This window comes from Saccharospirillum sp. ABV4_185 (assembly GCF_056159245.1).
In genome coordinates this window covers 1-56084 of the sequence record NZ_JBSWUW010000003.1, presented here as the reverse complement: position 1 = coordinate 56084, position 56084 = coordinate 1, and the positions used below count along the sequence as shown (strand labels likewise).

Annotated in this window: 57 protein-coding genes, 4 tRNA genes and 1 riboswitch (1 of these 62 running past the window's edge); of the genes, 16 read left to right on the top strand and 45 right to left on the bottom strand. The window is 55.3% G+C overall.

The features are described from left to right. The 19 genes from moaA to ACXAE6_RS18340 form a co-directional block, all read right to left on the bottom strand. Positions 1 to 482: the 5' portion of a GTP 3',8-cyclase MoaA gene (moaA, locus tag ACXAE6_RS18430; RefSeq protein ID WP_475152785.1), read on the bottom strand. 487 nt of this gene lie to the left of the window's left edge; 482 of the gene's 969 nt are visible here — the first part of the coding sequence; its start codon is at positions 480 to 482; its stop codon lies beyond the left edge, outside the window. Then, positions 471 to 618: riboswitch (molybdenum cofactor riboswitch) on the bottom strand. It overlaps the preceding gene by 12 nt. Positions 619 to 659: 41 nt before the next feature. After that, positions 660 to 2198 carry a SpoVR family protein gene (locus ACXAE6_RS18425; RefSeq protein ID WP_475152780.1) on the bottom strand — a complete coding sequence of 513 codons (1539 nt, stop codon included), beginning with the start codon at positions 2196 to 2198 and terminating at the stop codon, positions 660 to 662. Further along, a complete protein-coding gene (locus ACXAE6_RS18420) occupies positions 2195 to 3475 on the bottom strand; it encodes a YeaH/YhbH family protein (RefSeq protein WP_392806042.1) in 1281 nt (426 codons plus the stop codon). The genes ACXAE6_RS18425 and ACXAE6_RS18420 overlap by 4 nt, the downstream gene beginning before the upstream one ends. A 79-nt stretch (positions 3476 to 3554) precedes the next feature. Continuing rightward, on the bottom strand, positions 3555 to 5477 hold the full coding sequence (locus ACXAE6_RS18415; RefSeq protein WP_475152776.1) for a PrkA family serine protein kinase: 1923 nt from the start codon (positions 5475 to 5477) through the stop codon (positions 3555 to 3557). A 403-nt stretch (positions 5478 to 5880) separates the two neighbouring features. Beyond that, entirely contained in the window at positions 5881 to 6582 is a 702-nt protein-coding gene (gene ung, locus ACXAE6_RS18410; protein ID WP_475152772.1) for a uracil-DNA glycosylase, read from the bottom strand. Next, complete coding sequence (locus ACXAE6_RS18405; protein WP_475152767.1) at positions 6579 to 7574, bottom strand: YhdH/YhfP family quinone oxidoreductase; 996 nt, start codon at positions 7572 to 7574, stop codon at positions 6579 to 6581. Before ACXAE6_RS18405 ends, ung begins: the two co-directional genes overlap by 4 nt. Before the next feature lie 69 nt (positions 7575 to 7643). Then, positions 7644 to 8174, bottom strand: a complete 531-nt coding sequence (locus ACXAE6_RS18400; protein WP_475152762.1) for an adenine phosphoribosyltransferase — start codon at positions 8172 to 8174, stop codon at positions 7644 to 7646. A gap of 119 nt (positions 8175 to 8293) precedes the next feature. Further along, positions 8294 to 9583 (bottom strand): NCS2 family permease, encoded by a 1290-nt coding sequence (locus tag ACXAE6_RS18395; RefSeq protein ID WP_475152756.1) that lies wholly within the window; start codon positions 9581 to 9583, stop codon positions 8294 to 8296. 239 nt (positions 9584 to 9822) lie between these two features. Then, on the bottom strand, positions 9823 to 11307 hold the full coding sequence (mqo, locus tag ACXAE6_RS18390; protein ID WP_475152752.1) for a malate dehydrogenase (quinone): 1485 nt from the start codon (positions 11305 to 11307) through the stop codon (positions 9823 to 9825). Positions 11308 to 11576: 269 nt separating this feature from the next. Next, the gene (gene alr / locus ACXAE6_RS18385) at positions 11577 to 12662 is read right to left on the bottom strand and encodes an alanine racemase (RefSeq protein ID WP_475152747.1); all 1086 of its coding nucleotides are present in this window, start codon (positions 12660 to 12662) and stop codon (positions 11577 to 11579) included. Further along, complete coding sequence (gene dnaB / locus ACXAE6_RS18380; protein ID WP_392806065.1) at positions 12659 to 14056, bottom strand: replicative DNA helicase; 1398 nt, start codon at positions 14054 to 14056, stop codon at positions 12659 to 12661. Before dnaB ends, alr begins: the two co-directional genes overlap by 4 nt. 268 nt (positions 14057 to 14324) lie before the next feature. Further along, a complete protein-coding gene (gene rplI, locus ACXAE6_RS18375) occupies positions 14325 to 14774 on the bottom strand; it encodes a 50S ribosomal protein L9 (protein WP_475152740.1) in 450 nt (149 codons plus the stop codon). A gap of 10 nt (positions 14775 to 14784) precedes the next feature. Next, positions 14785 to 15600, bottom strand: a complete 816-nt coding sequence (locus tag ACXAE6_RS18370; RefSeq protein WP_475152737.1) for a hypothetical protein — start codon at positions 15598 to 15600, stop codon at positions 14785 to 14787. Between the two features lie 65 nt (positions 15601 to 15665). After that, positions 15666 to 15893, bottom strand: a complete 228-nt coding sequence (gene rpsR / locus ACXAE6_RS18365) for a 30S ribosomal protein S18 (protein ID WP_108125226.1) — start codon at positions 15891 to 15893, stop codon at positions 15666 to 15668. A gap of 17 nt (positions 15894 to 15910) precedes the next feature. After that, positions 15911 to 16357, bottom strand: a complete 447-nt coding sequence (rpsF, locus tag ACXAE6_RS18360) for a 30S ribosomal protein S6 (protein ID WP_392806075.1) — start codon at positions 16355 to 16357, stop codon at positions 15911 to 15913. A 224-nt stretch (positions 16358 to 16581) separates the two neighbouring features. Further along, on the bottom strand, positions 16582 to 17310 hold the full coding sequence (locus tag ACXAE6_RS18355) for a DUF2334 domain-containing protein (protein ID WP_475152731.1): 729 nt from the start codon (positions 17308 to 17310) through the stop codon (positions 16582 to 16584). Further along, complete coding sequence (locus ACXAE6_RS18350; RefSeq protein ID WP_475152728.1) at positions 17307 to 18437, bottom strand: glycosyltransferase; 1131 nt, start codon at positions 18435 to 18437, stop codon at positions 17307 to 17309. Before ACXAE6_RS18350 ends, ACXAE6_RS18355 begins: the two co-directional genes overlap by 4 nt. Beyond that, positions 18437 to 19597 carry a sulfotransferase gene (locus tag ACXAE6_RS18345; RefSeq protein WP_475152725.1) on the bottom strand — a complete coding sequence of 387 codons (1161 nt, stop codon included), beginning with the start codon at positions 19595 to 19597 and terminating at the stop codon, positions 18437 to 18439. Before ACXAE6_RS18345 ends, ACXAE6_RS18350 begins: the two co-directional genes overlap by 1 nt. A gap of 133 nt (positions 19598 to 19730) precedes the next feature. Continuing rightward, a complete protein-coding gene (locus ACXAE6_RS18340; RefSeq protein WP_475152722.1) occupies positions 19731 to 21458 on the bottom strand; it encodes an ABC-F family ATP-binding cassette domain-containing protein in 1728 nt (575 codons plus the stop codon). 334 nt (positions 21459 to 21792) lie between these two features. Between ACXAE6_RS18340 and ACXAE6_RS18335 the strand changes: the two genes are divergently transcribed. The 5 genes from ACXAE6_RS18335 (at position 21793) to ACXAE6_RS18315 (ending at position 24017) form a co-directional block, all read left to right on the top strand. Next, positions 21793 to 21869 (top strand) — tRNA-Met (locus ACXAE6_RS18335). Positions 21870 to 21878: 9 nt separating this feature from the next. Continuing rightward, positions 21879 to 21953 (top strand) — tRNA-Gln (locus tag ACXAE6_RS18330). 38 nt (positions 21954 to 21991) lie between these two features. Continuing rightward, positions 21992 to 22066, top strand: a tRNA-Gln gene (locus ACXAE6_RS18325). 59 nt (positions 22067 to 22125) lie between these two features. Beyond that, positions 22126 to 22989, top strand: coding sequence for a sulfurtransferase (locus tag ACXAE6_RS18320; protein WP_475152717.1), 864 nt, complete (start codon positions 22126 to 22128; stop codon positions 22987 to 22989). A gap of 2 nt (positions 22990 to 22991) precedes the next feature. Continuing rightward, positions 22992 to 24017, top strand: coding sequence for a polysaccharide deacetylase family protein (locus ACXAE6_RS18315; RefSeq protein WP_475152714.1), 1026 nt, complete (start codon positions 22992 to 22994; stop codon positions 24015 to 24017). 115 nt (positions 24018 to 24132) lie between these two features. Here ACXAE6_RS18315 and ACXAE6_RS18310 read toward each other — a convergent pair whose 3' ends face one another. The 7 genes from ACXAE6_RS18310 to ACXAE6_RS18280 form a co-directional block, all read right to left on the bottom strand. Further along, complete coding sequence (locus ACXAE6_RS18310; RefSeq protein WP_475152710.1) at positions 24133 to 24480, bottom strand: DUF2185 domain-containing protein; 348 nt, start codon at positions 24478 to 24480, stop codon at positions 24133 to 24135. Positions 24481 to 24693: 213 nt separating this feature from the next. Further along, positions 24694 to 25920 (bottom strand): glycosyltransferase family protein, encoded by a 1227-nt coding sequence (locus ACXAE6_RS18305; RefSeq protein WP_475152708.1) that lies wholly within the window; start codon positions 25918 to 25920, stop codon positions 24694 to 24696. After that, positions 25917 to 26714 (bottom strand): HAD-IIB family hydrolase, encoded by a 798-nt coding sequence (locus ACXAE6_RS18300; RefSeq protein ID WP_475152706.1) that lies wholly within the window; start codon positions 26712 to 26714, stop codon positions 25917 to 25919. The genes ACXAE6_RS18305 and ACXAE6_RS18300 overlap by 4 nt, the downstream gene beginning before the upstream one ends. Further along, the gene (locus tag ACXAE6_RS18295) at positions 26711 to 27580 is read right to left on the bottom strand and encodes a hypothetical protein (RefSeq protein WP_475152704.1); all 870 of its coding nucleotides are present in this window, start codon (positions 27578 to 27580) and stop codon (positions 26711 to 26713) included. Before ACXAE6_RS18295 ends, ACXAE6_RS18300 begins: the two co-directional genes overlap by 4 nt. A gap of 210 nt (positions 27581 to 27790) precedes the next feature. After that, positions 27791 to 28501 (bottom strand): DUF3581 domain-containing protein, encoded by a 711-nt coding sequence (locus tag ACXAE6_RS18290; protein WP_475152701.1) that lies wholly within the window; start codon positions 28499 to 28501, stop codon positions 27791 to 27793. A 141-nt stretch (positions 28502 to 28642) separates the two neighbouring features. Further along, positions 28643 to 29491 carry an alpha/beta fold hydrolase gene (locus ACXAE6_RS18285; RefSeq protein ID WP_475152697.1) on the bottom strand — a complete coding sequence of 283 codons (849 nt, stop codon included), beginning with the start codon at positions 29489 to 29491 and terminating at the stop codon, positions 28643 to 28645. Beyond that, positions 29491 to 30414, bottom strand: a complete 924-nt coding sequence (locus ACXAE6_RS18280; RefSeq protein WP_475152692.1) for a carbohydrate kinase family protein — start codon at positions 30412 to 30414, stop codon at positions 29491 to 29493. Before ACXAE6_RS18280 ends, ACXAE6_RS18285 begins: the two co-directional genes overlap by 1 nt. A gap of 164 nt (positions 30415 to 30578) precedes the next feature. On the opposite strand from ACXAE6_RS18280, the gene ACXAE6_RS18275 reads away from it, so the two are divergent. Beyond that, on the top strand, positions 30579 to 30704 hold the full coding sequence (locus ACXAE6_RS18275; protein ID WP_475152687.1) for a hypothetical protein: 126 nt from the start codon (positions 30579 to 30581) through the stop codon (positions 30702 to 30704). A gap of 41 nt (positions 30705 to 30745) precedes the next feature. On the opposite strand, the gene ACXAE6_RS18270 is transcribed toward ACXAE6_RS18275, so the two are convergent. Continuing rightward, positions 30746 to 30821 (bottom strand) — tRNA-Glu (locus tag ACXAE6_RS18270). Positions 30822 to 30966: 145 nt separating this feature from the next. On the opposite strand from ACXAE6_RS18270, the gene ACXAE6_RS18265 reads away from it, so the two are divergent. Beyond that, positions 30967 to 31752: a hypothetical protein gene (locus ACXAE6_RS18265; protein WP_475152682.1), complete on the top strand. Its 786-nt coding sequence runs from the start codon at positions 30967 to 30969 to the stop codon at positions 31750 to 31752. Positions 31753 to 31810: 58 nt separating this feature from the next. Here ACXAE6_RS18265 and ACXAE6_RS18260 read toward each other — a convergent pair whose 3' ends face one another. After that, entirely contained in the window at positions 31811 to 32275 is a 465-nt protein-coding gene (locus ACXAE6_RS18260; protein WP_475152677.1) for a hypothetical protein, read from the bottom strand. A 133-nt stretch (positions 32276 to 32408) separates the two neighbouring features. Between ACXAE6_RS18260 and ACXAE6_RS18255 the strand changes: the two genes are divergently transcribed. Genes ACXAE6_RS18255 through ACXAE6_RS18240 form a run of 4 tightly spaced genes read left to right on the top strand, consistent with a single transcriptional unit; the run spans position 32409 to position 36108 of the window. Then, positions 32409 to 32591, top strand: a complete 183-nt coding sequence (locus ACXAE6_RS18255; RefSeq protein WP_392805324.1) for a hypothetical protein — start codon at positions 32409 to 32411, stop codon at positions 32589 to 32591. A gap of 46 nt (positions 32592 to 32637) precedes the next feature. Next, the gene (gene glgC / locus ACXAE6_RS18250) at positions 32638 to 33876 is read left to right on the top strand and encodes a glucose-1-phosphate adenylyltransferase (protein WP_475152672.1); all 1239 of its coding nucleotides are present in this window, start codon (positions 32638 to 32640) and stop codon (positions 33874 to 33876) included. Beyond that, entirely contained in the window at positions 33869 to 35377 is a 1509-nt protein-coding gene (locus ACXAE6_RS18245; RefSeq protein WP_475152670.1) for a glycogen synthase, read from the top strand. Before glgC ends, ACXAE6_RS18245 begins: the two co-directional genes overlap by 8 nt. 35 nt (positions 35378 to 35412) lie before the next feature. Continuing rightward, the gene (locus ACXAE6_RS18240; protein ID WP_475152668.1) at positions 35413 to 36108 is read left to right on the top strand and encodes a dienelactone hydrolase family protein; all 696 of its coding nucleotides are present in this window, start codon (positions 35413 to 35415) and stop codon (positions 36106 to 36108) included. A 77-nt stretch (positions 36109 to 36185) separates the two neighbouring features. On the opposite strand, the gene ACXAE6_RS18235 is transcribed toward ACXAE6_RS18240, so the two are convergent. The 10 genes from ACXAE6_RS18235 to tadA all read right to left on the bottom strand — a co-directional run bounded on the left by ACXAE6_RS18235 (position 36186) and on the right by tadA (position 43361). Then, positions 36186 to 36842: a tetratricopeptide repeat protein gene (locus tag ACXAE6_RS18235; RefSeq protein ID WP_475152662.1), complete on the bottom strand. Its 657-nt coding sequence runs from the start codon at positions 36840 to 36842 to the stop codon at positions 36186 to 36188. Between the two features lie 246 nt (positions 36843 to 37088). Further along, positions 37089 to 37706, bottom strand: coding sequence for an MSMEG_1061 family FMN-dependent PPOX-type flavoprotein (locus ACXAE6_RS18230; RefSeq protein WP_475152657.1), 618 nt, complete (start codon positions 37704 to 37706; stop codon positions 37089 to 37091). 76 nt (positions 37707 to 37782) lie between these two features. After that, complete coding sequence (locus ACXAE6_RS18225) at positions 37783 to 38622, bottom strand: hypothetical protein (protein WP_475152654.1); 840 nt, start codon at positions 38620 to 38622, stop codon at positions 37783 to 37785. A gap of 79 nt (positions 38623 to 38701) precedes the next feature. Further along, positions 38702 to 39292: a class I SAM-dependent methyltransferase gene (locus ACXAE6_RS18220; protein WP_475152650.1), complete on the bottom strand. Its 591-nt coding sequence runs from the start codon at positions 39290 to 39292 to the stop codon at positions 38702 to 38704. A 27-nt stretch (positions 39293 to 39319) separates the two neighbouring features. Further along, positions 39320 to 40024: an HAD family hydrolase gene (locus ACXAE6_RS18215; RefSeq protein ID WP_475152644.1), complete on the bottom strand. Its 705-nt coding sequence runs from the start codon at positions 40022 to 40024 to the stop codon at positions 39320 to 39322. Positions 40025 to 40026: 2 nt separating this feature from the next. Then, positions 40027 to 40530 (bottom strand): N-acetyltransferase family protein, encoded by a 504-nt coding sequence (locus ACXAE6_RS18210; RefSeq protein ID WP_475152640.1) that lies wholly within the window; start codon positions 40528 to 40530, stop codon positions 40027 to 40029. A 23-nt stretch (positions 40531 to 40553) separates the two neighbouring features. Then, positions 40554 to 40970 carry an N-acetyltransferase family protein gene (locus ACXAE6_RS18205; RefSeq protein WP_475152638.1) on the bottom strand — a complete coding sequence of 139 codons (417 nt, stop codon included), beginning with the start codon at positions 40968 to 40970 and terminating at the stop codon, positions 40554 to 40556. After that, complete coding sequence (locus tag ACXAE6_RS18200) at positions 40963 to 41589, bottom strand: LysE family translocator (protein WP_475152634.1); 627 nt, start codon at positions 41587 to 41589, stop codon at positions 40963 to 40965. The genes ACXAE6_RS18205 and ACXAE6_RS18200 overlap by 8 nt, the downstream gene beginning before the upstream one ends. 59 nt (positions 41590 to 41648) lie before the next feature. After that, positions 41649 to 42845 (bottom strand): MFS transporter, encoded by a 1197-nt coding sequence (locus tag ACXAE6_RS18195; protein ID WP_475152630.1) that lies wholly within the window; start codon positions 42843 to 42845, stop codon positions 41649 to 41651. 36 nt (positions 42846 to 42881) lie between these two features. Continuing rightward, complete coding sequence (tadA, locus tag ACXAE6_RS18190; protein ID WP_475152625.1) at positions 42882 to 43361, bottom strand: tRNA adenosine(34) deaminase TadA; 480 nt, start codon at positions 43359 to 43361, stop codon at positions 42882 to 42884. A gap of 206 nt (positions 43362 to 43567) precedes the next feature. Between tadA and yghU the strand changes: the two genes are divergently transcribed. Next, on the top strand, positions 43568 to 44431 hold the full coding sequence (gene yghU / locus ACXAE6_RS18185) for a glutathione-dependent disulfide-bond oxidoreductase (RefSeq protein WP_475152621.1): 864 nt from the start codon (positions 43568 to 43570) through the stop codon (positions 44429 to 44431). Between the two features lie 16 nt (positions 44432 to 44447). Here the strand turns inward: yghU and ACXAE6_RS18180 are convergent, their stop codons facing one another. From ACXAE6_RS18180 to ACXAE6_RS18170, 3 genes are read right to left on the bottom strand one after another with little or no spacing between them, the layout of a single operon-like run. Continuing rightward, positions 44448 to 44744, bottom strand: a complete 297-nt coding sequence (locus tag ACXAE6_RS18180) for a hypothetical protein (RefSeq protein WP_475152617.1) — start codon at positions 44742 to 44744, stop codon at positions 44448 to 44450. Between the two features lie 42 nt (positions 44745 to 44786). Beyond that, positions 44787 to 47270, bottom strand: coding sequence for a YbcC family protein (locus ACXAE6_RS18175; RefSeq protein ID WP_475152614.1), 2484 nt, complete (start codon positions 47268 to 47270; stop codon positions 44787 to 44789). After that, a complete protein-coding gene (locus tag ACXAE6_RS18170) occupies positions 47267 to 48820 on the bottom strand; it encodes an NADH-quinone oxidoreductase subunit L (protein ID WP_475152611.1) in 1554 nt (517 codons plus the stop codon). The genes ACXAE6_RS18175 and ACXAE6_RS18170 overlap by 4 nt, the downstream gene beginning before the upstream one ends. A gap of 111 nt (positions 48821 to 48931) precedes the next feature. Between ACXAE6_RS18170 and ACXAE6_RS18165 the strand changes: the two genes are divergently transcribed. Beyond that, complete coding sequence (locus ACXAE6_RS18165; protein WP_475152608.1) at positions 48932 to 49825, top strand: LysR substrate-binding domain-containing protein; 894 nt, start codon at positions 48932 to 48934, stop codon at positions 49823 to 49825. Between the two features lie 29 nt (positions 49826 to 49854). Here ACXAE6_RS18165 and ACXAE6_RS18160 read toward each other — a convergent pair whose 3' ends face one another. Further along, positions 49855 to 50265 carry a hypothetical protein gene (locus ACXAE6_RS18160; RefSeq protein WP_475152604.1) on the bottom strand — a complete coding sequence of 137 codons (411 nt, stop codon included), beginning with the start codon at positions 50263 to 50265 and terminating at the stop codon, positions 49855 to 49857. 204 nt (positions 50266 to 50469) lie between these two features. Between ACXAE6_RS18160 and ACXAE6_RS18155 the strand changes: the two genes are divergently transcribed. Then, complete coding sequence (locus ACXAE6_RS18155; protein WP_475152601.1) at positions 50470 to 50757, top strand: DUF3817 domain-containing protein; 288 nt, start codon at positions 50470 to 50472, stop codon at positions 50755 to 50757. A 3-nt stretch (positions 50758 to 50760) separates the two neighbouring features. Next, positions 50761 to 51162 (top strand): CopD family protein, encoded by a 402-nt coding sequence (locus ACXAE6_RS18150; RefSeq protein WP_475152598.1) that lies wholly within the window; start codon positions 50761 to 50763, stop codon positions 51160 to 51162. A gap of 106 nt (positions 51163 to 51268) precedes the next feature. Here ACXAE6_RS18150 and ACXAE6_RS18145 read toward each other — a convergent pair whose 3' ends face one another. Next, the gene (locus ACXAE6_RS18145; protein WP_475152593.1) at positions 51269 to 51853 is read right to left on the bottom strand and encodes a TetR/AcrR family transcriptional regulator; all 585 of its coding nucleotides are present in this window, start codon (positions 51851 to 51853) and stop codon (positions 51269 to 51271) included. A gap of 68 nt (positions 51854 to 51921) precedes the next feature. Here ACXAE6_RS18145 and ACXAE6_RS18140 point away from each other — a divergent pair, with 68 nt between their 5' ends. Continuing rightward, a complete protein-coding gene (locus ACXAE6_RS18140) occupies positions 51922 to 52890 on the top strand; it encodes an SDR family NAD(P)-dependent oxidoreductase (RefSeq protein WP_475152589.1) in 969 nt (322 codons plus the stop codon). Positions 52891 to 53057: 167 nt separating this feature from the next. Here the strand turns inward: ACXAE6_RS18140 and guaA are convergent, their stop codons facing one another. Together guaA and guaB are read right to left on the bottom strand one after the other, a co-directional pair. After that, complete coding sequence (gene guaA, locus ACXAE6_RS18135; protein ID WP_475152584.1) at positions 53058 to 54635, bottom strand: glutamine-hydrolyzing GMP synthase; 1578 nt, start codon at positions 54633 to 54635, stop codon at positions 53058 to 53060. A 143-nt stretch (positions 54636 to 54778) separates the two neighbouring features. Further along, positions 54779 to 56084, bottom strand: a 1306-nt coding sequence (guaB, locus tag ACXAE6_RS18130) for an IMP dehydrogenase (RefSeq protein WP_475152581.1), incomplete at its 5' end; no start/stop codon positions are given.

Here is a 56084-nt window from a genome sequence, read left to right as displayed (position 1 = left end):
CGCATCAACAAGGCGTTGACCTTGGTATTGACGCCCAGCTCGATAGCCCGGTCGATGCCGGCGAGCACTTCCTCGAGGCGATCATGGCCGGTTATGTCATGGAATTGTTGCCGATCAAGGCTATCGATCGACACATTCAACTGGGTCAAACCCGCCTGCTGCCAGCGCTCAATATGCTTGGGCAGTTTGTAGCCATTGGTGGTGATCGCGACCTGGCGAATTCCCGGTGTCGCTGCGGCCATCTCAATGATCTGTGGCAGATCGCGACGCAAACTGGGTTCGCCACCGGTCAAGCGGACTTTTTCGGTACCCAGGGCGGCAAAAGCCGTCAGCGTTTGGCGCATTTCAGACAGGCTCAGGAAGGCGTCTTCAGGACGTCCCTGATAGCCATCGGGCAGGCAGTATTGGCAACGAAAGTTGCACACGTCAGTAATCGACAGTCGCAAATAGTAGAAGCGACGGCCTAGAGCATCTTGCAGCATGTTCCACCTTTCCAAAGTCGGGAGGCGAGGCAGTTTCCCGCCGCACCCTGTCGTCCATCGCAATGAACGAGGCCCGACAGTCGTATTACGCCGTTAGCGTAACTTAGACCGACCGGGCTCGGTGAGGTTCCATGAGTTTAGTGCAGACGACAGACGGTGACCATGGGTGCGTCGGGTTCAGACAAATTTCATGTTGTCTTCGAACACCTTGTCACCGGTGTTGTCTACTGGAGGCAGGTGATAGCTCTGGCGTAAGGTGTCGCCATCGAAGGAGTGCAGGTGGACATCAAAGCCCCATAAGCGATGCAAATGCCGTAACACTTCCTCGGCATCCTGATTCAGCGGGATATTGTTGTGCCTCCGGTGATGCAAGGTTAACGCACGGTCACCGCGCAAATTAACATCGACGACCTGAATGTTGGGCTCACGGTTGGACAGGTTGTACTGCTCGGCCAGCAAAGCGCGCAATTTGCGATAACCCCGTTCATCGTGAATGGCACTGATGCGGTATTCGCTCTCATCTTCGTCATCGAAAACGGCAAACAGATGCATGTCACGCATCACCTTGGGCGACAGAAACTGCTGAATAAAGCTCTCGTCCTTGAAGTTTTCCATCGCGAAATGCAGCGTATCGAGCCAGTCACTGCCAGCGATTTCCGGGAACCACTCGCGGTCTTCCTGAGTCGGTTCCTGGCAGATACGCTTCAGGTCACGGTAGATATTGAAGCCCAACGTATAAGGGTTCAGCCCTGAGTAGTAAGGCGAATCATAAGGCGGCTGAAACACCACGGCCGAATGGCTGGCGAGAAATTCCATCATAAAACCTTCGGTGATGTAGCCTCGGTCATAGAGTTCATTCATCAGGGTGTAGTGCCAGAAACTGGCCCAGCCTTCGTTCATCACCTGGGTCTGACGTTGCGGATAAAAATACTGCGCCAGCTTGCGCACAATGCGCACCAGCTCGCGTTGCCAGGGCTCCAGCAAGGGCGCGTTCTTCTCAATAAAGTAAAGCAGATTTTCCTGGGGTTCCGCCGGATAGTGGGACTGTTGTTTGGCCTCGGATTTATCTTCCGGCGTCGGTATGGTGCGCCACAGCAAGTTCACCTGTTGCTGCATATAGGCTTCGCGTTCTTCCTGACGAGCACGTTCCTCAGCGGCCGAAATCGGCGATGGTCGTTTATAGCGATCGACACCATAATTTTGCAGGGCGTGACAGGAATCCAGAATACGCTCAACCTCAGCAACGCCATAACGCTCTTCACACTGGATCACATAATTCTTGGCGAACACCAGATAATCGATAATGGCAGTAGCGTCAGTCCAGGTCTTGAACAGATAATTATTTTTAAAAAAAGAATTGTGGCCGTAGCAAGCATGAGCGATCACCAGCGCCTGCATCGGCATGGTGTTTTCTTCCATCAGATAAGCAATGCAGGGGCTGGAATTAATCACGATTTCATAGGCCAGACCCATAAAGCCACGCTGATAATTCTGCTGCGTTTGCAGAAACTGTTTGCCGTACGACCAATGGTGATAGCCAACCGGCATGCCAATGGATGAATAGGCATCCATCATTTGCTCGGAGCTGATGATTTCAATCTGATTGGGGTAGGTATCGAGCCGGAATTCCTGAGCGATATCAGCAATAACGGCGTCGTATTCCTGGATCAGTTCAAAGGTCCATTCGCTACCGGTGGAGATCGGTTTGTTGGTCATGCGGATTTCCTCTGAAACAACTGGCGGAACACCGGATAGATGTCGCCCGGATCGATAATCTGCTCCATGGCAAAATGCTCAGGGTGTTCCGCCCGGACATCTTCGTAGGCATACCACAACGCCTGGTGATCACGTGGGGTGATTTCGATATAGGAGTAATACTGCACCAAGGGCATCAGATAGTTGGCTAGTAAATCCTTACACTGTGGCGAATCATCATTCCAGTTGTCGCCATCCGATGCCTGGGCAGCATAGATGTTCCAGGCACTGGGCGGGTAACGGTCTTTAATCACATCATGCATCATGCGCAGGGCACTGGAGACTATGGTGCCACCGGTTTCCCGACTGTAGAAAAACTCTTCTTCGTCCACTTCCTTGGCGCTGGTGTGATGACGAATAAACACCACTTCGATTTTTTCGTAATTGCGGCGCAAAAACATATAGAGTAACAGGAAAAACCGTTTCGCCATGTCTTTGGTGTTCTGGGTCATCGAACCCGATACATCCATCAGGCAGAACATAACGGCCGCATTGCTTGGAATCGGTACCTTCTCGCTGCGGTTATAGCGCAGGTCGAAATCATCAATAAAGGGCAGCCGTTTTATTTTGGTTTCCAGTTGCTGTTTTTCTTCCAGCCAGTCGGCTAATTGCTGACCATCGCGCAGGGCTTCGTCTTTCGCCTCTTCCTGCTCAATTAAAGCCTTCAGCTCTTTAACGCGACGACGCGACTTGCCGCTTAAAGCGATCCGCCGGGCCTGGGCGTTACGCATGGAACGGACGATGTTGATGCGGTTGGGCACACCCTGACTGGTAAAGCCGGCCTGACGATAGACAAAGTCACTCATCTGCTTGAGGTCTTTGCGCACCAGGTTGGGCAGCTCCAGATCCTCAAACAGAAACTCCAGAAACTCATCCTGGGTGATGGTGAAGGTAAAATCATCCAGCCCTTCACCGCTGTTCGACGCCTGACCACCCTGCCCCTGGCCGGAGCCGCCCTGAGGTTTGCGCACCCGATCGCCAGTGCTGAATTCCTTATTGCCCGGATTAACGGTGGTTCGGGTTCCGCCCTGGCCGTGACCAAAGACCGGCTCATGAATATCTTCTGAGGGAATAGAGATGGATTCGCCGTGCTCCATATCGGTTATGGAGCGTTTATTCACGGCTTCATTGACCGCTTTTTTGATGTGCTTACGGTAACGTTCGAGAAAACGACGCCGATTGACGGCACTCTTATTCTTGCCGTTTAGGCGGCGGTCAATAACATAGCTGTTGATCATAGCTCGACCTCATGCAGGGCCTTGCGGCCATCAGAGTCGAATGTTGGCCCGGTCGTTGGTTGCACCGGGCCGACAAGGTTCAGGATGATTTACGCACTCGCAGATACCATTCACTGAGCAAACGCACCTGCTTTTCGGTGTAGCCGCGATCGGTCATGCGACGTACAAAATCCTGATGTTTTTTCTCGTCATCTTTGGACGACTTGGCTGAGTAGGAAATGACCGGCAAGAGGTCCTCGGTATTGGAAAACATTTTCTTCTCGATCACCGCACGCAACTTCTCATAACTCTGCCAGCTCGGGTTGCGACCCTCGTTGTTAGCACGGGCGCGCAGCACGAAGTTGACGATCTCGTTGCGGAAGTCTTTGGGATTGGAAATGCCCGCCGGCTTCTCGATCTTCTCCAGCTCTTCATTCAGAGCACCACGATCCAGAATTTCCCCGGTTTCCGGATCACGGTATTCCTGATCCTGAATCCAGAAATCGGCGTAGGTGACGTAGCGATCGAAGATGTTCTGGCCGTATTCGGAATAACTTTCCAGATAGGCAGTCTGAATTTCCTTACCGATAAACTCGACATAACGAGGCGCCAGAAACTCTTTCAAATGCGCCAGGTAGCGATCGTGCACCTCCTGCGGAAACTGTTGCTGTTCAATCTGATCTTCGAGCACGTAGAGCAGATGTACCGGGTTGGCGGCAACTTCGGTGGCGTCAAAATTGAAAACTTTCGACAAAATCTTGAAGGCAAAGCGCGTCGACAGACCGTCCATGCCTTCATCGACGCCGGCCGAGTCTCGATATTCCTGGATTGTCTTGGCTTTGGGGTCGGTGTCTTTCAGGTTCTCGCCATCGTAGACCCGCATCTTCGAATAGAGGTTGGAATTCTCCGGCTCTTTCAGACGCGACAACACCGAGAACTGTGCCATCATGCGCAGTGTATCCGGCGCACAATGTGCATCGCGCAACGAGGAGTTTTCGATCAGCTTGTGATAGATATTAATCTCTTCACTGACGCGAACGCAGTACGGCACCTTAACGATATAAACCCGGTCAAGAAACGCCTCGTTGTTTTTGTTATTGCGAAACTGCTGCCATTCCGATTCGTTCGAGTGCGCCAGAATGGTCCCGCTGAATGGAATCGCACTCATGCCTTCGGTGGCGTTGTAGTTGCCTTCCTGAGTCGCGGTCAGTAACGGATGCAGCACCTTGATCGGCGCTTTGAACATCTCGACAAATTCCATCAAACCCTGATTGGCTTTGCACAAGGCACCGGAAAAGCTGTAGGCATCCGGGTCATCCTGCGGATAGTCTTCCAGCTTGCGAATGTCGACCTTACCGACCAGCGCGGATATATCCTGGTTGTTTTCATCACCCGGTTCGGTCTTGGCAACCGCCACCTGATCGATGATGGATGGGTAAAGTTTGACCACCCGGAACTGGGAAATATCGCCGCCGTACTCATGCAGACGCTTGACTGCCCAGGGCGACATGATGGAACGCAGATAACGCTGCGGAATGCCGTAACGTTCTTCGAGAATGCCGCCGTCTTCGTCGACATCAAACAGGCTCAGCGGGCTTTCGTAGACTGGCGATCCTTTGATAGCGTAAAACGGGACCGTCTCAATCAACTGTTTAAGGCGTTCCGCCAGCGACGACTTACCGCCACCGACCGGGCCCAATAAATAGAGGATTTGTTTTTTCTCTTCCAGGCCTTGGGCGGCATGGCGGAAGTAGGAAACGATCTGTTCGATCGGTTCTTCCATGCCATAAAATTCTTCAAAGGCTGGGTAACGGCGAATGATTTTGTTGGAAAAGATGCGACTGAGACGAGAGTCTTTGGCGGTGTCGATAACCTCCGGTTCGCCTATGGCTTTGAGCATTCGCTCCGGTGCCGAGGCGTAAGCCATCGCATCGTCTTTGCACAGCTGCAGGTATTCTTCCAGCGAATACTCTTCATGCTGGCGAGCTTCGTAACGAGACTGATACTGCTTAAATATATCCATCTAGACCCCCTTGAAAGAAACACGGCTTCGGTTCTTTCCCTGAATGATCATGTCATGGATTCATGAAACACCCGAAGGCGTAACAGACATTCACTGGCTTAATGGAGCATTCTTCATGCCAATGCCGAAACCGGATTTTTTACAGTGTTCTACTGCGCCATCTAATTTCTTTCTTTGTCTTGTTCTAGACTAGCGCAGTCGAATCAAGAGTGCTGAATTTTCACGCTTTTTCTGGAGGTCTTTACAGTTCAAGCCTGATAATAATGATAAAAAATAACGCTTGAATTATTGGCTGCTTAGCAGTTGCCGTTGCAACCGCAGCACTGAATCAGGGCGTCAATATTTAACCGGTCAGCGTCAATTTCAGAACGCTTTTACAACGATCAACCAACGCCGCCTGCTGTCAGGGTTGCCAGTCGATCGGCGTCTGGCCGGTGCCGCGAAGATAGACATTGGCAGCGGAAAAATGCCCGCTGCCAAACCAGCCACGATGGGCCGATAAAGGCGATGGATGCGGCGCCTGCAGCACACAGTGTCGCTCTCTATCGATAAACTGGCCCTTTTTCTGGGCATAACTGCCCCACAACATAAACACCAGTTGATCACGTTCGCGGTTCAATCGTTCGATCACCGCATCGGTAAAACTCTCCCAGCCTTTGCCCTGGTGAGCACCGGCATTGCCCTGTTCAACGGTCAACACCGAGTTGAGTAACAGCACACCCTGCCGCGCCCAAGAGCTAAGATCGCCATGGTTTGGCCGGCTAATGCCGACGTCCTGCTCCAGTTCCTTATAGATATTCAGCAGACTGGGCGGCAGCTTAACGCCATCTTGCACCGAAAAGCTCAAACCATGAGCCTGGCTGGGGCCGTGATAAGGATCCTGCCCCAGAATAACCACCTTGACGGCCTCAAAAGGCGTCAATTCCAGAGCCCGGAAAACCTGGTTATCCGGCGGGTAGATTGTCTTTCCAGACGCCGCCTGCGCACTGAGAAACTGCTGCAAGCGTTCCATATAAGGCAATGCAAATTCGCTGACCAACTGCTCGGCCCAGCCTTCAGCCAAAGGTGCCTGAGTCAGGTTCAACTGCCAGGATGCCACTGTCACGGTGCCTCCATATCAATGAGCGCGCGGCCCTGAATCTGGCCAGCGAGCATGGCTTCGATGCGCGCTTCGACCTCATCAAGACGCAGGCTGTCACACAGCTCGTGCAAGCGCGGTAATTTCCACAGACCGGCATACTTGCCCAGCACGCGCTGACGCGCCGCCAAAGATTCATCAGCACTGGCGATCCCCACCAGATTGACGCCGCGCAGGATAAACGGATAGATGTCGGTCGGCACGGCGGTACCACCGACAATACCGCAGGCGGCCACGGTGCCGCCGAACTTGAGGCTTTTAAGAATATTCACCAGGGTGGTATCACCAACGGTATCGATGGCGCCCGCATAGGTTTCAGCCAGCAATGCCTTAGCTTGTGCATCGGCCAGTTGCGACCGCGGCAGTACCTCACTGGCGCCGAGACTGCGCAACCAATCATGAGCCTGGACTTTACCGGTCACGGCGGTGACGTCATAACCCAGAGAACCCAGCAAATGCACCGCCAGGGTGCCGACACCACCGGTCGCGCCGGTCACCAGAACCGGACCCTGCTCGGACTTCAAACCATTATCGAGCAGTTTTTCCAAGGCATAGGCAGCGGTCACGCCGGCCGTACCCAGACGCATCGAATCGGCCATCGACAAACCTGGCGGTAACCCCATCACCCACCCCTTGGGCACGCGAATATAGTCGGCGAAACCGCCATCGGTATTCATCCCCAGATCGAAACCGATGACAGCAACTTCGGTGCCTGCCTCAAAGGTATCGCTGCTGTCGCTAACCACCTTACCGGCGGCGTCGATGCCGGGTGTATGCGGATAGTGCCGACTGATGCCTTTATGGCCATTGGCTGAGAGCGCATCTTTATAGTTGAGCGAACTGTAGTGCACCCGGATCAACACCTCTCCGGCGGGCAGATCATCCAGGGTACGCTCTTCGATAAAGCGGCTAACGCCGTTATCGGTCAGATGAATTCTCATGGCCCGAAATGAAGTCATAACCGTCTCCACTGTTGCACTTTGCCGCAGGCTAACAGGCTGAATCCGACGCCTCTATGCGACCTTGGGTCAGTCGCCGTCAAAGGCACACAGCGTGAACACCGAGTGCCCCGCCTGGCGGATCGCCTGACTGCCGCCGAGGTCCGGCAAATCGACAATGGCGGCACATTCAACGATCTCGGCGCCCAGACGTTCAACCAGCTTGCAGGTCGCCGCCAGGGTTCCGCCAGTGGCGATTAAGTCATCCATAATCACCACACGCTGGCCGGGCTTCAGCGCATCGGCATGTACCTGCAATACCGCTTCGCCGTATTCCAGCTCGTAGGATTCTTCGTAGGTTTCAAAGGGCAACTTGCCCTTTTTACGCACTGGAATAAAGGCGGTTTTCAGTTCATAGGCCAGGGGTGCGCCGAGAATAAAACCGCGCGCATCGATGCCGACAATGGCGTCCAGCGGTTGATCGTAATAATGATGTACAAAGGCATCGATCAACTGACGAAACACCTTGGCATCGGACAGCAAGGTGGTGATATCACGAAACTGCACGCCTGGCTGAGGCCAGTCGGGAACGGTGCGAATATGGTCTTTGGGGTTAAACATTGAGGATTCTCTGCTCTGATCAGCCAATATTGTAACGATCGACCGCAGCGATGACGACCGGCTCGCGGCCATAAAAAAGGGCCCTGCAGGGCCCTGATTCAATGCCTGGCAATTATTGATCAGATCCAGATGTATTTGATCAGCGCCAGCGCAGAGATGATGTAAACCGCAATGTTCACTTCTTTGCCCTTGCCAGCCAGCAGTTTGATAACGGCGTAAGACAGGAAGCCCGCAGCGATACCTTCGGCAATGGAGTAAGTCGCCGGCATCATAAAGGCAGTGATAACCACCGGAGCCGCTTCAGTGATGTCTTTCCAGTCGATGGAAGCGATGGAGGAAACCATCAGCACCGCCACGAAAATCAGCGCAGACGCGGTGGCGTAGGACGGAATCATCAGCGCCAGCGGCGAGAAGAACAGCGCCAGCAGGAAGAGCACAGAAACCGTCACTGCCGTCAGACCACTGCGGCCACCGACGGCGATACCCGCACCACTTTCGATATAGCTGGTGGTGGTAGACGTACCCAGCAGGGAACCGGCAACCGAGGCCGAGCTGTCGGCCATCAAAGCGCGGTTCAGGCGCGGCAGCTTGCCATCAGAATCGAGCAATTTACCTTCTTTGGCCACGGCAACCAGGGTGCCAGAGGTGTCGAACAGATCGACAAAGAGGAAGGCAAAAATAACCGAATACAGACCCAGTTCCAGAGCACCGAAAATATCCAGCTGCAGGAAGGTCGCACCCAGGCCGCTCGGTACCGACGCGATACCGTTGAAGCTGACCAGACCAAAGAACGCACCGACAACGGTGGTGGCCAGAATGCCGATGATGACGCTACCGGTAATGCCACGATGGTGCAGCGCTGCAATCAGGGCAAAACCGAGGAAGGCCAGCACCACCTGAGGTGAAGTGACATCACCCAGGCCCACCAGAGTGGCGTCATTGTTGACGACCACACCGGCACCCTGCAGGCCGATCAACGCCAGGAACAAACCAATACCGACGGCGATACCGGTTTTCATCGAGGCCGGAATGGCATTGATGATCCACTCACGCACTTTAAGGATACTGATCAGCATAAAGATGATGCCCGACCAGAACACGCAGCCCAGGGCAACCTGCCAGCTCTGGCCCATGCCAAAGACCACACCAAAGGTGAAGAAGGCATTCAGACCCATGCCCGGTGCCAGCGCGACCGGATAGTTGGCGAACAGACCCATGATGGCCGTACCCAGCGCTGCAGCAATACAGGTCGCCATAAAGACGGCCTCAAACGGCATGCCGGTCTCGGACAGAATGCCCGGATTGACGACGATGATGTAAGCCATGGTGAGAAAGGTCGAAATCCCGGCCAGCACTTCAGTACGGACATCGGTCCCCAACTCTTTCAGCTTGAAGAGTTTTTCCAGCATTTAAGACTCCTTGGTGACTGCCAGTCGCGGTGGAAAGCAGAGTGACCGGCATGATCGTTGTTATCGTTGGAACCCAGAGCCCAGCGGCCCGGCGAGCGCGGCAAGTTTCGCAGAATTTCCGCGCTCAGGCACCTCTGGACCAATCGGTCAACATTTTGTAAAGCAGGAGCTGTGCCAGAAGCAAAAAGGCACCCAGACCGAATGGTGTGGGTGCCTTTCTGATGGAGCGAAGAGTGTGATCAGTCGCCGTTCAATTGCAGCGTCTTCAAGGTGCGGCTGCGGACCTGTTTGAGCAGTTCCGCATTGTCGATCAGTGACTGACCGTAGGATGGCACCATGGTGGTCAATTTTTCACGCCAGGCCGGTTCAGCCAGACGATCGGCGAAGCAGCGCTCGATGATGTTAATCATCGTCTGAGCAGCGGTTGAAGCACCCGGTGATGCACCCAACAAGGCGGCCAGAGAGCCATCTTTGGTGGCAATCACTTCGGTACCAAACTCCAGCTTACCGCCGGTTTTAGGATCGCGCTTGATGATCTGCACACGCTGACCGGCAATGGCCAGTTCCCAGTCTTCATCGCGCGCTTCAGGATAGAACTTGCGCAGCGCAGCAACGCGTGATTTATGCGACTGCAGCACTTCGCTGATCAGATAACGGGTCAGGTCCATATTGGCCAGGCCAGCACGCAGCATCGGCCAGAGGTTGTTCAGCCGCACCGATTTGAGCAAATCCAGGAAGGAACCTGCCTTGAGGAACTTGGTGGTAAAGCCGGCAAACGGCCCGAACAACAGAGCTTTTTCACCATTGATAATGCGCGTATCGAGGTGCGGCACTGACATTGGCGGCGCCCCCAACGGCGCCTTGCCATAGACCTTGGCATGATGCTTTTCGACCACTTCGGGCTTACGGCACACCAGCCATTGGCCACTGACCGGAAAACCGCCATAGCCGTGGCCTTCACTGACACCGGATTTTTGCAGCAACGGCAAAGCACCGCCACCGGCGCCGAGGAACACAAAGTTGCAGTCCACCGCCTGATAGCCGCCTGCGGCACTTTTCAGAGTAATGGCCCAGGAGCCATCGGCTTTCTGGTTCAGGTCGGTAACTTCGGTATTCAACTTCAGTTCGAAGCCGTCCTGCGTTTCCAGATGCTTCACCAACAGTCGGGTCAATGCCCCAAAATCGACATCGGAACCGTGAGTAACGCGGGTTCCCGCCACTTTTTGGTGCGTATCACGACCTTCCATCACCAGTGGCATCCACTGACTGAGTACGGCCGGATCTTCGCTGTATTCCATTTCGGCAAATAGCGGCTGCGCCTTGAGCGTTTCATAGCGTTTGCGCAAAAAGGCGACGTTGTCGTCACCCCAGACGAAGCTCTTGTGCGGTGCCCGATTAATAAAGGCCTTGGAATCAGGCAAGGCGCCACTTTCCACCAGATAGGACCAAAACTGCAGGCTGACTTCGAAAGCGGAGTTGATGTTCAGCGCCTTGGTGGTGTCGATGCTGCCATCGGCCATCACCGGCGTGTAGTTCAATTCGCAATAGGCGGCATGGCCGGTACCGGCGTTATTCCAACCATCGGTACTTTCCAGCGCAACGGCACTGCCCTTTTCAATCATCAGGATGTTCAGGTTGGGATCGAGTTGCTTCAACAACATGCCCAGGGTGGCACTCATCGCGCCGGCCCCTACCAGGACTACATCTGCTTTGGTTGCGGTCATTACGGTCTCGCCCATGGCTGATAAAAGCGGAGATGAAGCGGGCCGATGGCGAAAGGTCATCCTTGAGCGGCCGTAGTGGAGTGTAGACTCCATGCCCGACTTCGTGATTCTGGACCGCCTGTGGATGCTGTTTTTAAAGCGAGTGTTTGCTAACCCGAAGCATCCGATTTCTTGGCGATCGAGGCGCATTATACGGATTTTGTTATAGAAGTCTTGAATAAAAAGGAGGCAACCGCTCATCCATTTGGCTTATGGACGAGGGTCGGAAATCAATCCAGGTGGCGCCAATAACGCGGTACTCGGGTGGAGATTCGGGTCAGTAATTCGTAGCCGACGGTGTCGATATGCCGGGCCACCTCATCGACACTCAGCTGGGCTCCCCACAGCTGCGCCTGGTCGCCCACCTGAACCTCACCGAGCTCGGTCACATCGACCGTCAGCATATCCATCGACACCTTGCCCACCAGCGGCACGCGCTGACCACAGAGCCAGACCGGCGTGCCATCGGGGGCATGTCGCGGATAACCATCGCCATAGCCAATGGCCAGCGTAGCGATGCGGCTGGGTTTAGTTGCGCGCCAGCGGTGGCCGTAACCGACGCCATCGCCTTCGGGCACATCGCGCACCGCTATCACCGGTGCGGTCAGCGTCATGGCGGGTGTCAGGCCCAGTTGCTCGCCGGTTTTAGCAAAGCCCGGCGAGGCGCCGTAGAGCATAATGCCGGGTCTTACCCAGTCGCGGTGACTGGCCGGCCAGGCCAGAATACCAGCCGAATTGGCAAGGCTTGCCGGAGCATTTTCGACGCCCTGCTCTGCGCGGGCAAAGGCTTCCAATTGAGCTTGGGTAGCGCTGGGATCCACATCATCGGCGGCGGCAAAATGCGTCATCAGGCCAACGGGCTGATCGCTGAGCGCCGACAAGCGTTGCCAGTAATCTATCGCTGACTCAGGCGCCACACCCAGGCGGTGCATGCCGGTATCGACTTTGAGCCAAAGCGATTGCTGGCGCACCAACGGCCCCAAGGATTCCAACTGAGCCAATTGATCAGCCTGGTGCACGACGCTGGTACAACCTAACTCAATCGCCTGACGCGCCTGGTCCGCATCGACCGTGCCTTCGAGCAGGATCAATGGCTTGGTGACACCCTCATCGCGCAACTGTTTGGCTTCACCGAAGGTTGCCAGCGCAAAACCGTCGGCATCGGCTAAGGCCCGAGTGGCGTTAATGGCACCATGACCATAGGCGTCCGCTTTGATCGCCGCCCAGATCCGGCTGTTGGGTGCCAGTTCGCGTACCCGCGCCAGATTGGCAGTCAGGGCACGGGCATCAATGGTGGCGCAAGTTCCCCGGCTCATTCGCTCTGCCAGTCGCCGTATTGGTCGGGCGCCAGGTTTTCGAAGCGGCTGTGCTTGCCGATAAAGGCCAGTCGACAGGTGCCAATAGGACCGTTCCGCTGCTTACCGATGATGATCTCAGCGGTGCCCTTGTCTTTGGAGTCTTCGTTATAGACTTCATCGCGGTAGATAAAGAGGATGATATCGGCGTCCTGTTCGATCGCACCGGATTCCCGCAAGTCGGAGTTGACCGGGCGCTTGTTGGGTCGCTGTTCCAGGCTACGGTTAAGCTGCGACAGGGCCACGATCGGACATTCAAATTCTTTGGCAATGGCTTTGAGGGAGCGCGAGATTTCCGAAATTTCGTTAGTACGGCCTTCGGTAAAACCCTTAATTTTCATCAGCTGCAAATAGTCGACCACGACCAGACCGACATCGCCATGTTCACGCACCAGCCGCCGTATACGACTGCGCATCTCAGTGGGGCTGATGCCCGGCGTATCGTCAATAAACAGCTTGCGGTCTTTGAGCAGGTTGACCGCCTTGGTCAGCTTGGGGAAATCATCGTCGTGCAGCTTACCGGTCCGCACCCGACCCATATCCAGGCGACCCAGAGAAGCAATGGAACGGGTGATCAACTGGTCAGCGGGCATCTCCAGGCTGAACACCACCACCGGCTTTTCCTGATTCAACGCCGCCTCTTCGACCATGTTCATGGCGAAGGTGGTTTTACCCATGGCCGGTCGGGCTGCCAGAATCACCAGATCACCGCTTTGCCAGCCGGTCGTCATGGTGTCGAGGTCGGCAAAACCAGTGGAAACACCGGTCAGGTCGCTGTCGGAATGCAGCAACTCGTCGATGCGTTCCAGCGCCCTATCGACCAGCGGATTGACGTGCACCAGACCGCCCTGATTGGGGCGCTGCTCAGCAATCTGAAATACCTGGCGCTCAGCATCGTCGAGCAGGGTTTCGGCATCGAGGCCACGCGGATCGTAGGCTTTGGAAGCGATGTCGTTGGCGACGCGAATCAGCCGTCGCAGCACCGAACGTTCCTGGACGATCTTGGCGTAGGCCAGCAGATTGGAAATCGAGGGGGTGTTATCGGCCAGATCGTTCAGATAGGCCATGCCACCAACGGCTTCGAGCTGCTTTTCCGTCTCCAGCGCTTCGCCCAGGGTGATGACATCGAGCGGCTGGGTCTGGTCCGACAGCTTCATCATCATGCGGAAAATCTGCCGGTGCTCGCCGCGATGAAAATCGTCCGGCATCAACACTTCGGCAACACCGTCCCACTGACTGTTGTCGATCATCAAGGCACCCAACACCGACTGCTCCGCCTCCAGCGAATGCGGTGGCACGCGCAAATTGGCAACATCGTCGCCAGCGAACAAATCGTCTTCTAAAGCATCAGTCATGGGGTACGGCGGTATGGCTAAAGTGGGCGGTTATGGTAGCGGGTTGGGGGGAAAATTGGGAGACGCTAGACGGGAAACGAGAGACGCTTTTAGCGGCAAACGTTTGACGGGAGTGGTACGCCGCCCGGACGTGAGACGCAAAGTGCGTTTTGCACCTTCACTGGTTTGGAACAGGTGGTGGCAATAAAAAACGGGAGCCGGGAAACACCTAAATGGCGTCTACCGTCTCCCGTTCAGCGTCAAGCAATGGGCGCTAGGCGCCCATTAATCACGCCTCTGGTACGACAATAATATGCACTTCAGCGTCGACATCCGGATGCACCTGGATGGCGATGTTGTATTCGCCAGTGGCACGGATCGGACCTTCGGGCATACGCACTTCAGACTTGCTGACTTCAACGCCGGCAGCGGTGATCAGGTCAGCGACATCGCGCGGACCGATAGAACCGAACAGCTTGCCTTCGTCGCCCGCGTTAGCGGCAACGGTGACTTCGATTTCAGCCAGTTTCTCAGCGCGCTGTTGGGCTGCTGCCAGTTTTTCGGCTTCAGCTTTTTCCAGTTCAGCACGACGCTCTTCGAAGTACTTAACGTTGTCTTTGCTTGCCGGCACTGCCTTGCCTTGCGGCACCAGGTAGTTGCGGGCATAACCGCTTTTGACGTTTACGGTGTCACCCAGAACACCCATCTTGCCAACTTTCTCAAGCAGGATAACTTCCATCTCGCTTACCTCATTTATCGTCCTGATCCGGCTGTTTTGCCAGTCGCGCCCGGAAATCGACAGCGCCATCGGCAACGGCTACCAGAACCAGTAACGGTAACATGAACTGATTGAACAGGATGATGGCCAAATAAAACGCCACCAACCATTGCCCACCCAATTTCTGTCTGGTCACTAAAGCGTGAACCAGCGCTGCCCCGGCAAAAACCAAAGGCAGCAATAACAACAACAAAGCCGCAGGCTGTAACCACCAACTGACGATGATCGCGCCCAGCAACAGCCACAAGGGCCGTCCGCCGATGCGCAGGCGGTGGAACTCAGCACGCAGGCCACCGGGGTTATAAAGCCCGGCTTGCCAATAACGCGCCAGCAGTACACACAACAGCGCTTCGAACACCTCAGCCGTGACCACCAAATAGGCGGCGTATGGCTTGATGGCTTCGAGCACCTGCCAGCCCATCTGCTGCGGATCGGATGCCATCACAGCCTGTATCTGGCTGACGATAGCGGCAAACCGATCGCCCATCAGTTGCTGCGCGATGATCGCCAGAACGATGCCCAACGCTGCTGCAACCAGCAGCAAGGCAGACCAGTCCTGACAGCGTCGCATGGCCAGAGCCAGGACGGCGGTCAACGGCAGAACCAAGAGGGGCAGCACCATGCCCGTCAGTTGCCAGCTCACCAGAGCGCCAGCCATAGCGGCCAGCAGTACTCGTGTGCCGGCGGTAGCACCTTGTCGCAATGCGACCAGTGCCACCAGTGCCGCGCTGAGTGCATAAAGCATCGGCAGCACGGCCAAACCTGCGGCGAGAACTCCTGCGTTCAATCGGCTTTTCATCGCAAAGCGAGCAAAGCCCAACATAAGCAGGAACCTCCCCTTACCCGACGATCTTACTGATGGCTGTCGGTGTAAGGCAGCAAAGCCAGGTAGCGAGCACGCTTGATCGCCGAAGACAGCTGGCGCTGATAGCGGGCACGGGTACCAGTGATCCGGCTCGGTACGATCTTGCCGGTTTCAGTGATGTAACCTTTCAACAGGTCTACATCTTTGTAATCGATTTCCTTGATGCCTTCTGCAGTGAAACGGCAGAACTTACGGCGACGGAAAAAACGGGCCATAACAATGCTCCTTTAACTTAGGCTTCGTCAGCCTGCTCGGTGGATTGGTCGTCCAGGTCAACGTCATCGTCTTCGACGTCGTCATCCTGTTCAGAGCGAGTGCGAGCAACGGCAGCCTGAGCTTCATCTTTCGCTTTCTTGGCTTCGACGCTCTTCATCATCGGAGAGGCTTCAGTCACAGCGTCCTTACGGCGCATGATCATGTTGCGGATGATGGCATCGTTAAAGCGGAAGGTGCTCTTCAGATCGTCGATGACTTCGTTGTCAGCTTCGATGTTCAGCAGCACGTAGTGAGCTTTATGAGCATTGTCGATCGGGAAAGCCAGTTGACGGCGGCCCCAATCTTCCTGGCGGTGTACTTTGCCGCCTTTGTCGGTGATGACCGAGGTGTAGCGCTCGATCATGGCCGGTACCTGTTCAGACTGGTCAGGATGAACCAGCAGAACGATTTCGTAATGACGCATAGGATCTCCTTGCGGGTTATACAACCTCCTGTGGCAACACCACAGTAAGGTAAGGAGTTAACGCACGACGCCTTTATACATAGCTTGTATACATAGCTTGGCGAAGGCACAACTACCCCCGGCCAGACAGCCGGGAGGGCGCGGATAGTATAGAAAGCAACACGGATAATCAAGCGCTAAAGGCCGGCTGGCGCCGGTTCGGGCGCTATTCAGCAGGCTTCTGGTCAGGCGGCCTGGGAGGTGTTGCCCGCAGGGAGCACCTGACGATAGTTGACCGCCTCGATGCCATCACTTAACCAACGCCGCAGTGACGACGCCAGATAATAGCGGTGATCGTGCGGATGAATCGACAGCCTCAGCGCTCGCTGTGACGTAGCGAGACGGCGATTGAGTCCGTTCCAGAGTCGTAAGCTGGGTACTCGCCAGCGAGCGTCTGCTTCGAATCCCGCCAGGGGCAAGGCGTGAAAACGGCCGGCGTGGAGATCATGAAAACCGGCGGTGCTCTCCAGGTAATGAAATGGAAGATGTCGCCGCGCCGCTGCGGGGAGTTTCCCCAAAGCCCAGGCAGGCGGGACGTAGAGTTCAGGCGATTGGAAATCATTGTCGGTAAACCATTGGTAGTTGCGCTGCACCAGCTCAATCAATTCAGCTTCGCTCAGCGACAGATGTTCGGCCGCCTGCCGCGACACCAAAGTCGAGTGCAGACGATGATAAAGCGTCGAGATGCGACGCACTCGGTGCCGCCAGCCGTGGCCGGCCAGCTCGTAACCTTGCTGTTGCCAGCGACGCAGTTGCGCCAGTTGCTGCGGCTGCCAGTCCAGACCCGGCACCACCAGCAGCGTTAAATTGGCCGGTTCTATATCGGCCAGCCAGTTGTTCAGCCACCAGGCCACCTCATCCAGGGTGTCGGGCATAACGTCGTGCAGGCTGACAATGGCGGGCCGGGTTTTCATAGATGCTCGGTAATAACGTCCAACCACAGATCGAGGTTGGCCTGGTTATGCTGGACGACCGCCTGACGCGCCAGGCGCGCTCTGGAGGCCACTTCAAATTCACTCAACGCCATGGCGCGCTTGAGCACGGCGGTAACGTCTTCTGTGCCGTCCTTGACCACCAGTGTCTGGGCCAGTTCCTGCCAGTCGGCGATACCACAGGCATCGCTGACCACAACTAAACGCTGACGCGCCATCGCTTCCAGTGCGATGGTGCCAAAACTCTCCACGTGGCTGGGCAGAATCAAAGCATCGTGGGCGTCCATGGCCGCGAGCAGCCCCTCACGATCCAGCCAACCAATATAGTCGACATTGGGCAACTCGGCGGCAGCGGCTTCTACCAAGGCGCGCTGCGGACCGTCCCCGGCAATGGCGAAACGCAGCTGCGGCAACGCCCGGGCAGCCTCCAGTAAGCCTTCGAGATTTTTCTCCGCCGCCAAGCGACCGGCGAACAACACCGAACGCACGCCACTGGGCGCGCGCGGTGGCTCACGCTGCAAAAACAACGGACTGACCGGCGTACCCATCAAGGCCGCCTGAGCAGCACCAATGCGCTCGGCAATGCCGACCATTTCCTCGGAGTTCGCCAGGACCACATCGGCGTTGCGGAAAATCAGCCGGTTGCTGACTTCGAAATAACCGCGCGTCAAAGAGCCCTGAACCTTATTCCAATAAAGCTCGGTCAGTTTTTCATACCAGGTATGAAAGCCGACCACGACGCGCGCGTTCAACTGTCGGGCATAGCGGGCGCCAAACATGCCAAACAGACCCGGCGTCGGGATCACCACCACGTCCGGCGCAAAGGCTTCCATCTGCTGGCGCAATTGCAACAGATTGGGAATACAGAACTTCTGAGTGGCATCACCGGGCAAGGGCAGCATCCAACCGCCCTGCCACTGACCATCGACAATGGCTGGCGAAATGATGTCGATCTGCTCGACCCAGGGACCGAGGTGATGCATCAGATCCTGATAGTAAGCACCCACGCCATTGCGGTGCGGCGCAGCATCGGAAACGATCAACACCCGGCGCGGTGCACTCTCGGATGAACGGTGTGGCTGCAACGCCAGGGAAGACTGTTCACGCATCAGGCCACCTCCTGGATAACACCAGCCTGAGCACAGTGGGCATCAAAACGATGCGCGACTTCATCCCAGCGCACATTAAACGCCTGCTGCTGATACTGATGGCCGCTGCGGTATTGCTGCGCCTGCTCGACTTCAGCGTCCAGCGCCGCGCGATAGGCCGGCGTCATGGACAAGCCCAGAGCGACCAGCAACTGACTGACGGTGCCATCGAGGTCCGCGGTCAACTGTTGCATCGGCACCAGACGGGCATTCGGATTCTCGCTGCAGAACAAATCGATATCGCGGTAATAACCCGCCAGCATACCGACGATGCGCTGCTCAAAAGCCGGGGTAAACCGCGGCCCGTGAAACAGTTGCCAGCCCGGCAACAGCGAGCTGAGCTGAGACGGCAGCGTCTTTTGCGCCGGGCGGATGCACAGCGCGAAATCGGCATCGGGGAACTGCTGACGCAAGCTGGTCAGCCAGGAGGCAAAAGATGGGTTCTTGCACAGATAACGACGCTCAGCGCCATGCCGCACGCCATGAAAGTACAGATGCTTCTGGATCATGCGTCGGTAAAAGCGCATCAGCGTCTGTTTGCGCCGGGTCGGCATGGCGGAATCGAAACGCACCAGCCGCCATAAAGACGCTTCTTCAGGAAAGAGCACCACCACCAGAAAACAGCCATTGACCGGCAGCAGCGACAGAAAATCTTCTTCCGGCTCGTTCAGGCCCAACTGGTGGATGGCATCCATCTGCTTAAGGAAGGGTAAACGAACCTTGCCAAAGAGGCGCGCCACTGGGCTCAACACCCAACCCAACGCACGCATCAGATAACGCTCGGTAATGCTGGGCGCAAAGATGCACTCCCAGGTGCGCATCGAAGTCAGCTCTTCATGATGCGATAACACCCGATGCAGATGGGTCGTGCCGGAACGCGGCACGCCGGAGATAAAGACCGGACGACGCACGGCAACCTGACGGTAACGGCGAAAAAAGATCTCGTCACAAAGAAAGCCGAACCAGTGCACCACCTGCAACAAGGTCAAAGCAGGCACCGCCAGCAGGTACATCAATGCCCGCTTGGGCAGCCGACGCCAGCCGCCATACGGCAGGTATTTCAGCGTCCAGAGGCAAATCAACAGCCATTGTCCCAAGGCCAACTTAAAGCCGTGACCCATAGCGCTCCCCTTCTTTACCGGTGGATTGCTCGGAACGGTAGCGGCGCTCCATGTCATTTCCATGACAATGCCGTCACGCGGCGGTCATGGTGGCACACTGACCGCCGCTTCGGCTAACTCACGACGTTCGCACTCATAACCCCAGCTTGCCCGTCAGCGCTTCAATTTCCGCCTGCCACTGCGCCTGCTTCTCTGGCTTCTGGTGCTTGGGCTTGCGCGCCTGATCGTCATGCAGTTGCTGCTCCAGCCAGGCCAGACGGGCCAATAAGGCGTCGTCATCAACCTCGTCAATCGACACTGGCTGGGACGACCCAGCAGATGACGACTCAGCCACCGGCTCTGTTGACGATCCTGCTTCCAATAACCGATAGAAAGGCTCGGGACCATCCACCTCGCTCAGTTGACCGTCATGAATCCACCACCAGCGGGTCGCCACGGCATCCAAAAAGGCGCGGTCGTGGCTGGTCATGAACACCGTCAGCTCGCTGCCGCAGAGCGACTCGATCAGTTCGTCACGACCATCCAGATCCAGGTGGTTGGTCGGCTCATCGAGCATCAACACGTTGGGGCGCTGCAAACGGAAATAAGCGAACATCAGCCGTGCTTTTTCGCCACCGCTGAGCGTCTCTACAGGCTGATCGAAGCGATCGTAAGGCACGCCGGCATTGAGCAGGGTTTGACGAATCGTCTCGTCCGGTCCCTCCAGGCGTTCACGCAGCCAATCGAAGCGGCCTTGTTTAATGTCCATGCTCAACAGCAACTGATCGTAATACCCCAGCTGCACGCGCGGGTTCCAGCGGATATCGCCGATGTCCGTCTCCAGCGCCGCTATCATGCGTTTCAGGGTGGTCGACTTACCGACGCCATTGACGCCAAGTAAAGCAATCCGATCACCAGGACGTGCATTGAGAAACTCACTATAGATCGAGCGTGATCCGTCTCCCGGCAACGCAATCTGCGCCTCCTCGAGCACCACCACCTGGCGTGCCGACAAGCCTTCTTCGGGCAGCGCCAGCGCCAGCCCCGTACCTTGGCTGACAAAAGTCAGGTCCGACTTAAGCCGCTCAACGCGTTTTTCCATCGACTTGGCTTTGCGCGACAGATCTTCGTTGTCGTAAGTGTGTCCCCAGTGCGCCAGCCGCTTGGCCGATGCCTGCAGACGCGCCACTTCTTTTTCTTCCTGCGCCCGCCGCACTCGCGCTTGTTCATCAGCGTCATCCAACGCCTGGCGTGCGGGGTCAAAGGGCAGATCGAAGCAATAGAGGCGCTGATCGCGTAGAAACCAGGTCTGAGTACAGAGGCTGTTGAGCAGGTAACGATCGTGCGACACCATCACCCAGGGCAGGGTTTGCGATTGCAGCCACTGGCGCAGCAGTGTCAGGCTGAGAATGTCCAGATGGTTGCCCGGCTCGTCGAGCAGCAACACATCCGGTTCAATCAACATAGCGCGCGCCAGCAACAGCAGGTTCTGCTGGCCGCCACTGAGCGACTCGACCGATTGTTCCATCTGTTCAAGGCTGAAACCCAGCTTGTGCAGTTCGGCTTCAGCGCGGAAGGCTTCTTCCAGCCGACGGGCTGCCGGAATCGCCGCTGCAGCGGCCGCACGCAACGACACCGCCCGCAACTCAACGGGCACAAACTGCTCAACCCGGCCAATCACCAAATTACGCCGCACCTGGCGGCGACCCGCATCGGGCTCAAAAACACCGGCCATCAAAGCCAGCAGACTCGACTTACCCGAGCCGTTGTGGCCCACCAAACCAATACGGTCGCCACTGTTCACAACCAGGGATAAATCGGCAAAGAGGGGCTTGGCATCCAGACTCAGGGATACCTCGGAAAGCGATAACAAAGCACTCATATCAACGTCCTATGAAAAATTCATCGAGGACGCCGAAGTAGGCGGGAATAATTAGCCGTTCGACGTCCGTTTAGTTCGGAAAGGACGTCGCAGCCGCGTCTGAGAGGCAATGTGGGCGGCCGAAACGGCACAGACTCACAATCATCTGGGGGCTCCTCTGTTGGCGGTGAATGGAAAAAGGGGCGGTCAGTCTAGTCAACAAATACAAACCGGCAAAGCTGGCCTCGGCCAGCGGCACGGGCAATTCGCTAAACCCTTGAATTTTTTGGAAAAAAGAAAGGTGGCTATTGTTGACACCCCCGCAATTTTACGGATAATACGCGGCCGTTACGGAGGCTATGTAGCTCAGTTGGTTAGAGCACAGCATTCATAATGCTGGAGTCGCTGGTTCAAGTCCAGCCATAGCCACCATCCTCCTGGTGGGCCGTCGCCAAGCGGTAAGGCAACGGGTTTTGATCCCGTCATGCGCAGGTTCGAATCCTGCCGGCCCAGCCATTTTCATTCCCCGCATCTCCTCTGTTACGCCTGATTATTGGGCCGTCGCCAAGCGGTAAGGCAACGGGTTTTGATCCCGTCATGCGCAGGTTCGAATCCTGCCGGCCCAGCCACCTTCTCTTTCACTCAACAGACCGTTATTGTCGGTTCAGCTTGATGTCGGAGAACAGTCATGAATCCTCAGTCCCCCCATCTGATCAGCGCCAGTGAGCTAAAAGCTCAGCTCGACAATGACCAGCCGTTGGTTTTACTCGATTGCCGTTTTGACTTAAGTGCTCCCGAAGCCGGTGAACAGGCATACCGCCAGGGCCATCTGCCTGGTGCTTTTTATGCCCATCTGGATCGCGACCTGTCAGGGCCAATTGAAGCCGGCGTCACCGGTCGTCATACCCTGCCCGACCCAGCCAGTCTGCAAGCGCGTTTGCGTGCCTGGGGCCTATCGGCCGATTCCACCCTGGTAGTCTACGACGCCAATAACGGGCCCTATTGCGCCCGCGCCTGGTGGCTGGCGCGTTGGGCTGGGTTAACCGATGTGCGCGTATTGGACGGCGGCATGAAAGCCTGGCTCGATATAGACGGCGACATCGACAGCAACCTGCCGTCACCACCGGTCAGTAGCGAGCTCAGCGTGCAATGCCCGTCCGACTGGGTAATCGATGTCGATACCCTGCAACAGCAACTGGCCGAACTGACTCTGATCGACGCTCGTGCCGCCGCCCGTTACAGCGGCGACACCGAACCCCTGGACCCCATCGCCGGTCACATTCCTGGCGCCTATTGCGTCGACTTCACCGCCAACCTGGATGCTGACGGTCGTTTTCTCGATGCCACCACCTTAAAGCAGCGTTTTGAACCACTACCGGATTCCAACCCCTGGGTCTGCTACTGTGGCTCTGGCGTGTCGGCCTGCCACAACATCCTGGCGATGGCGATCGCCGGCGTACCGCAACCAAAACTCTACTCCGGCTCCTGGAGCCACTGGATAACCGACAGCCACCGCCCTATTGAAACCGGACTGACTAAGGAACCGCTCTAATCATGCCCGCCCGTCTACTGCTACTTTGCCTGCTGACACTCTTTGCCGGACCTGCCCTGGCCCAATCGCATTTCAATATTCTGGTCTATCACCACGTCGCTGAAGACACCCCGGCCAGCACTACCGTGAGCCCGGCCACCTTTCGCGAGCACCTGCAATACCTGCGTGACAACAACCACCCGGTGATCGCCATGCAAACCGCGCTCGATGCCGTGCGTAATAATGAAGAGTTGCCCGATGGCGCCGTGGTCATTACCTTCGATGACGCCTTCAAAAACATCTACACCAACGCCTTTCCTTTGCTGCAGGAATTCGACGCTCCCTTCACCATTTTTGCGGCCACCGATCCAATTGATCAGGGTTTCAACGACATGCTCAGTTGGGACCAGCTGCGCGACATGCAGGACTGGGGTGCGACCATCGCCAACCACAGCCGCGATCATGACTACATGGTGCGTCACAGCCCGCGCGACAACGCCTGGCGCGAAACCATGGCGAAGAACATCCGCCACGCTCAGCAGCGTCTGGAAGCCGAGCTCGGTGATGATATTCCACGCTGGTTTGCCTACCCCTACGGCGAATACAGCGAAGGGTTGAAGTCGATTTTGCAGAACGAAAACTTCGTCGGTTTTGCCCAACATTCCGGCGGTGTTTACAGCGGCAGCGACTTCCTCGCCCTGCCCCGCTTTGCCGCCGCCGGCAACTATGCCCGCCTGGAAACACTGAGCACCAAACTGAACAGTCATCCGATGCCGATCGACCTGGCGTCCATACCGGACATGCCAACCACTGAAGCCCAACCCAGCATGACCGTCCGCGTCGACGACACCTCCGATATGAGCCGCGCCCTGAACTGCTTTGTCGACAGCAGCTGGCAAGATGCGCAATGGATCGACGACCAGCAATTCAGCTTGAGCGCACCACAACCACTCGGCAGCGGCCGCCACCGCTTCAACTGTACCGCCCAGGCGCGCAGCGGCGATTTCTTCTATTGGTACTCGCAGCCTTGGCTCGTTGTTGAAGAATAAGAGCTGAAGAGTAAGAGCTGAAGATTGAGCGCTGAAAACCAGCCCCGACTGCGAATCAGCAGACATAAAAAAAACCGGCCCAAAAGCCGGTTTTTTATAACCCGAAACCAACCGATCAATCGGGAATTTCGTAGTCCAGCACCTCAACCCAATCATTGCTGTCGGGCAGACGCTCCCAAACGGTACCCACTTCAGAGATTTCCAACAGCTCGATAATGCTCGGGTCCAATCGCTCCATACAATCGAGCGGTGCGACACAGGCAGCGTCTTCTTCCATCAAAAAATCGTCGGTTTCAAAACCACTGTAAAAACGAAATCCCGTATCGTTAGCATGCTGCGCTTCTTCTTTATAAAAGAAGCGGATGGGCAACGGACGTTCGTTCAGAATCAAACTGGATGCCAGGCAGAGATAACCACTGTGTTGGCTGGGGCTCTGCTGGATGGTGCTGACCTGAGCTTGCATATAACAAACAACCTCGTAAACGCGGCGTGTATCGGTAGATCCAAAGGGCGGCGGATTATAAGCAAGCCAAACCAAAATGCATCCCGTTTGGGCCGACCGAGCGGTCAGAAAATAACGGCGCGTTTAGAATCAAGCAGTTATAAATGTAATTTTTTGTAACATTACCAAAAACCCCAGGACAGCAAAGCCACTGCCACTGGGGTAACCAATGGATCAGGCCAACTGGGTTTCCTGGTTATCGAGTTCCACCGCATCGAAAATCTGCTCAAGGATGTCCGGGATGGCCGACTGAACACGGCTCCAGCTCGGCATAAAGGGCGTCGCCATGGGGTTTTCCAGAAACTCCTGGCCGGCGCTCATCACATTGCGGGCAAACAGTTCGACGGCTTCCTCTTCGGCGTGGCGGTCCAGCGTCAGGCCGTTGAAAATAGCGTCGTTGTAGTAGGTTTCGATGTAATCCAACGCCACCCGGAAGTAAGTGGCTTTGATGGTGCGGAAATGCTCTTCGGTAAATACCAGGCCCTGGGTCGCCAGTTTGCGGAAGATCGCCTTGGCAATGTCGCGCGACATCTTCGACAAGCCTTTGCGGGCATCTTCCGGGCTCAGCGGCTGGTGCTTGTGGTCGTAAACCGAGGCTACGTTGACCTGACAGATACTGCGCGGACTGTAATTGCGATGCAGCTCCGCCAGGACGCCCACTTCCAGGCCCCAGTCGCTGGGAATGCGCAGGTTACGCAGCACATCAGTACGCAGGCTGAATTCTCCCGACAGCGCATAGCGGAAGGAATTCATATATTCGAGGAATTCGTTTTCGCCCTTAACCATCTTCAGCGCGCGCAACAAGGGCGACACCAGCAAACGGCAGACACGGCCGTTCATCTTGTTGTCGGCAATGCGCGAGTAATAACCTTTACAGAACTGATAGCGATAAGCCGGATTGGCGACCGGATAAATCAACCGCGCCAGCATGCCGCGATCGTAGGTTTTGATATCACAGTCGTGCATGGCCACCGCCTTGGCGCGGTTGGCCGCCAGGATATAACCGTAGCAGTACCAGACGTTACGGCCCTTGCCTAACTCAGTTGGCGCCAGGCCCTTGCTGGCCAGCAAGCGATCCACCGCCTGCAAACGAGGACCATCGTTCCACAGAATGCGCACCGGTTGCGGCAGGCGACCAAAATACTCCTGAGCGTGGCGAAACTGATCCCGGTCAGCCCGGTCCAGACCGACCACCACCTCATTCAGATAAGGCACCTGCTTCAATTCCTGGACGATATTTTCCAGTGCCGGCTGCTCTAACTCCGAATAGAGGGAGGGCAGCACCAGGGCCATAGGATTCTGGTGAGAGAAACCGGTTAACTCCTTTTCCATGGATTCGACCGGACGGTCGATCAGGTTATGCAGATTGGCAATCAGGCCATTTTGAAAAAAATCGCTCATAACAGGGGCTCCTTGGGGATAAAACGCTCAAGCAGGTCCAGCATCGCTCGATTCCAGCCAGCTGGGCCGGGCTCGGGCGCCTGGATGACATCAACAACGGTTTCCGGTCGGGGTTCGCCATGCGCCGGTGGAATACGCACAGCCAGGTCGGCGGCGGCGAGCATGGCGTCATCGTTACCGCCATCCCCCAGAGCCACACTACGCACCGTCCTGGCATCACCCAACTGACTCAATAAATGCTGTAACGCAGTGCCTTTGTCCGCGCCATTAGCCAGATGCAGAAATCGTCCGCCTTCGAGTAACTGCACTCCCTGCGCCGCCACGGCCTCTTTAAAGGCATCGCGTCCGGGGAAGTGTTCGGGCCAGAACACCGGCAGCGCACCTTCGCGCTGGCGCGCCAGGCGAGACTGTTCGAGAGACAGGCCGGTCCAGTTGGATACGTCCTGGTCGCTGGCTTCGTGAAAGCCAATCGCCGGTGCGCCCAGTTCACCGCGTACGCGTTCAAAGACGCTGATCAATTCTGCAAAGGGACGGCCAAGTGACTGCCACTGCGTCGGTGACTGACGGTCATCGACAATGACAGCGCCGTTTTCACAGCCAGCCAGCGGTGCCAGATAAGGAATTTCCTCGCGCAGCGCCTGCCATTCCAGCCGTGTTTTGCTGGTCATGGCAATCACCGGTATCGAGCGTTCGGCCAGCGCACGTAAAGCTGGTTCAGCCGCGCGCCAGTCGTAGCTGTCGTGGTCGAGCAAGGTGCCATCTAGGTCGGTAAAACAAGCCCAGGTGTCGCTCATGATTCAGTCTCCCGCCAAAGTGGTAAGCCGGGGCGTTGCCGATCATCGAGGGGCACTACCACATCGGCCTGCTCGCCCAGAGTAGCCAGACCGTGCCGGGTCAAGCGCTCATAGTGCTGAATAAAGCGGCGCAGCTGATCGTCGTTCATCACGCCGCTGCCACCCCGGCCGCGCAAGGCCTCTTCCTGACGCCGACGCCAGTCGAAGACCTGCTCAAAACCCGGCGCTTTGAGCACGATCAGCGCGTCGAGTGATGCAAACAGATGTTGATAGGGTCCGGCCAACTGATCGTTGACATAACGCCGCCAGTCACCCTTGGGGTCTTCTTCACGCTCCAGCCTGTTGATCGGCGCTTCGAGCGCCGCTTCTGGCTGGGCCGTCATCGCCACGCACCAGCCTTCAAAAATCAGCATATCGGGTGGCTCGGCCAGCACCGGCCAATCGGCCTGCGGATGGCGGTCATCATGGGACTTATCGAAACGGGGTAAGGCTTTGGCGCCAACGCCGTGACGCACCCAATGCAGGATGGTTTCGCCCAAGGCGAGATCATGAGTTCCCGGGACGCCCCGGGTTGCCAACAAAGGGTGTCGCTGGGCCGCCAGGCGCTGTCGCCCAGCCTGCGGCAAATACAGATCATCAATGGAGAGGATGGCGACCGTCAGCCCCTGCTGTTCAAGCTGCCACTTCAACACCTCGGCCAAGGTCGATTTACCCGAGCCCTGAGTGCCCTGAATACCCAGAATGGTCGGCCGACGCTGCAACAGCCAATCGGCCAGCGGCTGATAAAGACGATCGTGATAATCGCTCAGTTCAGCAGGTAAGGACGACCGGGCCAGAAAAGCGCTGAACGCATCAGTAGTAGCCAACCCCATACCTCCCCTGAATTCAGTTCATGTCGACAGCTCGAATTGACAACCTTTGTCATCAACCAAACCACAACCTCTATTCAGGGTAGAGCAAAATATCGGCCAAGCGGACAGGCCTTGGAGAGGCCTCTCGACGCACCAAAGAAGTGCAAAAAGAAAGGAGCGCACCGAGACGAGCCTATGCAGGCCTCGTTTTAGTGCGCGGAAGACTTAACGGTTGTTACGTTGGCGTTTCAGCGCCTCAAACTGCTCGACCATGTCGTCCATGGCAGCAGAATCGTAGGGCATCAAACCACTGACGATCAGCTTTTTGGAACCCGTTCCGACGACTTTGCCAGCAGCGGTGATATTGAACTCGAAATGCACATCAGCGCGCTTACCATTCACATCAAGACTGGTATTGGCCAGCTCCAGATCCGGGTCCTGGATATCCAAATGGTTCAATTCAAACGCCATGCTTTCGTAAATCACCAGCGGACGCTTGGGGTTAAACATAACGCCGTGCTTTTCCATCAACGGCACCATAATAAAGGGGAAGTTATGGCCCGAGAACGCCACATAACGGCGTGTTAGCTGTTCAATCAGGGCAGAGTCATGGCTGGTCTGACCGCCGTGCTCCAAGTGCAGATAGGCTTTGCCATCGGTGTCCTGAACGTCAATAACGCCTTCGTCCACTTCCGGAAAGACCAGGGGCACGTTATCGCCGACCATGCCGGAAAAACGCACCGCCATGCGCTCACTGACACCGTAACGCTCCAGCACCAAGGCGAACAATAAATCGCCGGGCACACAGAAGCGTTTGGCATCCGGGTTATGGATGGGATTGAAATCACCGGCGACATCCTTGGCAAAATTGCTGGCCTGTTCGGCACTGATCAGGACATAACCGTCTTGTTTGCGGTGAAAAGGATCAAGAAACACGAAAATCGCTACCTATATGACACAGTTTGAGCATGTTCGCCTATTGTGACGACTGCCGTTGCACTATAAAGCATCTAGCCAGGAAAAGATTTGTGAGCAAATATCACTACCAGGCTCTGACAAACCGGGTTACTGCGACTTTTAGGACACAATAGACTCAACCGTTAAAGTTGGGTTTTCCATCGGCAACAAATGTCTCTGCTGCGGTATATCGATAAATTCTCCCTCAGGCAACAGACGCTGTAAGCGTTGCCAACTCGCCTCAGGCAAGAACAGCGACGGCTTGGCGCGGATCACCCTTACTGGCATGGATAGCCGCTTCAACTCACGCCATACCGCATCTATGCCCATATAGTTGGCAACTTCCCATTCACGACTGAACTGCAGTTGCACACCGTCGGTGGTCGGTTCTAGAAGACCATCCAAGAGCACGTTCAGATGCTCATCCGACAGATAACGATAAGCGCGGTGACTGCGATAAAAACGCCAGGCGGCTACGCGATCAGGCCAAGACCCGGGCGACATCAGCGTGGTTTTAATCAGTTGAGTCCGAGCCAACACGGCCTTCGGCAACTGACGAGCCAGGGTCGCCGCCCAGGCGCTTTGCAGCACCGGCTCAATCAGCACCAGGCTGTGGAACAGGTCTGGACGTGCAGCTGCTGCCATCACGGTGGTGGTTGCTCCCATCGAATGGCCAATGCCAACGACAGGGCCCGGTGCCGTGGCATCCAGAAAACGCACCAGATCGCGAGCATACTGGCTACAACGCAGCCTTCGTGCCGGCTGGCGGGGTTGGTCTGGCCAGAGTGCGCGATTATCCAAAGCGGTCAGCGAATAATGCGACGACAAGGCCGCCAATAAAGGGCGATAAGCCGGAACCGGAAAGCCGTTGGCCGCATAAAAGTGAGCAAGGAGCTGTTGGTTCGACTCAAACTGCCAATAAGAAGCGCGTTCACCAGCCAGCTGAATCGGCTGTCGTTCTGCTTCCATCAGGCCAGATCAGCAGAGGTCGGCAAAGATGGAAAAGCACCGCGCTTAGCAACAGCGAAGGAGCCGGCGCGTACCGCTCGGTCCAGAATCGCCGCCCAATCCGGCTCTGCCGGCTCACACAAGGCCGCTATGACAGCGCCACAGAACGCGCCTCCGGCGGCTGTGACATCGACCACTTTAACCTTTGGCGGTTGTTGCGAATGACGTCCCTGGCGAGTGATGACCTCGGCGCTGTCAGCGCCATCGGTAATAAACACCGCCTGAGCCCGATGCTGGAACGCCAGCTCCAGAAACTTCTGTTCAGCGTCAGTTTCCCACAGCAGCGCCAACTCCTCGCGATTCACCTTGATCACATCGGCACGAGTCAGCATCGCCTTGACCGGTTCGCGGTAGTTGTTCCCGCCCGGCCACAAACCCAGACGCAGATTAACGTCGAAACTGATCAAATTACCGGCGTCAAGACAGCGGTCGACAAACCCCAGATGGACTCGTCGAATATCAACTTCGGTCAGAGTATTAGAAGCAACATGCACCACCCCCGGTTCAAACTCACCAGGGCTGGGTAATTTGTGAGCGGGCAACAGCAGATCGGCACTGCCGCTGCGATAAAAGCGAAAATCCGGCCGGCCCTGATCATTCAAGGAAACCAGGGCCAGGGGCGTTGGCGCATCGGTGGAGCGCAGGTAACGGGTGTCGACGCCATAGTGGGCCAGTGCCTGCTTCAGATAAGGACCAAACCGATCACGCCCGACCTGGCCGATAAAATGGCTTTTCACCCCAAGGCGGGCAGCCGCTACAGCCACATTGGCCGGCGCGCCTCCGGGATAAAACAAGGCCCCGGGAATAACCAGACCATCTTCAACCACACCCTGCTGATGCAACGCATCGACGAGCAGTTCACCAAAGGCGTATAACGGCTTCATTCAATTTCCTTAACTCACGACCGGCGGCAGGGGCAGAATTGTCGCATTCCACCCTGAAACTGTCGATCTCAGCGCTCGGCGATATGGGACCAAAGGATGCATCTGGGCGTATTGCAATAGCGACCGCTCATGGCCATAGTCGTGACATTTGAACGGTGGGCGATATGGAAATTGTGTTGATTGCAGCCGTCGCCGTTGTGGTTTTGATCATGACGGCAGACTTATTGCGGATGCTGGGGCGGCGTTATCTGACGCGAATCAACTTAAGAAAACGCAACCACCGCCGATGAGCTATATTAGAAAACCAAAGACAGGCTATTAAAGTAGGAAGTGGCGTCCCGTAGGGGACTCGAACCCCTGTTACCGCCGTGAAAGGGCGGTGTCCTAGGCCACTAGACGAACGGGACCCGTCAGCAGGCGGCGAACTCTAAGGACGCCTCCTTTAACTGTCAAGCACCGGTTTTACCGGGCTCGGCGACACCCTATTTTTGCATTACACTGAATAGTGCATGAAAGGAACAAACCGTTCCTTTCAAGATGATGGAACGGTTCATGGGCATCGATATAAAGGTTTTGCTCTCCATAGCGGCGGTCATCATGGTCGTTGTGATGCTGGTGGCCATGATGATTACCCAGGGTCGCCATCGTCATCAGGCCGCCGTCCGTGAGCAACTGCAAAACCTCAACACCCAGTTCCGCAAACTGAATAACGTCTTACGCAGTCTGCCCGAAGGTTACCTGTCGGCCGAATTACGCGACTTTATTTATCAAGCCTTGCTGCAAAACTTACGGGCGCAGGTGAAATTAAAACCCGATCAGGAAAAATATCTGATCAGCGATTACGAACAGCTCACCACCGAGCGTGCCCAAGCCAAACTGCATCCCCCCAAGGCGACGATCCCGAATTTATCACCCGAAGAAATCAACCTGCATCGTCACACTCTTAAAGCCTTATTCCTGTTTATCAAACGCAACTACGAAACCGGCCACATGGATAAGACAGCCGCTGAGAAGATGCTCGCTCAGGTGGAAATAAAGCTGGTTGAGACGGCGGTTCGCTTCTTTGGTTCACGCGGCGAGCAGTGCGTGAACAGCAAAAATTATCAAGAAGCCTGCCGGGCTTTCCAAAAAGGTATGGACACCATCACCGCCTCTCGCCATGCCGGCGCTTTTAAGCAGGAAGAAATGGCGCTGCGCAATCAGCTCAATAGTGCCAAGCAGGAGTGGCAGGAATATCGCACTCAGCTGTCTTCAACCCAGGCCGAAAAACTGGCCGAAGGCATGGAGTCCATGGTGGAAGATCAGGAAAGCTGGAAGAAGAAGAACGTTTACGATTGACCCCAGGCGAAGCAGACCGGTTTTAGCCACAGCTCAAACCAGTCCTCAAGATCAACCATCAGTTATTCATATTACGCGGCTGCAGACTGAATTCCATCGGTGCCGATAACCGCAACTCGCCGACCTGTTCCGTACTCAGGCGGTAGCGACCACAGCTGCCATTCTCATTCTGACACTCACCCAGGTTGACAATTTCGGCCTGCGGCTGAGCTTCGAGAATGCGATGATCCTCGGTAATGCAGATCATCTTGCCGGGGGTTAATACCGCCTCGGATTGTCCCAGATCCACCTCAACTGACAGCAGGCAATAATCCGGCAAGGGTTCACTCAAGGCGCCTTCAGGGCTGCCCGCATCCTCGGGATGGACTGTCACGGTCGTGGTTTCAGTCAGTGTTTGGTCGACCAACGGCGATAGCTGCAACCGGGCTTGCGGTTGGACGGTTAATACAACCTCGGCAGCCAGAACAGGGGTGGTGGTAGCACAGCACAATAGACTCAGAATCAGACCCAGACGGGTTTTCATAACGGACCTCAACTGACTAAACGATAAAACCGTCAGCAGTTTACCAGAACTCGCCAGCAGTTCCCTTGCCATTTCGGAATCAACCGGTACACAATGCGATCCATCTCCTGAACAGCGCAATCCAAACACCATCATGAACAAGCGTCTGATCTTCTTCCTGCTGGCGGTCGTGGCCTTTGTGGCAGCGCTGGTCTATTTTGAGCAACAGCGACAAGCACCCTGGAATTCGCCGGTCTTTTTCAGCAAAGTGACGAACCCAGCCTTGTTCGAACGCTCCTTGTCGAATGCTGGCGAGCCGCAAAACCGCATCGCCTGATTTGTCCTGGCGCTGCGCCTGAACGACTAACCAGAAGGGAACGGCTATGTCCGGCATACTGTCCATGATCTTAGCCGGCGGTGAAGGCACACGCCTGGCACCTCTCACCTCGGTCCGCGCCAAACCGGCGGTACCCTTTGGTGGCAATTACCGCATCATCGACTTTGTGCTCAATAACTTCGTCAACTCCGATCTGCTGCAGATCTTTGTATTAACGCAGTTCAAATCCCATTCATTAATGAAACACATGAGCCGGCGCTGGCGCGTCACCGGCCTGACCAACCGTTTTATCGACCCCATTCCCGCCCAGATGCAAATGGGCAAACACTGGTATCAGGGCACCGCCGATGCCATCTACCAGAATATCGATCTGGTGGAAGGGCTGGATCCGGAAATCGTCTGCGTCTTTGGTGGCGATCACATCTATAAAATGGATGTGCGACAAATGATTGAATTTCATCGCAGCCACGATGACGCTCGCCTGACGGTTGCAGCCATTCCAGTGCCCGTCGAGCAGGCCGATCAATTCGGCATTATTGAAATCGACGAAAACCATAAGATGATCGGCTTCCAGGAAAAGCCCAAGTCCGACCCCAAAACCATTCCCGGTCGACCGGGCTGGGTATTGGCCAGCATGGGCAACTATGTGTTCGAGGCCGACACCCTGGTCGGCTGCCTGCGCGCCGACGCCGAGCGCACCGATTCCATTCATGACTTCGGCCACAACATCATCCCCGAGTTGTTCGAAGCCGGGGTGGTTTATGTCTACGATTTTTCCACCAACAGCATTCGTGGCGAAGCCGAACACACCAGCGGTTACTGGCGCGATGTTGGCACCATCGACTCACTGTTCGAAGCCAATATGGATTTGCTGGCAGTCACGCCGCCGATCGATCTGTACAACCGTCACTGGCCGTTGCGTTCGCATCATCCAGCGGTGCCACCGGCCAAGTTCGTGCACGACGAAGCCAACCGCACCGGCCAGGCGATCAGTTCGATGATTTCCGGTGGCTGCATCATTTCCGGCGGCAGCGTGCATCAATCGATCCTCGGTCATAACAGCCATATTCACAGCTACACCACCGTCGAAGACAGTGTACTGATGGGCGGTAATGACATCGGCCGCGGCTGTCGCATTCGTCGCGCCATTCTCGATAAAAACGTCACCGTTGCACCGGGCACCGTCATCGGTGAAAACCCGGAACAGGATCGCCAGCGTTTCCACGTCTCGCCCGGTGGCGTTGTCGTCATTCCCAAGGGCGCGCGCGTAGGCTTTGATGACTGAACCGCTGAGAATTCTGGTTGTTGCTTCTGAAGTCGAAGGGCTGGTAAAAACCGGCGGTCTCGCCGACGTCGCCCGCGCCCTGTCCGCCTGCTTAAAAGCCATGGGCCACGATGTCAAAGTGGTGATGCCTGCCTACGAGCGCATCCGAGAACACTGGCGCGACTGGCCAGCCCAGCCAATCAGCTTGCCGTTGAGTCAAGCTGAGAGCCACGCCATCCAGGCGCGCACCGGTGACAACGACGGCCTGCCAATGGTTCTGATCGAGCATCCCGAAAGCTTTGAACGAGCCGGTGTTTACGACGATGGCTATCACGCCTTTGACGACAACCCACGCCGCTTTGCCATCCTCAGCAAGGGCGCGCTGCAATGGTGTCTGGTCAACGACTGGCAACCCGACATCGTGCATTTGAACGACTGGCAAAGCGCCCTGGGTGCTTACTACCTGGCCGAGCATTTCAAAGACGAGCCTTTCTTTGCCCAAACACGCAGCCTGCTGACCTTACATAACGGTGCTTATCAAGGCCATGCCGATGCCAGTTGGCTGCAGCCTCTGGGCATCGATGCTCGCTATTTCCGGGAAGAAATCTTCGAAGATTACGGCCGCATCAATCTGCTCAAAGGCGGTATCCATTTTGCCGATGGCCTCAATGCGGTCAGTCCCGGCTACGCCGAAGAACTGGTGACCGATCTCGGCGGCCACGGTCTGGGCAGGTTTTTTCGTACGCGCCAGCAAGACCTGATCGGCATCCTTAATGGCTGTGACTATGGCCAGTGGTCACCGGAAACCGATCCCAATATTGCCGCTCATTTCCACAACATCGATGAACCTGGTAAAGCGCTGTGCAAAGCCGCCCTGCAACAGGAATTCGGCTTGGCCGAACGCCGGGTGCCACTGCTGGTGTCCATCAGCCGACTCACTGATCAAAAAGGCTTTCATCTGTTAATACCGGCCCTGGAAGAGATATTAAAAGAGGCTGATATGCAGGTTATTTTGCTCGGCTCCGGCGACGCCGAACTGGCGGCGCGTTTGCACAGCCTTGAGCAACGTTTTCCACTGAAAGTTCGCTTCGTTGAGGGCTACGATATGGCCTTGTCGCATCGTCTGGAAGCCGGCGGTGATGCGTTTTTGATGCCCTCTTTATTTGAACCCTGCGGGCTGAATCAGATCTACAGCCAACGCTATGGCACCCTGCCCCTGGTGCGCGAAGTTGGTGGTCTGAAAAATACGGTCACGGCCTTGAACGACACAGCGACCAACCTCAATGACGCCACAGGCTTTAACTTTTTGGAACCCAATTCGGTCACGCTGCAAAAGGCGCTTGAACAACTGATCAGTGTCTTTACCCAGCAGCCGGAGGTCTGGCAACAAATGCAACGCAATGCCATGGCGCAGCGTTTCGAGTGGCTCGATTCGGCGCAAGTCTACCTCGATTTCTACCGACAGCTGCTGAATAAACCTCGCGTCAATTCAACCGCTGCAAATCATTCAACCCCGCATTAAATCAATAACACTGACATCCTGATGGAGGCTTTATCATGAATGCATCCTGGATCGATATTCCCAGCCGCGACGGCCAACAATTTCAAGGTTATCTATCACTGCCACCGACCGGTAGCGGCCCCGGCATTGTCTTGCTGCAGGAAATCTGGGGTGTGAATCATCATATTCGCACCGTGGCCGATCAGTTTGCTTTATCCGGCTATACCGTCCTGGCACCGGATGTATTTTGGCGCATCGAACCGCGCATCGATCTGGAATATAACGAGGCAGGCAATGAAAAGGCATTTGGTTTGGCAAAAAGGGTTGACCGCGACCAAGCCACACTCGATGTCGCCGATGCCGTCGATTGCTTAAAAGCGCGCAACGAAGTAACCGGAAAAACAGCGGTGCTGGGTTTTTGCCTGGGTGGCCAACTGGCCTTTCGCGCCGCAGCGACTGGCAAACCCGATGCCGCCGTTTGTTATTACGGTGGCAAAACCGTCGACTATCTGGATGAAGCCAAGCACATTAACGTACCCATTCAGTTCCACCACGGTGGTCAGGATGGCAGTATCCCAGCCGATGCCGTTGCGTCCATAAAGGCCGCTTTTGAAGGTAAAAACATCGCCGAATTTTTCGACTATCCCGATGCCGGTCACGGCTTTAATTGTTGGGGGCGTTCGCTCTACAACCAAAACGCTTCAGCGCTGGCACACGGGCGTAGTTTGGTATTTTTGGCTAAGCATTTATAGCGCAATGCAGTCCTGACATTTAAATGATATTCAAAACGAAAAAGCCGCTCACCTGAGCGGCTTGATTAAGCAACGACCTAGTGTCCACTATGATGAGCGAGACTGTCATACAGGGTTGATAACTTATCTCGCCCCCTACGAGGAATCGCTGGCTCCTTGACTGCATACCCCTGCAATTGCCAGGCACGTCTCAGTTGCTGGACGACCTTGGGTTGACACATGTCGGGAAGTCGCTCCAATGCCTGAGTGAAACAGTCAATCGCTTCGGCTGCCCGACCACCATTCAAAAGCAGTTTCCCCAAACTAAACCAGGCATCTCCCTGATCCGGAGCATGCGCTAGGGCCATTCGGTACTCGGCAATCGCCTGGTCAAGATGGCCGGCATCGTTCAGCGCTTGCGCGAGATTAAATCGAGCGAGAAAAAAGCGCGGTCGTTTGCGTACAAAACGACTTAGCACTTCAATAGCTTCCTCATTTCGACCCAAGCGATTAAGTACATCGCCATGATTAATGCTCACTGCCGGTACCTGAGAGTAATCCTTGGACAGGATTTTAAGTTGCATTAATGCCTGTTCCAGCTCATTCAGTTGCGACAACACCAAAGCATAGTGGAGTCTTATTTCAGGATCATCGGGATAACTGTTAATCAGCGGTACTAATAGCTTACTGGCTCGTTCGAACTCGCCGCTGTCAATCGCCTTATTAATGACTTGCAAAGAGGCAATCATTGCCATTTGTTCTCTCCTTCCTTGCCACGAACATCCATGTGTTTGAACACAAGGGAGTCAAAACCCTGTGCTACAAGGCTGGAGATTAACGATCAAGCGATTGAATAAGCGTTTGAATCAGGGAAGAAAAAAGCAGCTAAATTGCAGATTTGTGAACCAGTCAGCTATTACGATTGAGAAGAAATTGAACTTCCATCAGCTGTGTCTAAATTTTGTGATCCAGTATTCATTTCCAAAAAAATGAAACCCAGTCTAAAGCTCCTCTCTGTAACCGGTTTCCAAATAATCACTGACGGCTTCGACTTTCATAGATCGAAGATTCGAAAAATACTGACGCACCAAGGTCTCGGCCTCAGTGCTATACGTTGAAGACTGCCATAGACCAGAACGAACTAACGCTTTACCACAATGAAAGAAAGCTTCCTCAACTTTAACCACTGTTGCCAACAGTGCAGCTTTACCATCCGCAGCCAGCTCAGCTAGCAACTCGGGATCTCGATTTAAATGAGCCCGTCCATTAACTCTTAACGTTTCACGGGTACCGGGAATCATAAAAATCAGACTGATCGAACCGGTCTGAAGAATATTATGAAACCCAAATGCCAGGCGGTTTCCCTTACGTTCCGGTATAACCAGAGTATGGTCATCCAATACGCGGACAAAACCCGGCGCATCTCCTTTTGGTGATACATCCACTTGCATCTGAGCATCGCAGGTCGCAACCAGAGCAAAGGGCGAGCGGGCAATAAACTGGCTGAACTGCTCAGTTAATAAAGCCTCGACTTTATCGGGTACGGCCGAGCTGGGTGGCGCAATAACGTCTCTGAGGTCTTCCTCATTACGGACATCATATTCACTTCGGATATTCACCACGACACTCTCCTATAAGCAATACAATCCTATAAGCAATACAATTCCGCCGCTTGGTTTTATGGAAGCTCGACGATCAATATCGACCGAATCGTTCCAGCAACCGATTTAAGCGAGCGGTATTATCGAAAAAGCTACTGCCGCTGCGTTCACCAACCCGAATTGATGTCGCCATTAAATAAAAACCCAGACGCATTTCGTGCTCTTCCGGGCTGTGCGCTGGCCCATGCTTCAAGTCGCTGTCAATTTTCAACAGGAACTGATCCAAGCGATCATCTTCAGCCTGAGTAAAGGCCAATAAGTCGTCGTAGCTATCGATGTCATTATCATCGAGAAGATCATCAAGAACCTTATCCAGGCGACCATTGTAACGATAATTATAGGCTGCCTTTTCCACTGAATAAGCATTGAACTCACTCGCTTCCGGCAGCGCGCCATCAGCAAACAAGTCATTAAAGCCGTGCATTAATTCGTGAGTCATAAAGACACCGGCAAAAGCCGGAGAAATACGATTCGGCCGCACGGTTACCGCAGTCAAATTAGCCTGCTGCCCAGTCTGCAAGGTTGGTCCCGCCTGAGCCAGGCTGGGATGGTTTTCTTCCAAAAACAGAATCCACAGACCTTCGGTATGACCATCGGTGGCTGCAATAATCTGACCATCGGCCTGGATATAGCCCCAAAATAAATGCGGGTAAAGGTTCTGATCGATGGCCTGAATTAAAGAAGCATCTTCCTGCTCGGCAGCATCCGGTACCGGCACCGAACCCATAACCTGAGCCAGACTGTGTTCATAAACAGCTTTGGCTTCCACCCAGTCAGCAAAGGTCTCCGACTGCGGCACCTCGTAGGTGGCCTGACCGGCGCAACCAGCCAGCAATGACAACAGCAACAACGAAAAGGCAGTGCGTGCGAGCATCGCTCGACTCTCCATGCATTCAACAGGGCCTTGACCATAGCACAGTCACAATAAACTCCACCATTGAGCGCCGCCCGGTTCAACGCTTTATCGCCAGAACCTGATGAGTATGCCAGTGCTTGTCGGCACCTAACCGGGTGGTGCCGATTTCGTTCTGTTCTTTATAGGTGTGAATGCGGAATGTATCGAACAGTGACAGCGCCCGAGCTTTACTCAATGGACAGGTTGGCAAGCGATGGCCCTGCGCCCAGTCGTCTTCAGGCCCCAGAAAGTGACCGACAAAGACGCCACCGGGTTGTATGGCAGAGCTGAGATTGCCCCAAGCCAAATCAAAACACTCTGGTTCACAGAAAAACAAACAGGAGAATGCGATCACCAATCCTGCTTCAGGATAGTCGTAGGTCTCAAACCGGGCTTGTTCAATGCAGAAGCCAGGCTCGCTGGCAAAGCGTTCGGTGCAGATGCGTACGGCTTCAGCACTGCCATCGTAAGCAGCCACCTGGTAACCCATATCGAGCAACGCGGCTGAGTCATTGCCAGCACCGCAACCAACATCGACTGCACAATTAAGCCCTGACTGATTAAGTTTGGCCGCCACCGTAACAACCGGGTTCGATGGTTTATTCAGCGACTTCTGCAGATACAGTTGCCAGGGATCAGATCTGGGCACCCGGTGAGTCCGGCTTGATTCAGCCATTTAATTATTCCCTTCGAGCTTGTCGATAATACCTAACACTTCTTCGAGTCGATCAACGGTTAACCTGTGTTCCGGTAACTCTTGTCCACCTTGAAAGCCTCTGAGCCAGATGGATTGCATTCCGGCATTGTTAGCCCCTTTTATATCGTTAATGGGATGATCACCAATATAGCAACACTGTTCCGGTAAATACCCAGCGTGCGCTATAGCTTTATGAAATATTGCTGCAGATGGCTTGCTGATCCCGGCTGCTTGCGAGCTGGTCACCCGCTCTATCAAGGTGTTCAACCGAGTTGACTCAAGAGTTCGATGTCGGCTTTTATCGGAACCGTTAGAAATAACGGCCAAATAATATCCACGGCTATAAAGCTGAGTCAGCAACGAAAAAGCACCCGGCATTTCTACCGAACTCAGCGGAAATTCATAACGCCAATAGGTTTCTATATCGCCTACCGAAGGCGTCAAGCGCCATGGCAGTCTTTCGACGAGTTCAACTGCAATAGCCTTTGCTAAGCTGGTAAATCCAGAGACTGGTGGTAAATAACCACCGCCGTCTCTGTGTTTAATCAAGGCAGCGACCTGTGCACTATCTATGCTTGGCAGCTGATTTTTATATTTAACAAGGAAGCTCTCTGCAAACCGCTCAATGCTCTGGTCCCTATCGATCAGGGTGTTATCCAAATCGAAGAAAACAGCCTCGATCATTGTTAAACCTGATTAACAGAGTTACCCAACCATTTATACATCACCAACGCATCGACCAACCCCAGCACTGGATGATTGAAAGCGCGCGGTAAACGACCGACGGTTGCGAAACCCAGTTTGTTCCATAACCGTACGGCCCCCTCATTACTGGCTGCAACAAAATTGAACTGCATCGCCAGATAGCCGAGTTTTCGGGCGACCTGTTGAGAATGCTGGCACAGCTGCGTCGCCAGGCCTTGACCACGAGCGGCAGTTGACACCATATAACCACAGTTACACACATGGCTGCCCGGTCCGGCCTGATTGGTTTTCAGATAGTAGGTCGCCAGGATGGCACCCTTATCGTCTTCATAGACAAAGGTTTTGCGCGGCAACTCCATCCATAGCTGATAGGCCTGATCGCGATGGGTATCGGTGGCGTAAGCGTAGGTTTCTCCGGCTCGAACGATGCTTTCAAAGATGGGCCAGATGGCATCGAAATCATCTGCGGTTGCTTCGCGAATCAAGAGGCCTCCTGAGTATCACACTGCTAACGTTGTTTTCTTAATTCATAAACAAAGGGTGAATATCCCAGCTTTTGATAAAATCCCAATACCCGATCGTTATCTGCCAGAACTTCCAAATGCATGGGCTTGCCGGGTGTAGCCATAGCCTCCACACGTTCCAAAAGCTGTCGGCCATAACCATGTCGACGCTGGTCTGACACCAGGTAGAGTTGACGGACATAATTTCGATCGGGCTGCAGAGCAAACAAACAATAACCAATCATTCGCTCGCCTTCGAAGGCAGCTAAACATTGATAGTCACCCGTCAGCCACTGCTGCATCCGCTGAGCCAGCTGCACCAGATTTAACAGCGTTGTGCTGCCTTCTTCTGCGATCAACATCTGGTTCAGTATCGCCAGCTCTGTTGTATAGCTGGCGTCAACAGTGACTATCTCAATCATTAATCCGACTCACCCAAAGCTTGACACCAGCGAAGGCAAAAAAACCAGCAAAAAGCGCATCAAAAAAACGCCGCGACTGATCGTAACCACGGCGTATTTTGGCGTTGGAAAATAAAACAGCATAACCAAAAAATACCACCGCATTGGTGCAGCTGATGACAGCAATCACACTGAGTAAGGAAATCGCCGCTGTGTTCGGGCTGAGCATCAATGAATAGAGCGCGCCGAAAAACAACACCGCTTTGGGATTGGTCAGGTGGATCAACAAACCGCGCCGATAGGCGGCCAGCAGCGCTCCCTGGGAAGCAACAGGTGTCACCGGCGTGGATGCTTGCAACATCGAACGAAACGAGCGGTAAGACAGATACAGCAGATAGCCCGCGCCCAGATAGCGAAATATTTCGAACAGCCAGGCGTTGGCCAGCATGATGGCACTCAGGCCGAAGGCGGCGGAGACTGACCAGACCAGGGAGCCGCTCCAGATGCCGGCGGCCACGGCCAAAGCGCGTGGCCGGCCACCACTGAGAGCGGTACTGGAAATTGCCAGTGTCGCTGGGCCTGGGCTGGCACAGGCAATCAGAGCAGCGGAAATGATTAACCAGTAATGGATGTCGGCCATATCAACCTCGTCGCGACAGTGAGTTGAACAATTAGTCCACTATATCGCGGCGAACTGCGTTAGGCATCCTGGCGCGCCGGTTCGGTCGCGCTGTCCTGACCTCGAATGGCACCAAAGGCAAAAAACGCAATCAGGGTGGCAATGGCGGTACTGGCTGCGCCCGTCCAATAAACCGCACCGGCTCCGGTCCACAACCAACCCGACAGCAAGTTGCCCACAATCAGTCCAACACCCATGCCGGTTGCCACATAGAGCCCCTGGCCCAAGCCCTGGCGGCTGGGCGGAAACAGTCGGCCGACACGATGAATGGCGACCGAGTGAATCACACCAAATGTCAGCGCATGTAACATCTGGGTGAAGAAAACCAGCGCAAAACTGCTGTCGACCATCGCCAACAATGACCAGCGCAATACCGTGGCGATCAGCGCCGTCAGCAATAAAAAACGTTCGGTAAAACGCTGAAACCAGGAGCCGATTACCAAGAAAATGGCAATCTCTGTCGCGGTACCAAAGCTGATCAAAAAGCCGATGGTGCTGGCACTGAAATCACGCGTTTTTAAAAACAGGTCGAAGAAGGTGTTGTAGGGAGCGATGCCGATCTGCCAGAAAAACACCACAGCCAGCAAAACACTGACCTGACGCCAGTCGATGTACTGGGCTTCGCCAGCGCGAATGGCGTTGCGCTGAGCGGAATCCAGGCGGGTCTCGGCGGGAATCAACAGCGTGGTCAGCCACATCAGGCCACAGAGCACCACGCCAATCACCGGCAAGATGGTGACCGGCAGATAATCCAACGCGATGCCCAGCAACCAGACAATGATGACGTAGCCAACCGAACCCCATAAGCGGACCTGGCCATAGCGGGCTTTATCGGGTCCGAGCACGGTCATGGCCAAGCCTTCCATCTGCGGCAAAACCGCCGATAAAAAAATGCCGAACAAACCGAATACGCCGAGGTACCAATAAAAGCCGGTGCCAAACAAGGTCAGCAAATAAAACAGCCCCATCATGACAAAGCCGAAGCGGATCATCGGCAACCGCCGCCCGGTGCGATCGGTAATCAGGCTGAACAAAAACGGCGCGAACACATTGACACCAAAGACCAAGGCCGAAATAACGCCAATCTGCGGGGCGGTCAGTCCCCGGGCATCCAGAAATCGCGCCAGATAAGGAAACACCACGCCAAACAAGGTGAAATAGCAGGCGTACATTGGCGACAAGCGCCAGGCTTTCTGTTGAAAGGTTAATTCAGGCATTGGGCTTCTCAGTACTTACATCGAGGTGCTCAACCATCAGCCAGCACTCTTTTTTAACGCTTTTTGTCGCGCACGACGTTCGGCAAAAAAACGCGACATTAATTCAGCGCATTCGTCTTCCAGCACACCGCCGACAACGTCCAGGCGGTGGTTATAGGGTCCGGAATCAAACAGCTGCAGGTTAGAACGCACAGCACCACTTTTGGGTTCCGTCGTACCATAGACCAAACGTTCAATACGACTGTGCACCAACAAACCCGCGCACATGGTGCAGGGTTCGACCGTCACATAAAGCGTGGCGCCACTGAGCCGATAATTGCCCACGGCTTGAGCGGCCTTGCGGATGGCGACCATTTCGGCATGCGCACTGGGGTCGAGCCGGCCGATGGGTTCATTAAAGCCTTCGGCGATCACCTGATGATCTTGAACAACCACCGCACCCACCGGCACTTCACCGGCCGCATAAGCGCACTGTGCCTGCGCCAGTGCCAGGCGCATATAGTGGGTGTCGTCCATCGACCTGCCCTCCTGTGAAAAAGGCCGCTATCATACAGCAGCCCTCAGTCCAGTTCAGCCGGCGGCTTCGCAACAAGGTTAGCTTAGCGCAAACGCAGCGTATCACTGCTGCATCGGTTGCCCAGCCGCTGGTACTGGGTCAGGATGAGGAACTTCTATCAAGCTGATGGATCTATCCAGACGCCACCCACCTTGAGGACATTGTTGTGACTGATTACACCCCACCCAAAGTGTGGACCTGGGACAACGCCAACGGCGGTGAGTTCGCCAGCATCAACCGCCCCATCGCCGGCCCGACGCACGATAAACAGTTACCGATTGGCAAACACCCGTTACAACTTTATTCGCTGGCCACGCCCAACGGCCAGAAAGTCACCATCCTGCTGGAAGAATTGCTGGCCCTCGGCCACAGCGATGCGGAATACGACGCCTGGCTGATCAAAATTAATGAAGGTGACCAGTTCAGCAGCGGCTTTGTTGAGGTCAATCCGAACTCCAAAATTCCAGCACTGATGGATCGCTCTGGTGATAACCCCATCCGAGTATTCGAATCTGGCTCAATCCTGCTTTATCTAGCGGAAAAATTCGGCGAGTTCGTACCGACAGAACCCGGTGCTGCGCGCGCCGAATGCCTGAACTGGCTGTTCTGGCAGATGGGCAGCGCACCCTATTTGGGTGGTGGCTTTGGCCATTTTTATCATTACGCGCCGGTGAAAATTCAATACGCGATCGACCGCTTCGCCATGGAAACCAAACGTCAATTGGATGTACTCGACCGGCAACTGGCCGAGCGCGATTACATCGCTGGTGCTGACTACAGCATCGCCGATATCGCTATCTTCCCCTGGTACGGCAATCTGGTTCGCGGTGAGGCTTACAACGCAGCGGAATTTTTATCGGTGCAGGACTATAAAAATGTCGTGCGCTGGGCTGACACCATTGCGCAACGTCCGGCGGTCAAACGCGGTCGGATGGTCAACCGTGTTATCGGAGAGCCATCCGAGCAATTGCACGAACGCCACGACGCCAGCGATTTTGATACCCAAACGCAGGATAAATCAGGCGGCTGATCCACCGCCTGAGGTGTTAGCGCGGGCTGGGGGTTAAGGCGATATCGATGGTGCATTGAATCGATAACTCCTGGTCCTCAGCAACGGCCGCTTCCAGCAATTGCGCCAAATCATTTTTGGTCTGGCGCAATTGATTGAGCCGCGATATCACACTGGAATCGGTTTCGCCAAAACGCTCCTGCAGACTGAAATCTTTGCGTTCGTGAAAACCGATTTTGTTATCGATCAAACTCAATAAAATTTCCTGAGCTTCTTGTGCCTCAAAGTGACCGGCAATCAATTTAAAGTGATGATGGTTCACGTTGTCGCTCATCCTAAACTCCTCATTCGATTATTTTATTCAGCGGCACAGGCGTTAAGCTTCGAGCCAGGTCTGCCATTGTCCGGCGCGATAATGCTCGATGCGGTCTTGTTCCAGCCGCATCAGATGCAGCCAGCGATGCTCGATCAGTTGGCGCACCAGCGGGTGTTCGTTCATCACCTGCTCGATCATTTCCCGTGGTGCTTCGATCACCACCGTTAATCGCAAAGGCGTATGGCGCCAGGTTTTGCCGTCGTGCAGTGATTGCCACGGTAAACCGATGCGCAAATCGCCGCCGTTGCCTTCAAACACGCCGATGCGCCCGCCGACGACGTTGTGCAGGGTTTTATTACCACTGCCGTAGCGACGTTGATCCACCGTCGAGGCGAAATACTGCATGTTGATCCAATGGCTGACGATCATCGGTGCCGTCATGATTGACGCCAATCGTGCGCCCTCGACATCCTGGCGATGATCGTAATCGTGCAGAAAACAGCGACCCTGCAAATCGACGCCCCGGCTGCGGCTGCGCGGTGCAATCAACAAGGCGGCGTTGTTGGTCAGGCCCCACTCCGGCCGGGTGTGCGACCAGTCCGCTGCGCGCTGATACAGCGCCTTCAGCAAGGCTTGGGGTTGGTCCGCCAAGGACGCCAATCCCAAGCTGGGCGCCCGTTCGCGGCGGGCGGCGGCCGAGGCAGCGCTCAGTTGGGCCTGCAGAGCTCCTAGATCGGTACTGTCAGCGTCCGGCAGCCAATGCGTATCGAGCAACGCAATTTCGTCGGTCGTGGTGTTATGCAGCGCGGCAATAAAACGCGTGCGCTGCGGAACATCGATACCCGCTGCGCGCAAACCGTCGCGGACTTCCGGTTTATTCAGCAAAGCCGCCAGCGCCCGGGCGTTCACATCACCCGCCTGGCCGCAACAGGCACCGCAATCCAGTCCGGCTTTGTGCGGATTATTGCGGGTCTGGCTGCCATGCCCGACCAGTAAAACCAGCCGGCCAAAATGCGCCGTCAATCCCAGGGCAGTTAACACCTGACGCGCCAGTTCAATCTGACCTTCAAGACCACCAGCGCTTGACTCAGCAAGAGCCGGGCGCAACGAGGCCGAGGCCGAACCCAAGGCCAGTTGGTCGTCGCTCGGCGGCACCTTGCCCAGAGTGAAACTGCGGCGAATCAGCTTGACCAGATAATTCAGGCCGGTGGCTTCAACCAGGGTAAAGTTGGACAAGGGCGCTGAATGAAAGGCGCGCCAGCCTGCTTGCCGGTCGAGACGATGCTTGCGCGTTGCGCTCAGGCGGGCATCGAGCGACGGGTCGCCGCTGCTGTCGGTCAGCGCCATGGACGGTGCCAGCAAACCAGGCAATTGCGGTCGTTGCGCTTTTGTACCCAGCGGCGTGTAGCTGATCGGCAAGCCGAAAAATCCGGCAAAGCCAAGCGTTTGAATCGCCGGTGACTGGGCCTCCAGATGGCGACGGAACACTTCGGAACGCACATCGATACAAAACACCGCCTGTACCTCGGGTGCTGGCCTTGGTTCTGTAGAGAGTGCCGTAGAGATTGCCGCCGAAGGTGCGGACAACAGTTTCGCGGCGAGTTCCCGCTGGTAATGAATTTCCTGGGCACGCTGCCAAAGGTGGAGCAGCGACAGCGAGTGTCGCTGATCCGTTTGAGCACCGGCCTGCCATTGCTGTCGCCAATCGGACCAGGGGGTTCCATCGCCTCGTTTGCCATCGTCTAACAGCACTTCCCAACTCAACCGAATGGCCAGCAATTCGACCAGACAGGGGTCTTCTTTGCCGGCCAGCCGCGCCTGCCAGCCCAGGTAGGCACACCAGGCCGCCCAGCCGCTGATGCGTAAGATCACCGCTTGCAGAAAGTCGGACCATTGCTCGGGCGGGACGCTCAATTGTCGCAGCGAATCGGCAATCTGTTGCTCGGCGTTATCCGCCAGAGCGCTGGCCTGAGCCGGGTCAAAACGATGGCGCATCAACAGCGCAATGCTGTGATCCTGGCTGATCACCTGACGCCAACTCTGGTACAGCGACTGTTCACGGCTGGGGTGCCATTGCGCCTGATCGTGATCGAAATAGGCGGCGCAAAATTGTGAAATCTGATGGGTAATGGTGTCGCACCAGGAAGGCTGACGACGCAGGTCGCGCTGGCGATCCCATTGATCGCTGAGTAAGGGCACCGGCTGCAACGAGCCGTCGCTGTCATCCAGGGCCGCCACCGCCGTCGGCAGCGTCCAGTCACTCGGTTGTTCGGCCAGTGCCTGATGCAAATCGGCATCTGTAATGTCGCCGTTTTGCCACGCCGCTTGATAGTCGCTGAGTGAGCCGGTCATCGGCGAACCGGCCAGTCGCGCCAGATCCGCTGCGGAGGCCTCAAAAGGTTGCGATACCCGCCCCCAATAGGGATTAACAGCGATCAACCGGTCCAGCGGCCAGCTTGGCGCAATGCACGCCACGGCCTCAGCAATAGCCCGCTCTAGTGCGGCATTTTCGTTCAGATTGGAGGATGGAAGGGAAGCGTTCACTGCGATTCTCCTTTTGACGCCAGCACCGGGTTTGCGACCGTCTGCGCCTGGACAGCGCTGAACTTGACCGGCCAGATTTTGAAAGTAAGACGGGTGACCGTTTCATCGAGATAAAAACCGCCAAAGGCCCAGGGGTAAAAATGCCGCGCAAAGCGACCGCTGGGATAGCGACGCAGCCAGATCTGTATGCCGTAGAGGGCACCGAAACAGCCCACCACCCAGAGCAACGCCAGCGGTTGCGCTGCGGCCGCCTCAGGAGCCAACCCAGAGAACAGCCAGTGCCACAGCAAATACAGCTGGGTCAGCATCAGCACACGCAGCAGACCGCTCAGCCATTGGCGCAACAGATGGCCCCGCTCTACCCACAGTAGAGAGGCCAGACCCAGCGCCACTATCCACAACGCGGCCGCCGGTACCCTTAGGTCGGGCAGGACGCGGTGCCACAGCTCAGCGGATGCAAACACCAGCAACAGACTGATCACGGCGGTGGCCAGGTACCAGCCATAATGGCGCTGGCCATCGGCCGGACTGAGCATGTCGCCCAGGCGGGCGTAGCGCACCGTTTCGCCGGCAGCGAGAAAGGAATAAGCCTTGTAACAGGAATGCGCGACCAGATGCAGCAGCGCCAATTCGTAAAGCCCCAGGCCAATTTCCATCAGCATGAAACCCATCTGCGCACAGGTTGACCAGGCCAGGCGCACTTTCACACTGACGCGAGTCAACATCACCAGACCCGCCAATACAGCCGTTAAACTGCCGACCACCACCAGCAACCATTGAGCGCCCAGAGATACGGCCATCAGATCGGCCAGACGGATCAATACAAAACCACCCATATTCACCACGCCGGCGTGCAACAAGGCCGATACCGGCGTCGGCGCTTCCATGACCTGAATCAGCCAGCCGTGCAACGGCAACTGGGCGGTTTTCAGGATAGCGGCGAGCGCAAACAATAGCGCCGCCGCAGGCAGTCCGGCTGATAGCTGGGTCGTCGCAGCCAGGTGGTCTTGCAGAGCGTCCAGCGACAGTGAGCCCACGGCCTGATAAATCAGCCACAGCGCCATCACCAAACAGATTTCAGCCAAACGACTAAAGAGGAATTTTTTATGCGCCACCACCTGGGCGGCCTTGCGGTCGGGGTAGAAGGTTAAGAGGTGATGCAGGCCGATGCTGGTCGCACTCCAGGCCAGGACGATCATCAGCAAGTGCTGGCTGACCACCAGAATCATCACCGCCGTCAGCGTAAACAGCAGCGAGCGAACAAAGCGACGCTGGCCCGGTTCACCGGCCAAATAGCGGCGTGAATAGCGCACGATAACCCAACCCAGCAAGGTGACCAGAACGGCGGCCACCAGCCCGACCTTATCGACGGCGTATCCGTAAAAGACCGCAGCCACCGGCGCTGCCAGCAGCAGTGCCAAGCTGATCAGTAACGCCAGGGTGGCCACTGCTGTTGCGGCACGCCAAGGCCGTACTGAAGACCAGGCCACCAGCAGATACCCGAATACATAGACCAGCGCCGCCAACCAACCGGGGTTCACACTCATCATCCTGTCGCACTCCATCGAACACTAAAAATCGATGGGGTGATGATGCCGCTGGACTTATATTAATAATAATATATTGTTTTTATATATTCGTTCTTTTTAAGTGAACAATAAATGCGACAGCTTAACTTCCACCACCTCTACTACTTCTGGACCGTCGCCAAAGAAGGCCATCTGACCCGGGCCGCCGAACAGCTGCATGTTTCACAGTCCGCTTTGTCGTCGCAGATTCGACAACTGCAGGAACAACTGGGCCACGACCTGTTCGTGCGTCAGGGTCGCTCGCTGCAACTGACCGACATGGGTCATCTGGTACTGGAATACGCCCAGAGTATTTTCAGTCTGGGCAATGAATTGCTGTCGGTCACCGAAAGCGGCGAACTGCGCCATCTGCAACGTTTGCGCATCGGCTCTGTGGCGACGTTGTCGCGGAACTTTCAGGACAACTTTCTGCAGCCGGTGATCGGCGAAGCCAAAATTCGGCTGGTACTGCATTCGGCCAGTTTGCACGAGCTATTGGAATTGCTGCGGGTCCATAAACTCGATCTAATTCTGTCCAACCGCTCCGTCGCCGCCGACACCTCCACACCCTGGCGCTGCCAGCAAATTGCCGAACAAAGCGTGTGCATTGTCGGGCCACCTGGTGCGCAGGCGGATAACTTCCGCTTCCCGCATGATCTGACGCAATTACCGCTGCTGTTACCTGGCCCGAGCAGCGATATTCGCAGTCAGTTCGACCTGCTGTGTGAACGCCACGGCGTTGAAGTGGACCCCTACGCGGAAGTCGATGATATGGCCATGCTGCGATTACTGGCGCGGGATTCGGGCGGCCTTGCCGTGGTACCAGAAGTGGTGGTTCAAGACGAACTGCGCAGCGGTAAGTTGCAGCGTTACTGCGTATTAAACGACGTCGTCGAACGCTTCTACGCCATCACGGCTAAGCGGCATGTGGAAATGGTGGCGTTGCGTACCTTGCTGGAACAGGCGGCAGCGAACACCCGTCAATAAGTCAGGCCGTGGATCTATTCAGCAATGTGCTATCCACGGTGTTGGTAAAAATAATCGGCCAGCCCACCCAACAACTTAACGTAATTGCCATGACTGGTGAACTCGATATAACGGGGGAGAATCGATCTCTCACCCATTTTCTGGCTCATTACTTTAATGCTGTCAGATGGTATCCAAAGCTTCACTCCGCCAAAAATAGGCATCGCTCTGATGACAAACCCATGCTCATAGGCCGCCAACTTCACGCAACCACTGAATTTAGGTCCATTCACATAAGCACTCCCCCAGCGGCTCTCGCCCTTAGGTTCGCCAATACCATCCGGCAGGTCTTTAGTCATGGCGGTAAGCTTCGGAATGAAGAACTTAATGGCCATAAACCATGCGATGGCCATTATCAGGGTTGCAAAAATTGCGATGTAAGCGTCAACAGTCATACTCATTAAACTCAGCAGCAAGAAAACCGGCTATTTAGCATACAGGTTTGTGCGTCGGGAAAATCATCAGTAGAAAGCCATACTTCTTTATATATTGGAAATAGCCTGGATGGATTTCCAATATATTGGTCATGATACTGACTTTTGGTATGGGCTTTCGGCTTGAAACTTTGGCACCCTGATGTGCGACTTGTGTGCTCGGATGTTGATATGAACGATACTGCTCTACGTTGGGCCAACCTGGCCGAAGCCGCGACTCTCGTTGCACTGTTCTGCGTAGCGATGCCATTAAAATATATGGCCGGTTTCCCCATCGCAGTCAGTGTTGTCGGCTCACTTCATGGCCTGTGTTTCATATTGTTTATTGTTGTACTGATGCGCGCCCTTTTCATGCACAGCGTCGGAATCGGCTATAGTCTGGCGCTTATCGCCGGCGCTTTTATTCCCTTCGGTGGTTTTATTAACGACTATTGGATGCGCAAACGACAGGAGGCCTAAACCATGCTCTACCTGCTTACCAAAAGCCTGCACATTCTCGTCGTTATCATCTGGATGTCCGGTATGGTAGCGCTGGCACTGGGTTTATTGAAACCCAATAAAGCCACTTTGCAAATGTTGCATCGCTGGGACCGGTGTGTGACAAATCCAGCCCTGGGTTTGGTCTGGGTGTTGGGCTTGACGCTGGCGTATTGGGGCGGCTGGTTTGGTGCCACCTGGCTGTGGATCAAATTGGCGGCGGTGTTTGTGTTGTCCGGCCTGCACGGCTCGATGAGCGGGCAAACACGTCGCGCCTTGAAAAACAATTCGATCGAACAATTATCCGTCTTGGCCAAGCCCATTTTGGGTTTAATCTTGGTGTTAGTAGCGCTGGCGATTTTTATGGTAGAGACTCAGTTTTATTAAATCCAAACCCACTAGCAAGCGTCATTTTGATCGCTGTTTATCGACTAATTTCGCAACGCTCTGAACGTGATCAGGGTGTTATGACAATCGTTAGTTTTCCCACCTGTTAACGGTCGCCGTTATCCGATATCAATAATTTTATCGCGACGTCCAGACGTTCTCTATATTCCTCCAAAGACTCGACTTGATGCTTAATGCCAATGGATGTACTGATCAGTGTTTGTGCCAGTGGAACTGACATCTGGCGCAAATCAGCTGAAGTGGTATGAGCGATGGCATTCATCACGAGTTGATGGAACCGCTCTGACATAACGGTGACCATGTTGCCAAGCAAGTTAGGGTTGTCTGCTATCACCTGCTCGATGTCTTGCGCCATTGGTCCGATGTAGCGCCCCGTCCACTTAATGAACCCTTCCAACAATGCGCTTTTTAAAGGAAAGTCCGCGCGCGTCAATACGCCTTCAACATCGGCAATATCTCGCTCCAACGCCTGGGTCACGGCCGCCCGAAACAAATCTTCTTTCGAATTGAAAATGAAATAGAGACCCTGGCGAGTAATGCCAGCGGCCCTAGCGACCTCATCCATCGAGGTTTTGCGGTAACCGTATCGTGCGAATGTTGCCAAGGCGCTATCCAGAATGGCGCTATGACGCTGCGTTTCAGCATACGGCGACAGGTTTTTCTCCGTCATGACTTGTAAGTCCTCTTGTTTCGCCTTACTTTACAGTTTTTACTGTTTATGTAAAGTAAAGATATCGAATGTCACAAACACTGATTAAAACCCGCTTCGATGCCAACACCACTGCCGAAGAAGTCGTTCGCGGAATGGATCTCCGCGGGCTGCGCGCCGTAGTTACCGGCGCATCATCTGGACTGGGTGCTGAAACGGCTCAGGTGCTGGCCGCTGCAGGCGTCGAGGTCGTACTTGCCGTGCGCAATGAAACAGCTGGCAAGGCTGTCGCCGATCGTATTAGCGCGGCTAGAGTGCCATACAAACCCCAGGTCATGAGGCTCAATCTCGCCGACCGAAACAGCATTGCTGAGTTCATTGGGAATTGGAACACACCACTCCACCTGCTGATCAACAATGCTGGATTGGTGACCAGTGGTCTCGAACGAACCGCCGAAGGCTGGGAGCTGCAGTTTGCGACAAACCACCTGGGGCATTTCGCGTTAGCGGTAGGGCTCCATGCTGCATTGGCAAAGGGCGCTGCCGAAGGTGGCAGCGCGCGCGTTGTTTCACTGTCGTCCACGGCGCATATGCGCTCAAACCTGGATTTCGATGACCTTCACTTTGACCGGCGCAGCTACGATCCTCAGATTGCCTACGCCCAATCCAAGACGGCTAACTCGTTGTTCTCCGTCGAAGCAACCCGACGCTGGGCAGCCGATGGTATTGTGGTCAATACCGTCAATCCAGGCGGAGTGGCTACCGGCTTGCAAAGGAACTTCTCCGCCGGCCAACGCGCTTCCCTGGAAGCCGCCGAAGCGGCCGGCATCTTCAAATACAAAAGCATTGAACAGGGGGCTGCGACAACCTTGGTAGCCGCCGTCGCTCCTGAGTTCGAAACATCAGGCGGGCATTATCTCGACGACTGTCAGGAGGCATATTGTGTGGAGAACGATGCCCAGCTCGCTCAACATCCTCACGGCGTAAAAAAATGGGCGCTGGACCCGGCTGCTGCCGAACAGCTTTGGCGTGTATCGACGCAATTAATGACGCACTGAAAATACTATGGAGCGACTCGCCTTGTTGGGTTAGCTTAGCACTATCCCAACCAGGCGATGACGACCGTAACGGTTGCGAACGCAGTGACACCGACAAACGGGTGAATCTTGTCAATTCTCACATCGGACAGGCAGGCGGCCGCTTTTCGCAACCAAAGCTAGCTCCTTTACTCCCACTCAATTGTCGCCGGCGGCTTGCCGGAAATATCGTAGGTCACGCGCGAAACACCGCTGATCTCATTAATGATGCGGCTGGAAACCCGACCCAACAATTCATACGGCAGATGCGCCCAACGGGCGGTCATAAAGTCGATGGTTTCTACCGCCCGTACTGCAATCACCCATTCGTAACGCCGACCGTCACCAACCACGCCAACGGAACGCACTGGCAGGAATACCGCAAACGCCTGAGAGACTTTGTGATACCAGTCGGCCTTGTGCAGTTCTTCAATAAAGATCGCATCGGCTTCGCGCAACAGATCGGCGTATTCTTTTTTCACTTCGCCGAGAATACGCACACCCAGGCCTGGGCCCGGGAACGGATGGCGGTAGACCATGTCATAATGCAGGCCAAGTTCGAGGCCGATCTTGCGCACTTCGTCTTTAAACAATTCGCGCAGCGGTTCTACTAATTCCAACTTCATATCGTCCGGCAAACCGCCGACATTGTGGTGCGATTTAATGACGTGCGCTTTGCCGGTTTTGGAAGCGGCTGATTCAATAACATCAGGGTAAATGGTGCCCTGAGCCAGGAAGTCGACATCCTGCAATTTGGTCGCTTCTTCATCGAAGACTTCAATAAATTGATGGCCGATGATTTTGCGTTTCTTCTCTGGATCGGCTTCGCCTTTGAGTGCATTCAAGAAGCGCTCTTCGGCATTGACGCGAATCACTTTTACGCCCATATGTTCGGCGAAGGTCGCCATCACCTGGTCGCCCTCGCCTTTGCGCAGCAGACCGTTGTCGACGAATACACACACCAGTTGATCGCCGATAGCCTGATGCAACAGCGCAGCAACGACGGACGAATCAACACCACCGGACAAGCCCAGCAACACCTTGCGCTTACCGACCTGTTCGCGCACCCGTGCGGTCATATCTTCGATAATATTGGCGGCGGTCCAGAGCGCATCACAACCGCAGATCGTGCGGGTAAAACGCTCCAGAATTTCCAGACCTTTTAAGGTGTGAGTCACTTCCGGGTGGAACTGAATACCGTAAAAACGACGGCTGTCGTCTGCCATGGCGGCAATGGGGCAGGACGGCGTCGATGCCATCAATTCGAAGCCTTCGGGCATGGCGCTGACTTTGTCGCCGTGACTCATCCACACGTCAAGCATGGCTTTGTCGTCGGCATTACGGTCGCTGAAGCCATCGAGCAATTTGCCGGCGTTATCGACTTGCACTTCGGCGTAGCCGAATTCCTGCTCTTTGGAACCGATCACCGAGCCACCGAGCTGTTCCGCCATGGTCTGCATGCCGTAACAGATACCCAGGACCGGGACGCCGAAATCAAAGACGCGTTGCGGTGCGCGCGGTGATTGATCGGCATGCACCGATTCCGGTCCGCCGGACAAAATAATACCGTGCGGATTAAAAGCATCGATGTCTTCAGCGGTCATCTCGTAGGTGTGGATTTCACAGTAGACACCAATTTCGCGCACGCGGCGGGCGATTAATTGGGTGTACTGCGAACCGAAGTCGAGAATCAGAATTTTCTGGGCGTGAATATCAACTTGAGTCATGGCGGCGTTCCAGCAGTCAGACGAAGAAAACGGTTATACCCAGCGGCTTATCCGCTGCGGCTGATCATTCGTTTGGCACCCTCTTGGCGCCGGTAAAACAAAGACACCGGCCGCAGCCGGTGTCGGAATTCACTCAACCCATCTTAAGCCAGACGGTAGTTGGGCGCTTCCTTGGTGATCTGCACATCGTGCACGTGGCTTTCTTTAATGCCCGCGCCGGTAATCTGCACAAACTCGGGTTTGGTGCGCATCTCTTCGATGGTACGGCAACCAGTGTAACCCATGGAGGCGCGCAGGCCGCCCATCAACTGATGTACCACGGCATGCAGCGGACCTTTAACGTTAATGCGGCCCTCAATGCCTTCCGGAACCAGCTTCTCAACACCGCTTTCCACGGTCTGGAAGTAGCGGTCAGAGGAACCCTGAGTCTGGCCCATGGCACCAACAGAGCCCATGCCACGATAGCTTTTGTAAGCGCGGCCCTGGAACAGTTCAACTTCACCGGGCGATTCATCGGTACCGGCAAACATGGAACCGGCCATGATCACTGAAGCGCCGGCGACTATGGCTTTGGCGATATCACCGGAAAAACGGATGCCACCATCGGCGATCACCGGAATGCCTTTGCCCGACAATTCAGTGGCCACATCGGCCACGGCGGAAATTTGCGGTACACCGACGCCGGCGACGATACGAGTGGTGCAGATAGAGCCCGGACCGATACCGACTTTGACACCGTCAGCGCCGGCTTCAGCCAGGTCGCGAGCGGCGGCGGCGGTGGCGATATTGCCGCCAATCACATCCACCTGCGGATAGTTTTCTTTTACCCAACGCACCCGGTCGATTACACCTTTAGAGTGGCCGTGGGCGGTATCGACAACAATGACATCGACGCCGGCACGCACCAGGGCGTCGACGCGGTCTGGCGTTTCCGGGCCGGTACCAACAGCGGCACCCACACGCAGACGGCCATCGCTGTCTTTACAGGCATTGGGGTAAGCCTGGGCTTTATTGATGTCTTTAACGGTCATCAGACCGCGCAGCCGGAAGTCGTCGTCGACCACCAGCACTTTTTCGATGCGGTGTTCGTGCAACAGCTGACGCACCTGATCCGGCGCTACGCCTTCTTTGACGGTGACCAGTTGATCGCGCGGCGTCATCACCGTTTCGATACGGGCATCGAGATTCTTTTCAAAGCGCACATCGCGGCTGGTGACGATGCCGACCAGGTCGTCGCCATCCATCACCGGCACGCCGGAAATGTTGTTTTCGCCTGTCAGCGCCAGCAGTTCGCGAACCGCAGCATTCTGTTGAATGGTGATCGGATCACGCACCACCCCAGCTTCGAACTTCTTCACTAGGCGCACCTGCTGCGCCTGCTGTTCGATACCCATGCTTTTATGGATGATGCCGATACCGCCTTCCTGCGCCATGGCAATGGCCAGGCGA

What these genes read in the sequence shown, in the direction of transcription:
- ACXAE6_RS18155 (WP_475152601.1), top strand. Translation starts at nt 50,470, where the DNA reads ATGAACGATACTGCTCTACGTTGGGCCAACCTGGCCGAAGCCGCGACT.
- mqo (WP_475152752.1), bottom strand. Translation starts at nt 11,307, where the DNA reads ATGACCGCAACCAAAGCAGATGTAGTCCTGGTAGGGGCCGGCGCGATG.
- ACXAE6_RS18145 (WP_475152593.1), bottom strand. Translation starts at nt 51,853, where the DNA reads ATGACGGAGAAAAACCTGTCGCCGTATGCTGAAACGCAGCGTCATAGC.
- tadA (WP_475152625.1), bottom strand. Translation starts at nt 43,361, where the DNA reads ATGGACGACACCCACTATATGCGCCTGGCACTGGCGCAGGCACAGTGC.
- ACXAE6_RS18310 (WP_475152710.1), bottom strand. Translation starts at nt 24,480, where the DNA reads ATGCAAGCTCAGGTCAGCACCATCCAGCAGAGCCCCAGCCAACACAGT.
- ACXAE6_RS18195 (WP_475152630.1), bottom strand. Translation starts at nt 42,845, where the DNA reads ATGCCTGAATTAACCTTTCAACAGAAAGCCTGGCGCTTGTCGCCAATG.
- ACXAE6_RS18255 (WP_392805324.1), top strand. Translation starts at nt 32,409, where the DNA reads ATGAACAAGCGTCTGATCTTCTTCCTGCTGGCGGTCGTGGCCTTTGTG.
- alr (WP_475152747.1), bottom strand. Translation starts at nt 12,662, where the DNA reads ATGAGCCGGGGAACTTGCGCCACCATTGATGCCCGTGCCCTGACTGCC.
- ACXAE6_RS18405 (WP_475152767.1), bottom strand. Translation starts at nt 7,574, where the DNA reads ATGACTTCATTTCGGGCCATGAGAATTCATCTGACCGATAACGGCGTT.
- rplI (WP_475152740.1), bottom strand. Translation starts at nt 14,774, where the DNA reads ATGGAAGTTATCCTGCTTGAGAAAGTTGGCAAGATGGGTGTTCTGGGT.
- ACXAE6_RS18160 (WP_475152604.1), bottom strand. Translation starts at nt 50,265, where the DNA reads ATGAGTATGACTGTTGACGCTTACATCGCAATTTTTGCAACCCTGATA.
- ACXAE6_RS18415 (WP_475152776.1), bottom strand. Translation starts at nt 5,477, where the DNA reads ATGGATATATTTAAGCAGTATCAGTCTCGTTACGAAGCTCGCCAGCAT.
- ACXAE6_RS18225 (WP_475152654.1), bottom strand. Translation starts at nt 38,622, where the DNA reads ATGCTCGCACGCACTGCCTTTTCGTTGTTGCTGTTGTCATTGCTGGCT.
- ACXAE6_RS18345 (WP_475152725.1), bottom strand. Translation starts at nt 19,597, where the DNA reads ATGGGTCACGGCTTTAAGTTGGCCTTGGGACAATGGCTGTTGATTTGC.
- ACXAE6_RS18300 (WP_475152706.1), bottom strand. Translation starts at nt 26,714, where the DNA reads ATGAGCGACACCTGGGCTTGTTTTACCGACCTAGATGGCACCTTGCTC.
- ACXAE6_RS18150 (WP_475152598.1), top strand. Translation starts at nt 50,761, where the DNA reads ATGCTCTACCTGCTTACCAAAAGCCTGCACATTCTCGTCGTTATCATC.
- ACXAE6_RS18275 (WP_475152687.1), top strand. Translation starts at nt 30,579, where the DNA reads ATGGAAATTGTGTTGATTGCAGCCGTCGCCGTTGTGGTTTTGATCATG.
- ACXAE6_RS18180 (WP_475152617.1), bottom strand. Translation starts at nt 44,744, where the DNA reads ATGAGCGACAACGTGAACCATCATCACTTTAAATTGATTGCCGGTCAC.
- ACXAE6_RS18240 (WP_475152668.1), top strand. Translation starts at nt 35,413, where the DNA reads ATGAATGCATCCTGGATCGATATTCCCAGCCGCGACGGCCAACAATTT.
- dnaB (WP_392806065.1), bottom strand. Translation starts at nt 14,056, where the DNA reads ATGACTGATGCTTTAGAAGACGATTTGTTCGCTGGCGACGATGTTGCC.
- ACXAE6_RS18315 (WP_475152714.1), top strand. Translation starts at nt 22,992, where the DNA reads ATGCCCGCCCGTCTACTGCTACTTTGCCTGCTGACACTCTTTGCCGGA.
- ACXAE6_RS18305 (WP_475152708.1), bottom strand. Translation starts at nt 25,920, where the DNA reads ATGAGCGATTTTTTTCAAAATGGCCTGATTGCCAATCTGCATAACCTG.
- ACXAE6_RS18285 (WP_475152697.1), bottom strand. Translation starts at nt 29,491, where the DNA reads ATGGAAGCAGAACGACAGCCGATTCAGCTGGCTGGTGAACGCGCTTCT.
- ACXAE6_RS18395 (WP_475152756.1), bottom strand. Translation starts at nt 9,583, where the DNA reads ATGCTGGAAAAACTCTTCAAGCTGAAAGAGTTGGGGACCGATGTCCGT.
- ACXAE6_RS18420 (WP_392806042.1), bottom strand. Translation starts at nt 3,475, where the DNA reads ATGATCAACAGCTATGTTATTGACCGCCGCCTAAACGGCAAGAATAAG.
- ACXAE6_RS18170 (WP_475152611.1), bottom strand. Translation starts at nt 48,820, where the DNA reads ATGATGAGTGTGAACCCCGGTTGGTTGGCGGCGCTGGTCTATGTATTC.
- ACXAE6_RS18320 (WP_475152717.1), top strand. Translation starts at nt 22,126, where the DNA reads ATGAATCCTCAGTCCCCCCATCTGATCAGCGCCAGTGAGCTAAAAGCT.
- ACXAE6_RS18265 (WP_475152682.1), top strand. Translation starts at nt 30,967, where the DNA reads ATGGGCATCGATATAAAGGTTTTGCTCTCCATAGCGGCGGTCATCATG.
- ACXAE6_RS18245 (WP_475152670.1), top strand. Translation starts at nt 33,869, where the DNA reads ATGACTGAACCGCTGAGAATTCTGGTTGTTGCTTCTGAAGTCGAAGGG.
- ACXAE6_RS18200 (WP_475152634.1), bottom strand. Translation starts at nt 41,589, where the DNA reads ATGGCCGACATCCATTACTGGTTAATCATTTCCGCTGCTCTGATTGCC.
- ACXAE6_RS18340 (WP_475152722.1), bottom strand. Translation starts at nt 21,458, where the DNA reads ATGAGTGCTTTGTTATCGCTTTCCGAGGTATCCCTGAGTCTGGATGCC.
- ACXAE6_RS18260 (WP_475152677.1), bottom strand. Translation starts at nt 32,275, where the DNA reads ATGAAAACCCGTCTGGGTCTGATTCTGAGTCTATTGTGCTGTGCTACC.
- guaA (WP_475152584.1), bottom strand. Translation starts at nt 54,635, where the DNA reads ATGACTCAAGTTGATATTCACGCCCAGAAAATTCTGATTCTCGACTTC.
- ACXAE6_RS18215 (WP_475152644.1), bottom strand. Translation starts at nt 40,024, where the DNA reads ATGATCGAGGCTGTTTTCTTCGATTTGGATAACACCCTGATCGATAGG.
- ACXAE6_RS18280 (WP_475152692.1), bottom strand. Translation starts at nt 30,414, where the DNA reads ATGAAGCCGTTATACGCCTTTGGTGAACTGCTCGTCGATGCGTTGCAT.
- glgC (WP_475152672.1), top strand. Translation starts at nt 32,638, where the DNA reads ATGTCCGGCATACTGTCCATGATCTTAGCCGGCGGTGAAGGCACACGC.
- rpsF (WP_392806075.1), bottom strand. Translation starts at nt 16,357, where the DNA reads ATGCGTCATTACGAAATCGTTCTGCTGGTTCATCCTGACCAGTCTGAA.
- ACXAE6_RS18235 (WP_475152662.1), bottom strand. Translation starts at nt 36,842, where the DNA reads ATGGCAATGATTGCCTCTTTGCAAGTCATTAATAAGGCGATTGACAGC.
- rpsR (WP_108125226.1), bottom strand. Translation starts at nt 15,893, where the DNA reads ATGGCCCGTTTTTTCCGTCGCCGTAAGTTCTGCCGTTTCACTGCAGAA.
- ACXAE6_RS18165 (WP_475152608.1), top strand. Translation starts at nt 48,932, where the DNA reads ATGCGACAGCTTAACTTCCACCACCTCTACTACTTCTGGACCGTCGCC.
- ACXAE6_RS18425 (WP_475152780.1), bottom strand. Translation starts at nt 2,198, where the DNA reads ATGACCAACAAACCGATCTCCACCGGTAGCGAATGGACCTTTGAACTG.
- ACXAE6_RS18400 (WP_475152762.1), bottom strand. Translation starts at nt 8,174, where the DNA reads ATGTTTAACCCCAAAGACCATATTCGCACCGTTCCCGACTGGCCTCAG.
- ACXAE6_RS18140 (WP_475152589.1), top strand. Translation starts at nt 51,922, where the DNA reads ATGTCACAAACACTGATTAAAACCCGCTTCGATGCCAACACCACTGCC.
- ACXAE6_RS18355 (WP_475152731.1), bottom strand. Translation starts at nt 17,310, where the DNA reads ATGAAAACCCGGCCCGCCATTGTCAGCCTGCACGACGTTATGCCCGAC.
- ACXAE6_RS18350 (WP_475152728.1), bottom strand. Translation starts at nt 18,437, where the DNA reads ATGCGTGAACAGTCTTCCCTGGCGTTGCAGCCACACCGTTCATCCGAG.
- ACXAE6_RS18205 (WP_475152638.1), bottom strand. Translation starts at nt 40,970, where the DNA reads ATGATTGAGATAGTCACTGTTGACGCCAGCTATACAACAGAGCTGGCG.